Here is a 57,671-nt window from a genome sequence, read left to right as displayed (position 1 = left end):
GTGTTGTAGTCGGCGCGTGGCGGCGTCCCACCGAAGGGCACACCGGGCGGTGTCGTGTATCCGATTGGGCCGGTGGGCCCGCCACCGTAGGACACGGTGGGAGGTGGTCCGCCGAAGGGGTCGCCGCCCTGCGGAGCGAAGGGATCGTCACCGGGATACATCAGCTCAACCCTTGAAGTCGACGATGCACGCGAAGACCGTCTTGTCGTGGTTCCACAGCGTGGTGGGTGTCTTGCAGCTCTCGGTCGACAGCAACTGCGTGACCTGCAGCACGCCCTCGCGCACTTCGCAGGCGACGGGATAGATGGTGATGAAGTCCGCGTTCTCCGAGGGGTCGGGCTTGTTCTGCTGCACCTCAATGCAGTCGCCCACCCGCAGGTTGCTGACCGACACCGTCGGCCGCTGCGCCGGCGGCTGGGTGATCACCGTGGTCCGCGGCGGGGGCGGGGCGGCGTAGCTGGTGGCCGACGGCGTGCGCGAGGCGTTGCTCGGCCCGGAGTGGTCACCGGTCACCAGCCACACCACCAACCCGACGACGGCCAGCGCGATGATCAGGTAGGAGGCCGTCAGCCCGAAGATCGCGCGGTCGCGGCCCCTCTGTTGGCGTTGCCGAATCTGTGACAGCGCCACGTGGCCCAGCGCCGCGCCGGCCGGGGCGAACAGAAACGCGAAAACGGCCGACAGCGTGGCCAGCGTGTTGACCTCTTGTTTCGGCTGGGACGGGAAGCCGGTGGACGCCGTGGGCATGCTTCCCGACTGGCCGAAGGTGGGGCTTTGGGGGCCGCTCCCACCGAAGGGGTCGCCGCCGAAGGGGTCTTGGTAGCCGCCGCTATGCGTCATGCGAGTCCCTGACTGTAGGGCCGGACCGCTTCACCAATCCCCCTCATCAGTTGCCATCCACTTTCCGTCTGGGCGCCCGTGCCGCGATATTGACCGTGCCACTGGCCGCCCGATAAGTCGTGACTTCCCACCGCAACAAATCAAACTTAGTCGGTGCTGGCACGGCTCACGGTTTTTCTCCGAGAAGCGCTTATCGGTACTGCTACATATAGTGGGGGCCCGCACCGTCGCGCAATTTAGCCCGCGGCCACGATGCTCCCGGCGAGGCGTCGGTGCCCATTAGCCAATGGAGCCGCGGGGGTAGTATGCGGGCTGCTCAAAGGCGCACTCAGTCCCCGTTTGCCGTTAGCTGCCGACAGCCGGGGCCCGACGTTGCGGCCCTCGTTATCCGGCCCTGCCGTTGAGAAAGGCGACGATCCCCTGCGTCACCGCCGCGGCGTAGCGCGCGCGCCCGTCCGGGCTTTCCATCAGCGCCGCCTCGCCCGCGTTTTTCATGTTGCCGAGTTCGACCAGGACCGCCGGATACTGGGCGAGATTCAGTCCCGCGAGGTCGTCGCGGCCGTAAAGGCCGTCCGAGCCGATATAGGTTGCCGGGGCGAACCCGGCCTGCGCCAGCGCGTCCCGCATCGCGTGCGCGAGCGCAACGGAGGGGCCGGCCTGGACGTCGTTGAGCGGCGGCGCGGAGTAGTTGACGTGGAAGCCGCTGCCCGACGGCGGTCCGCCGTCGGCGTGCACGCTGACGATCGCGTCGGGGCGCATGGCGTTGGCCGCCGCGGCGCGCTGGTCGATGCAGGGTCCGACGCCGCCGTCGCTGTCGCGCGACAGCTGGGTTCGCACGCCCATCTGGGTGAGCGCGTCGTTGATGAGCGCCACTACGGCCCAGGTGAACGCGTGCTCGGGGTAGCCGTCGGCGGCGGCGGTGCCCGAGGTGTTGCACGGCTTGGTGCCGCCGCGGCCGTTGGTGACCTGCTGGTTGATGGAGGCGTCGTTGACCGCGTTGTGGCCCGGGTCGAGGAACACCGCCGATCCGGCCACCCCGGCCGCCGCCCGCGGGGTGGGCAGCAGCGCGCCGGCGCCCAAGATCACCGGCGCGGACCCGGCGAGTCTCAACAGGTCGCGCCGCGCGAACGATCGCGGCCGGCTCACGGCGCGATGGTAGCAATCGTCAGGGTTGTTCGACCGCGGCCAGCAGGGTCTCCGCGACGCTCTTGAGGAAGGTCGAGGGCACGCTGTAGCCGCACGTCGCCATCCGCAGTTGACCTTCGTAGGTGGTCACGCCGGTGACGTACTCGCCGACGGTCTGGCTCTGCACCACCGGCGCCCACACCGCCGTGGGCCGCAGCGGGCCGATGCCGTCGAAGTGCTGGACGCCCAGGTTGGTGATGAGCAATTCCCACGGGCACAGCCGGCCGAACAGTTCCTCGGCCCGGTCGGTGTCCGCGTCGACCGTCATCAGCTGCTCGCCGGCCATCGCCAGCGTGCGGATGCCGCGGGGCGCCCGGGCCAGATCCAGCTGGGCGGTCGTCTCGCGCGCCTGCTCCCAGAACGGTGTTCCGCTCAGCGGCGCGATTCCGGTCGTCACCGACTGAATGAACATGCCGCAATCGTCCCCGACGCCCATCAGCGCTCGGCAATTGATCGGGTTGAGCGTGCGCACAAAGTCTTCCCCGCACTCGACGGCCCGCACCCGGGACATCGCGGCCACCAGCGCCGCGTGCACGGTGGTCCGTTCCGTGCGGCAGCGCCCCACCAACCGCGCGGTGTCCCAGGCCGACAGCGCCATGGTGCGCACATTGGTCGGTGCGCCGTCGAAGTGCCGAAACACGTTGGCCCTCAGCATCCTTGGATCCTGCGGCTGCGCGGCGGGATCGTAGGCCTCGACGTCCCCGAGCGCGTCATCGATGAGGCGCTCCTGCGGAAGCCGCAGCGCCAGTTCGGACAGCGTCTGGCCGTTGAGCGCGCGCAGCACGTCGCGCAGGACGAACATGGTCGAAATCCCGTCCGCGAGCGTGTGATCGAAGGTCAGTAGCAGCGTGCTGCGCGGTTGTGCCTGCAGCAACAACGCCCGCATCAACGGCGCCTGCGATCGGTCGAACGGGCGGGTCAGCTCGTCGGCCGCGGCGGCTTCCCACGACGGGTCCGCGCTGCGGCGGGTGGTCAACGGAATGGGTGCGACGGTCGGTTCGCGATAGAAGCCCAGCCGGGTGTCCGGGCGGTCCTCGACGTGCACGGACAGCAACGGGTGCCGTCGTTGGACGGCGCCCAGCGCTGACCTCAACCCGTCGACGGGCAGCGGCTCGGCGAACTCCGCGACCGCGACGTGATGCGCCGGATTGCGTTCTGAGAAGCGGTAAAATACCCGCTCAGACGCGCCGAGGGGGCGAACGAGGACTGCGGGTGGATCGTGTGGGGTGCGTTGCGCCGTCACCGATTCTCCTATCGCCGGACTCTTGGTGTCCACTCATGCAGACGTATCCCGGCGGGGTTTCGTTCAGACGGCGACTGACCCGACAAGGCTTTAGCCGGCGGGCGCGGGCGTGCACCTACTTCGGATCGAGCAGTATCAGGTCCAGGAAGCGTTCACGCTGGGCCGCCGTCTGCGCCTCCTCGGCCGAGGTGGTGAGGTGCAGCAACCCGATGCCCGCGTCGAAGGTGAGTTCTGCGCGCAGCTTGGCGTCGTCGGTGCCGAATCCGTAGTCGCTGTGGGCCTTTGCGACGGTGCGCAGAAGCGCCGGTCGGCGGACCGGACATTGGCGGCGGCGGCGGTGAAGCGCGCCCACTCGCGCATCGCGCGTTCGAGTATTCAGTGTTGGGGGCTGACCAACGTGATCATCATGGCGGACAGGCGTTCTCGCGGCGGGAGGCCTCGCACCTCGGCCAGCGACCGGCGGTAACGCTCCAGGAACTCCTTCCAGGAGTCGACGAGCGCGCAGCGGTAATGCTTGATGTCTTGGAAGTGCCAGTAGAAGCTGCCACAAGTGACGCCTGCCTCGGGGCAGAGGCGTTCCACTTTGAGTGCACGCACGCCCTCCTCGGCGAGCACCGTGTCCCCCGCTTGCAGCGAATCGTCGACTGACAGGCGGGCGGAGGTATTTCCGCAAGACCACGGTCAGAAGGCTACGGGAGGTTGCGCGGCGCGGCCGGGTTGTTCGGCGGAACGCGTCAGCCCGTCGGCGGCATCGGCAGCCGCGCGGTGTCGTCGAGGTCGACCTCGAGCGCGTTGAGCATCAGCGCCAGGCCCGCGTACCGGTTGACCACCATCAGCGCCTCGACTGCGGCTTCCGAACCCAGCGCGGTGTGCACCTGCTCGAATAGCGGGGCCTGCACGCCTCGGGTGGTAACCAACTCAGTCACCAGGTGCAGTACTGCGAGCTCCGTCGAATCGAAACCGTATGTTTGCCAGTCCGATTCGGAGACCACCGCCTCGATGGCTGCGGTGTCGAGGCCGGCGGTCAAAGCGACGTCCCGGTGCTGACCGAGCTCGTAGGCGCAGTCCATGAGGGAGGCGGTGCGCAGGACGATGAGTTCTCGAAGCCGTCGCGGTAGCACCGGGCTGTTCAGGGCGGCGTCGCCGGCGAGCATCCAGCCGGTGAAGACCTTGTCGGCGTTGGCCAGCGCCCGGTAGACGTTGAGATTGCCGCGGCGCGCGGTCAATTCGCGGGCTTGTTCGGTCATGTCCTCGGGACGGCGGTACGGGATGCGGGTCATTCAGGCAGGGCTTCCTCGGGACTGGAGAAAGTCGGGGTGTCGATGTCGAGGTCGGCGGCGTTGAGCACCAAAGCCAGGCCGTAGTAGCAGCTGACGATCATCAGCAGTTCGGTGAGCGCCTCGTCGCCGAGCAGGGCGTGGGCGATGGAAAAGGTGTCGTCGCTCAGGCGGCGGGTGGTACACAACTCGGTGACGGTGTCGATGACGGTGCGTTCGTCACCGCTGAATCCGGCCGCTTCGAGGTCCCCCTTGTCGAGCAGTGCGTCGATCTGTTGGTCGGCGAGTCCCGCGGTGCGGCCGAAGATCGCGTGTTGGGCGAGTTCGTACGGCGAGTCCTGCAGGTGCCCCACCCGCAGAATGATCACTTCACGCATCCGCGGGGTGAAGGTCGGGCTTCTGAACAGTTCGCCCACCATTTGTGCCCATCCGTCAAAGATGTTGGGGGCGCTGGCGAGTAGTCGAACCACGTTGATAGTGTCGGGGCGGGCGATGGGCTGTTTGATGCGCTCGGGCTGCCGATCGGTGCCGACCAGGGGCATCCGCGTCATCGACGACTCCATTCTCTGCCGGTCGGTGTTGACGGGGAGGGTAAAGGTCCACTCCACGGTCACAAAGGCTCCTTGACCATAGTTCCGTCCGGCGCGTAACCCGCGTCGCGGTCGACGAAATCGGCCGACAACGGCGTGATGGCCTTCGCGGTGGGTTCGTCGGGGACATCGGGTACGCCCGTTTCAGCTAGAAGCCAGCGGGCATCCGCCAGCGATGAGCGCAATACGATTCACCCGTCTACTGGGGACCGCCGTGGCAACGGCCTGGGCGTGCATGGTCAGCGCACCCGTGCCCATCGTGTCCGCCGCCCCGTGTCCCGACGTGGAGGTGGTGTTCGCCCGCGGCACCGGCGAGCCACCCGGAGTTGGCGGGATCGGGCAGGCTTTCGTCGATGCGCTGGGCTCGCGCGTCGGCGGCAGGTCGGTCGGGGTGTATCCGGTCAACTACGCGGCCAGCGCCGATTTCAATGGCGGCATCGCTTTCGCGGCCACGGTCGTCGAAGGGATCAGGGACGCCGGCGCTCATCTGGAGTCCACGGCGGCCAACTGCCCCAACACCAGAATTGTGCTCGGCGGCTACTCCCAGGGCGCCGTCGTGTCCGGCTTCGTCACGTCGGCCTCCGTACCCAAGGAGGTCCCCGCGGAGTTCGCCTCCTCCGTGCCGCAGCCGCTGCCGCCGGAGGTGGCCCGACACGTCGCCGCGGTGGTGCTGTTCGGAACGCCGTCCAACGAGTTCCTGCGCGATGCGGGCGCGCCGCCCATCACGATCGGTCCTCTGTACGCGCCCAAGACCCTTCAGTTGTGCGCCCCCGACGACAACATCTGCGATGGCGCCCCTCCGGGACCGCCCGGCGTCGCGCACACCCTCTATCCGGCGAACGGCATGGTGAACCAGGGCGCGGATTTCGCCGCGAGTCATTTGTAGATCGCGTTGTGAGGAGTCGCTCAAGGCCGGAAGTGACGTCGGGAAGGTGACCGTCCTCCAAGCGGTGCCTGGCAATCTTCGCTGAGGAGCGAGCGGCACTTAACCCGATACGTTCTCGACAGTGGGGTCGAGAGGGTTCATGCCCCACAGAGCAATAAAACCATCGGACACGTTGCGGCTGGCGAGAAGCCAATGCGCCTCTCGAAGCCGCCGTCTTGCTACAGCATCTCCAGGTAAGTAGCTAGTACGCAAGCGCGCTCTCAAATGCCTTCCGTGTTGCTTTGATGACGCCTCTTGCCATCAGGAAGTTCCCGCCGCCACCAATAGCGACTCCAATGCCGAAGGGTGCCGCTCGGCCAAGGACAATGATTCCCCGCTTCGTTCCGTACTTCGTGATGAAGTGCGCACCAAGTAACCTGTTGATACGACGAATCGTCTCCATTGGAACCGCCTGCACCCCACGAGCGCCCAAGTGAGATCCGGTTCTCCCCGCAGCTTTAGACATGCCGCCTGCCATCCCGCCGCCCGCTAAGACCATCAAGAGCAGAGCGCGTTGCCGCTCGTAATCCTCCACGCGTATGCCATGAACACTCGCTACGGCCAAAACGTGCGCGGCGCTCGCAGTAAGGAAAAAGCCACCGTCGCCGACTCCGCTGGCAAGCGCAGCGACAGTGCCCGCCCCAGGTACAGCCGCGACACCACCTGTTGCAGCCCCCGTGGTGGTTACGGTCGTGGAGAACAGAGCCTCGAGCTTTTTGATCAGCACTTCGTCGGATGCGTCGGGGTACTGGGCACGCAACTTGTCGACGGCGCCGCCAGCCAACTTCGATGCTTGCTGAATGGCCTTATCGAGCAAACCGTTGTACGCGTGGAGCTCTCGGCTGCCGCCGTCACTCTCGACGCCAGTCCAGTGGCTGTCATAGCGTCGGTGACACGTTGACGTGTCTTGCCCACTAGACGCTGCAGGCGATCGTCCTTGCTCAATCGCGCGGCCATCGCCTACCTCCATTGCTGCTGGTTCGGCATCTAAAACGATGCGCTGGCATCCTTGGGCTGTTCATATCAGGCGGGAGCGGGCGAGGACCGGGCTAACTCTCGTACCTGCACGACCAGATGACGCACCTCCGCCGCGGATGGCTGCAACTCATAAGCATGGTGATGCACCGCGCGGCTCAGAGCGTGCCATACGCGCCTGGCCCGCTCCCCTACCTCTGGCCCTCGCTTTCGGCTTAGCACAACGAGTTTCGAGTTGGCCGTCGGCGGATTGTCGCCGGCAGTTGACGACCATGAGGCACTGGCCTCGTTGAGCCAGTCCTCGAGCGCGAGGCGCGCCAACAGCGCCGCGGTCCGCGCGGCGCGCGGGCCCATGGCGATCGTGCCGTCGAGCACCTCGTCGGCGTAGGTGAGCAGCGCGGCACGTCCGATCATGCGGCTGCTCGAGCTAAGTCGCCGACCGCTAGCCGGGCGTCGTTGACCGCCGCTTTGTAGTCCGAAACGCCTTGATGGACACCCTTGTTGACGACGGAAAGCGTATTGCGGCGCGCGGAACCGCCCGCCTTCCACTTATCCACGGCAAGGTCATCGCCGGCGTCACCCGACAACGCCAGCGCCAGCCGCTTGGCCGTCTTGGTGGCATTTTCCCAAGCCGCCTCTACTTCATCACGAGGTCGCCCGTCAGCTAGAGCTTTCGACGAATACACGTCCCACGCGGTCGCCTCCAAAGCCTCTCGGCACAGCGCTGGGATCGCCGATCGCTTGATGTCTTCGGGTACCGCCTCGTCGGCAGCGATCGCGAACGCGTCGTCAAGGATCCGCGTCGCCGGCCGCGTGGACTCCACGATGCTGATCGCTGAGTTCGCCGCACGGGTCACTTCGACGATGCGTGCGGGCACGCGAGAGCCGCGGATGGCGGCGGGCAGCCTGTTGTCATGGGTCAACACGATCACCTGACGCTCAGTGGCCAACGCGGTGAGCACCTCCAGGAACCCGTCGATCTTCGAGGGATCCATGGCCTGGATCGGGTCGTCGAACACCAGGAACCGGAACGGGCTCTCCGGTGAGGTCGCACGCGGAATGAAGATCGCCAGGGCCAGCGCCTGCAGCTCACCCTGGCTCATCACGCCGAAGGCCTCGGTCTGCGATCCGTCGACCGCCGCCTGCAGCACGACGCGTCGGGTGGTCTTCTGCCCCTCCAGGCGGATGCCGCCCAGGTCGACGTTGCTCTCCTGGCGCAGCGCCGCCCAGATCTCGCGAGACTTCTCGGCCAGCGGTGCGATCCGTTCGTTGCGGAGCTGACTAGCGTTGGCCTGCAACCACTTCGAGGCTTCGGCCGCAACGGCGAGCTGTCCGGCTACCGCGGCGGCGGCGTCCGCCTTGTGCAGCCACGCGGCCAGCTCCGAAGCCACGGGGCTCCACGCGTCCTCGCGCGCTTGCAGTAGGGCCGAGGCTTCCTGAGCCAGTGCGGCGTAGGCGGCTCGCAGCGGCGGCAACGTCGCCTCGACGTGATCGGCCAGGGCAAGATCGTCGCCGATCGGCAGCTCGGCGAAGCGGTCGTGTGCAGCCCGCGCCGCCGCCAGCGCGCCGAGGTCGGCGTCGGCCAGCGGTGGACGCGCCACGGCTCGCACCATGGCCACGACGGCGGATCGGGCCTGTTCGGCCTCGGCGCGAGCGGCGGTGAGGTCACGCAGGGCGCTTTGGTCGCGCTCGAGGGCCGCCCGCGCGGCCAGCGCCCACCCGTGGTCGAGGGTGCCCTGGCCGCAGACCGGGCAGCGCTGATCGCCGTGCCGGTCTTGAAACACCAGGCCGGATTCCAGCAGCTGTGCGCGGTCGACCGCCAACGCATCGACGCGCCGGACCTCTTGCTGTGCGGCCTGCGCCGCCGATCGCAGGGCGGTGCACTTGAATTCGGCGTCCTCGGCGTTGGGCGCCGTCAGCTGGCGAGCGTGTTGCCACGCTGGAGGGACATCCGGAGCGGCGCCGGTGATCAACGGGCGGACCACGTCCAGGTCGGGCTTGGTCTTCTTGACCTGCGCCAGCGCGGTCGCGGCGCGCTGATCGTCATAGGACGCCAGCACGGGCTTGAGCGCGTCGGCGGCCTTCTTGAGGTCGGCGGCGGGTTGGCGAAGCCTCTTGACCTCGGCGTCGAGGACGTTGATGGCGTTTGAGAGCTGCTGGAGCCCCAGCAGCCGGTAGAGCTGGTCGTAAAACTCGCTGGGCTTGCCTTCGAGGATGCCGCTGAGTTCGTCGTAGCTGAGCAGCGGCCGATACATCGTCAGCGCCGCGTCCCACCCCAACACGCCGACGGGTTCACGCTTATGGCCTTTCCGCTGCACCCAGCGCTGGGTGTCTTCTACGGGCACGTCGTTACCCGCCGGCCAGTCCACGCCGATTGTCGTTGTACCCGAGCCTTCTTCAGTGAGGCCAATGCGGATCTGGGCCGGTTCACCGGCGTGTAGGTTGCGCCAGGCCTGCGACCACACGACTGGCTTGTCTTTCCATCGAGAGTTGACACCGGTAAGTGCAAGTTCCAGCGCCTCGGCCAGAGTCGACTTGCCCGACCCGTTGCGTCCGGCGATCACCGTCAGGCCCGGCCCCGGCTGGAGCGGGACGGTGACCTTGGGACCGATGCCGCGGAAGCCGGCCACGGTGATGGATCCGAGGTAGGCGCCGACGGGGTGCTCGGGCTCGTCGGCGGCGGTGAGCGAATCCGTGACGTGCGCGGACGCCGTACCTCCCAGCGCTTCGGAGAGCGCCTCGGGGTCCTCGAGTGCGGCCAGCGTTGCCAATCGTGCGGACTCACTCAACGATTCGTCGGCGTCAGCGAGTGCCAGCACGTAGTTCTTCAGCGTGTCGCTTCCTAGGCTTTGTGCTTCCACGGAGAAGAGGGTAAAAGCGCGAGGCGACACGCCACAGCGGTTTGGTCCAAGAGGCAGGCGCTGCTCACGAACGCCTGCGGAAAGTTAGCTTGTCGTGGTTTTATGACCAACGCGAGCTGTCGGTGGGTCCACTTAGGCTCGCGGCACGTCCGCGCAAGGCCGCAGTATTCGCTGGAAATCAGCTTGGAGACCGCTCGTGAGCGAGAAAAATTACCACTCCGTCGTGGGTGAGGCGCTGTCGATATTGATCGATGGCATCGGCCCGTTCGTCGAAGAGGTGTGCGCCAAGGCGCTACCGTCCAGCGTGTCGTGGACCGAGGTGCTGCGCCGCAAGGACGCCATCGCAGGACGGCAAATAGGCATGTACAAGTCCCGGGACTTGTCGCTGATGCTGCGGGTCATGACCGAACGGCTAGGTGAATACGGCTTCCCGTTTAACCGGCAACTGTCCCGACTCGGGCAAAGCTATGCCAGCGAATTGCGCGACGTCCGCAACCGGTGGGCACACAACGAGATATTCACCGCAGCCGAGGCTTTCAGAGCTATCGATTCCATTGAACTGCTCTTGCGGGCAACCAATGCCCCGGAAGCCGCGGTCGAAGCCGCCCGGCTGAAATCGAGCGTCAGGCTATTACCTGGCGCTACGCCTCCACAGCGGCCTGACGATCAGACAGTTCCGACCGCGCGTTTTGTCCCCGCACCGGCGCAGCAAACGATGACGCTGCCAGCTGCCAACACAGGCACGGTCCGGCTTGATATCAAGGCCATCTCCGACCTGAGTTATCCGATGGCGCATTGCCGGATTCCCGTGGTCGACCAGGTGACGATCGACGGAGTCACCGAGGACCTGCGCGGGGCGGTCCTTCGGGTGGACGTGGTCAGCGCCGCGGGTTCGCATGGCGGCCCGCGCGAACTGCACGTCGACCTCGCGGCCGGAAAGCCAACGATCCTGCGCGACGTTGACTTGGCGCTCGACCCTGCGTCCATGCTGACGGTGGACGATCAGCGGCCCGGTCGCATCGAGGCCGTCCTGCAAGATGCCGCAGGGGACGTGATCGCGAAGGGATTCAACGAGGTCAACATCCTCGCCGCCAACCAGTGGAAGGCCACCCCGCTGCAGCTGGGCTTGGAGATGTTGGCCGCCCACGTCCAGCCGAACGCGTCAGCGATCAGCAGGCTCCTGCCGGACGTGTCCGATCGTCTCAATGAGACCACCGGCCGTTCCGCGATCGACGGCTATCAGAGCGAGAATCCAGAACGAGTCGATGCCATAGCTCAAGCGGTCTACGACGCCATGCGCGCGAGGGACATTCGGTACGCGGAACCTCCGGCAAGTTGGGGACTCGACGGTCAGAAGATCCGCACTCCGCAAGAAGTCCTCGACGGCAGGCTGGGAACGTGCCTGGACACCGCCGTCACGATGGCCGCCGCGCTGGAACAGGCAGGCGTCAACACCACTATGTGGGTGCTCAAAGGCCATGCCGTGCTTGGTTATTGGCGAGTTGACTCAGCGCTGCCGACCATCTCCACCACCGAAGTAATCGATGTCGTCAACCTCGTTGACCTCGGCCACCTACGGCTTGTCGAGACGACCCTGGTGGCAGGGGGCAACGACTCGTCACCATTTCCGGAGGCGGTCGACGCCGGCAGAAAACACCTTGGTGATGACTTATCGAACATCCTTGGCGTGACCGACATCCGCCAAGCCCGGCTTTCCCAAATCTACCCGCTGCCCAGCCGCACGCTGAGTCCCGACGGCAGCGTCGTTGTCACCGAATACACCCCGGCGGCGGGCCTGGTGATCGCCCCATATCAACGCTCCGACTCGAGCACCGCCGTCTCGCATCCGACGGACTCAGTCCCGCCACGCGTCGCCAAGTGGAAGAACGCCCTGCTCGATTTGAGCCTGCGCAACAAATTGATCAACTACACCGATCGCGCCGGATACCGTGTGGAAGTACCGGGACCCGCCCTCGGCCGCTTCGAAGACGCCGTTAACGACAATGCACGCATCACGCTGTTGGCGTCTGATGCGGTCAAAGAAATCGATGTTGCTCGCGGAATCCGCTATGGGCGGGATCTTCCCGAACGCGAGCGCGAGCTGCTGCTCGCCGACAAGAACAGCGCCTATATCGACATCACGGCCGCCGCCTACAAGACGAAGCTGCGGTATTTGGCCGCCAAAGCGAAGACCATCATCGAAGAAACCGGGGCCAACAACCTATACCTGACGTTCGGGATGCTGAGTTGGGGCTTCGACGATCGCGAACTCCGATCGCCCTTGGTTCTCGTGCCGGTCACACTCAGTACGGCCAACCGCGGCGAGCGCTACACCCTCACCCTCGATGAGACGGGAGTCTCCACGCCGAACTACTGCTTGGTCGAGAAGCTGCGCGTCGCCTTCGGCCTGGAGATTCCCGAACTCAAGAAACCCGCGCAGGACGCGTCGGGAATCGACCTGGCTGCCACCTTCAACGCCGTTCGCCGCGCGATAACGCGGACGGGACTGCACTTCCGGGTCGAAGAGAGTGCGCACCTGGCAATCCTGCAATTCGCGAAGTTCCCGCTGTGGAAGGATCTCGACGACTCTTGGAAAGCGTTGTCGGGCAACAGCTTGGTCAAGCACCTGATCGATTCGCCCGACAAACCGTTCACTGATCCGGTGGCCAGCAGCACAGCCGTGGACCTCGACAAACTCGGTGACGAGATGCCTGTGTCCGCCGACTCGTCCCAGCTGGAGGCCATCGCCCAGGCGGCCGCGGGACGGACCTTCGTGCTGGAAGGCCCGCCGGGCACCGGCAAGTCCCAAACGATCACCAATCTCCTCGCCCACGCCATGTCAGCCGGGAGGCGGGTACTGTTCGTCGCCGAGAAACGTGCCGCCCTCGACGTCGTCAAGAAACGGCTGGAAGCGGCCGGCTTGGGCGAGCTCTCGCTGGATCTGCACGACAAGTCTTCGCGGCCCGCCGCGGTTCGCGAGCAAATACGGGCCGCCTTGGACCTGAGTGTCGGCGCCGACACCGACTCGCTGCGCACGCAAACCGACGCGGCCGAATCCAGTCGAAATGCCCTTGCCCGCTACGCGCGGCGGCTGCATGAGGAAAACGCCGCCGGTATGTCGCTATATTCAGCACGCACAGCCGAGCTCGCCGCCGACCAGGACGTCGCTCCCATCGAAGTGCCGAAAGAGCTTGTCGCCAGCGGCCCTTCGGAGACGCTCGCTGCCATCCAGCAGCTCATGCGTAAGCTGCCCGAAGTTGCCGACCTGGCGCAACCAAGCGCCGATCACCCGTGGGCCTTCATCGTGTCCCCTCCTCCGGAATCGAACATCGCCGAAATTCACCGATGTGCCGTCGAATTCGACTCGGCATTGGCCGCCGCCGTCGACTGTGGCCTCACGATCGACAGCTTGGGGCGATGCGGTCTGCCCTCGGGTTTCGACAGCTGGGTGAAGCTCTGCGGTGCTCCACGCCACACGTTGGCCGCCCTCGACACCTTGCACGAACGCGCCTGGGCCCAGGAGCTGATCTCCCTCGACGCCGATCTGCACAGCCTGAACCAGCGCACACCCGAGTGGCGGTCGGTCGCCTCGGTCGACGCCGTCAACCTCGACATCCCAGCGATTCACGCTGCGGCCGTGGCGGCGGACGAATCAAAGTTCTTCGGGCGCAAGAAACGTCGGCGCGCCGTGCTGGAGCAACTTTCCGAAGTGCTGGTTGTCGACCCGAAAACCATTGACCTCAAAACGCTTACGCCTCTCGTCGCCGACATCGCGGAGTCGCACGCCGCGGTGGCAAACCTGCGCGGGAGGGTGGCGCGGATCCCGACCACCGTCATCGAGGAACCATGGAATCCCCTTGTCCCCGAGCACACCGCAAAGGTTAGGCAGGAGCTGGCGTGGCTGCGGTGGACGGCAACGCTGCTATCGGCGCAACCTAACGATCCACACGTCGACGATTTGCGGTCGTATTACGCGAATCAGCCCGTCGGCGCCTTCGCCAGCCAACTCGCGAACATCCCAACGACGTGGAGCGCGCTGACCACAGCCACCGCAACCGACCCCCAGCGGCAAAACGAATGGGCGCAGCCGGAAGCCTTCATCGCCCGCTGGTGGGCGACGCGCGTCGCGCGCCGCCTCGACGACACGGCCTCAATCGAGCACTGGGCCGCGCTGTTGCATCTCGTCGAACCACTCAAACCCGCAGCGATGTCCGCCGTGCGCGCCGCAATCCTCAGCGGCGAGATCGATCCTGACGATGCGAGCTTGGCCTTCGCGCGCGGGGTCGCCGTAGCCTCCGTTGCTGAGCGCCGCGACGCCACCGCTCTGGGAAGCTTCAACGCCGCGGCTCACGACAAGACGATCGAGCGATACACGAAGAGTTTGCGTACGATCCGCAGCGAGCTGCCGCGAGCGATCCCGGCGGCGCTGCTGCAGAAGAGGCGGTTCGACGCCAACGCCGCGAGTGGCCAGATCGGCGGGTTGCGCCGCCAGTTGGACCGACGGCGCGGCGGCATGAGCGTGCGCGGATTGATCGAGCACTACGGCGACCTGATCACCCAAATCATGCCCTGCACGATGATGAGCCCCGATTCGGTGGCACGGTTCTTCCCGGCGCGTGCGGACCTGTTCGACATCGTTGTCTTCGACGAGGCATCACAGATCCGGGTCGCCGACGCCATCGGGGCGATGGGTCGTAGCCGCTCCGTGGTCGTCGTGGGCGACACCAAGCAGATGCCGCCGACGAGTTTCGCCGAAGCGAACGCCAACGTCGATGACGAGGGCGACGATGGCCAGGAATTCTTTCTCGACGAGGAGTCGATTCTCACCGAGTGTGTACACGCCCAGGTCCCGCAACAGTGGCTGTCCTGGCACTACCGCAGCCAGGACGAGGCGTTGATCGCCTTCAGCAACCAGCACTACTACAACCGACGACTGGCTTCCTTCCCTGCGCCACGATCTAGCGGCGCGTCGGATGCCGCCGGACAAGGTATATCGCTGATCCGGGTGAACGGGACTTTTGAGCGGGCCGGCAAGGGCAAGACGCTGCGGACCAACCGCGTCGAGGCCGACGCCATCGTCGGTGACGTCGCACGGCGGTTCGAGCAATCGCCCGATACGGTTCCATCCCTGGGCATCATCACTTTCAACGCCCAACAACGCGATCTGATCGACAACCTATTGCGCGACAGTGCAGACGAGCGGGTGGTACGCGCACTCGACGAGCCGGACGGCCTGTTCGTCAAGAACCTGGAAAACGTTCAGGGAGACGAGCGCGACACCATCCTGTTCTCGGTGGCATTCAGCGCCAACGAAAAAGGGGTGGTGCCGCTCAACTTTGGGCCGCTGTCCAAGCCTGGCGGGGAACGTCGGCTCAACGTGGCGATCACCCGCGCTCGCCGAGAGGTGGTGCTGTACGCGAGCTTCGAGCCGGATGAACTGCGCGCCGAGGAAACCAGCCAGATCGGCACCAAACATCTCAAGGCATACCTGGAGATGGCGGCGCGGGGCGTCGACGGCGCGGCCGACAGCGGTCGCCGCACTCCCGTGATCGATCGCCACCGCGACGACATCGCCGCCGCTCTGCGGGACGAAGGACTGGTCGTGACAACCGATCTCGGCTTGTCTGATTTTAGAGTGGACATTGCGCTCGCGGATCCCTCCGAACCCGACCGACAACTAGTCGCGGTTCTCCTCGACGGCCAGGGCTGGCGTGCCCGGCACACCGTTGCCGATCGCGACGCGTTGCCCGTGGACGTTCTGCGCGACCTCATGCACTGGCCTGCAGTTGAACGAGTGTGGTTGCCCGAGTGGCTCCGACGGCGTGAGCACGTCGTGGCCCAACTCAAGGCATCGGTGGACGCCGCGCGCCAGCGTGTGCTGTCCGGGGATTTCAAGGCGGAGACCATGCCGCCCCCCGTGTCGTCAGCCCCTCCCCTGCGTCAAGCCGCATCGCTACTGCGGACGAGTCCGCCGCCGAAACCCCCAAGGCCCCAGAGTCATTCGATGGTGCAGGCCTATCGCGAGTGGAAGCCGGGACGGCTCGGGGACGTAACGGTTCTCGACGACCTGCCGATCGCCTATGCGAAGTCGCGGGTATACGACGCGATCGTTAGCGCAATGACTGTGGAGGCCCCGATCCATCCACGTCGGCTTACCAAGTTGGTGGCCGCGGCATTCAATCTGACCAGGCTCAACGAGAATCGCCATCGCTCCATTGAACGAATCGTCCCAATCGACTACCGCCGACCAACGGGCGAGGGCTTTTTTTGGCCCCTCGGCGTCGAGCCGGAAGAGTGGCGCCTCGTGCGCCGCCCCCCGGAAGGTGTCAGCCGTCAGTTAGATCATGTCCCGCTCATCGAGATCGCCAACGCGATGATCGTCGTGGCGGAGCAGACGGGTGGGATCGAAAGCTACGACCTCAAACGTGAAGCGCTCAACTTGCTGGGTGGCCGCCGCGTAACCCAGGCGATAGAAGCCCGGCTGAACGATGCGCTAAACAAGGCCTTACAGCGGAACGTATTGGGCCGTAGCGCTTCTGGGTTAATCGTTTGCGACTCGAGCTAGGCCTGCCGCCGTGGCTCCACGCCGCAGCAGCAGTTCAAGATATCCGGACCAATCCTGAGGAGGTCAACGGTGGAGACGCATGGCGGGGACATTCCCGCAATCCCTGACGTTCGCCCAAACGGAAATTGCTACTGCGGCTGCGGCGCGACGACAAGGCATGGCAAGTACTTCCTGATCACTCACGATCGGAAGGCCGAAACCCGTGTAATACGAGAGCGGTTTGGCAACATCGCGACGTTCGTGGTCTGGGCAGAGAAACATCTGCCAAAGATTGAAGACACCTAGCGGTTCGCGGACTTTCAGCTACCGACTCCTAAAGGAATTTATGTCGAACGCCTTTGCATTTGACCTTGGAGATTGGTTTTCCGACAAGGCGACCGAAATCCAAAAGAATCTGAAACGCTCTTTTGGCGGTGAGCGCGGTAGCAGGTTCACGGGATGTTGGTTCGAGCCCTTCGCCAGTGCGAGTAGCGCGGATCAGTTTGAATCAACGGATATCCTGGCCGTTAAAGCACTTTCGGTAGCGGTACCGATCGAGTCGGCAGCACAACTCATCGTCACCGAAGCCGATCGGTTCAACATGATGCTAACGAAAATCCCCAAGGACGTTGACCTTTGGCAGGTAGCCCGATCGGAAGTCGAGCCTCAAAGTTCGGCTGCAGAACTGCATGCCGCGTTGAAGTCACTTGACGGTGTTGGTTACGTGACGGCAGGAAAGCTGCTCGCAGCGAAGCGCCCGCGGCTAATACCAATCCTCGACTCGAAGGTCGAACAACTTCTGAAACCTCCCCCTAACCGATTCTGGGTGACCATGCACGACCAGCTCAGCAATGGGGCCCGCCGACGACGATCGCCGAAGTGTGTGCCGGTGCGCCCCGCAACGTCAGCCTGTTGCGGCGGATCGATGTGGCGCTCTGGATGCACGCAACCGACCGGGCACGGGCTGGGCAATGATGACCCTCGAGTCGCCGCTCTTCGAGGTACTCAGGTGGAATGGATAGCGGCCACGGATTCACATTAGCGATGTGGGATGCCCGCCGTCGATGGCGGCTCGAAGGCCAGTCCTATCGACCGCACGCGGCCAACTGGAACGAAGGAATAGCGTCCGCCGATCGAATTGGCCGGTCAGTGGTTTACCGGTTCCTCTTGCTGCCGAAGCCTCGCCAAGCTTTATCGAGTGGGCGACGAATCACGCGTTCGAAGAAACTATCTGCCAGATCGTCACGCACCCTGACCTCGAGAAAGATCATGCCGTCTTCAGCACCGAAAAAGCAGCAGTCTCTTTCGTAGAAGCGTCCGCCGCGGCGGTCTCGTTTCCAATCATTCACAAGTTCTGCAGCCTCGTCCAGCACGCTAGACAATCCCGTGACGTCGTTTCGGCGACCGCTAAACGCGCTCCAACCGTCAGTATCTGCTGTAAATACTGAGCCATCAGGCGAGCAACCGAACTGAGCCGCACCCCACGTACGCGCGATAGCACGAACGATCAACATCTCGATGGGAGCGACGTCGCGTCGAAGGACCGGAATGGCGCGGCCGCTTGGCCACTTATCGATTCTCGAGCGTGTACGCGGGGGCAGTGTTAGGCCGGTTCGTCTGAGGCGGCGTTCCACCTCCTTCGCCGCTGCACGCTGTAAGACCGGGTCGGCGGAGAAATGAGCCATCCGCCTATTGATCTCTTCTCGCATCATTAAGTCTCGATGGCCTAACAAAAGATGTGTCCGATTACCCGACCACCTGAATCCGCTCCGGTTCGTGGATGATCGCTGAGGTATCCGGGCGCGCAAAGCGTATGGTTAGACACGGCCATGGCACGACTATCTCCGCTTGACCACCCGGTGGCCCCGCAGGGCCACGCCACAGCGTTCAAGTTCGGCGTTCCAGCCATTTTCGAGCCCGATCAAGGTTGGGTTCTGGTACAGCCCTGCGCGTACTTCCGCAGCCGTCAAGCGACGGTACTTCGCGACCACGGGGTCATCGGGATCAAGAAACTCCTCTTTTCGATGCAGCAACGGCCTATTGGCCCGGTTGCCGAAATTTTGGAAGCTCGACTCGAGCGAGCTCATGTCGACGCCGTAGGTCCAATCCAACGTGGGGTGGGGCTCTGCGTCGAACTCGGGATAGGAAGACCACGAAACGCGTCGCCCGCGATGGTCTAACTTCAAAATGTTCCATCCGTCTGGACGACCAGCTGCGATGAACCCGCAGTGCTCATAAAGACGTAGGACGACAGCGATTTTCGAGGCAGCTCTTCGATGGACGTAGAAGGCAGTCGCCGTCATCTTGCCCGGCGAATTCTGCATCGCCCCGCGCACGTAAGTGTCATCCCGGATCTTCGCCAGTAGGCGGTCGGCACGGGCACATGCTTCCCGATAACTCTTGAAGCAATGCTTTATATCGGCCTGAATGCCTAGCGGCAGCTCGGTTAACGACGCGCGACCATTAAAGATCGATGTTCCCAGGTACAGCAGTGTGTCGAGCGTGGACCGTCGCAAGCCGTCGGAGACTCGATCGGCTGAAGCGCCCTTATTAATCAACTCAAGCAGCGAACGGCGAGAAAGCCTGCCTAGCTGAGGCAGCAGATGATTAGGTATCTCCTCGAAAAGCGGTGGGCGGCCGCGTCTTTCGGCGAACAAAATGACTTCGGCAACGGCGGACGCATAGTCCTCGCTGGCCGCCCAGCGGAACTCGCTGATAGCGCCTCGAGCAAGGTACGCGAAGCGATCCTCATCACGACGAAAGGCATATACAACCCCCGGCACTGGCGAGACGCAACGTCGCCCGGTTGTCGCTTCGACGACTTTCCGGATCTCGCTTGGGGTGAAGAAGCGCTGGAAAGTGTTACGGCTAGTAACGATCCCGTCGCCGAATTCATCTCCGCTAACTGAACTAAGTTCCCAAGTCAGGCGGCACGACACCACCATCACTTTGGTTGCAAGTTGCCATGCCTTCCTAATGGCCTCCTGCCGTTCCTCAGAGTCTTCAATAACGTTCAATACGTATGTCAGCAACACGACATCCCGCTCACTCAGCGGGGTATCAGGGGCGAAGTGTGGATCCCACCCGTCTGCGGACACCCCCATCTTGCGAAGTCGTGCGGTATCTTGTCCGCGGCCGCATCCATAGTCGAGCACCGATAAGCCAGGCCTGACTACCTCGTCGATAAGGGCTTGCCTCACTGGCATCGATAGGTCCCCGCGACCAATTGCTGTGCGTTCCCTAGCGCTGGCCCACTCATTCATTGCAATACCTCGGCCTCCGGCGGCCATAGCCACGCGTCGGAGGGCTGGATATGACGCACATCAAAAATCCTTGGACACTACACTTCGAAGGCTCTCTTGCCGCCGAGCTTCTGCTGAAGCAGATCGTCGTGGTAGTCGGCGCGACGGGCGAGGGCGGCGAGGGCAGTCATCAGCTCATTCTCCTGGAGATGGTCGCCGAGCAGCACATACTCAACCGAGATCGTCTTCGAATCTTCGTAGTAGACCCAACGACAAAATTTCGACGTCATGTTCAGAGCATTCACTTCTTCTAATATGCGTTCGCTGTTCGAGTCGACACCGACCAGGACATCCGAGCTGATTTCAATTAGGGTTTGGGAGCCCCAAGGACCAACCTGAATCGTGACGCCCGCACTCGCGAACCTGAGATAAACTGCACCACTTGGTGTTTCGTTCCAAGTCAGGGAATTCGCTTCCAAGATCGCGGCGATCTGACGGTACACTTTCTGATGCTTCATTGGCTCGACTCCGTAGCCGTCGTCCGGCTTATCATTTCGGTGTGCCGCTTCACATCGCGACTATACCGAGCCGGTAGGAACTCCAGAAGCCAACGCATGACGGTCTGCCAGGTGTCATCTGCCTGAGCACGGTCGTAACCAGTCAACTGGCTTAACTTTTCTCGTACTTCACCAAAGCGCCGTGGCCTGTTCAGATGCTCGTCAATGCTCCGAATAAGCGGCTGACAACGCAACCGATGCCCGACGAGCAGTTCAAATTGCCGCTTATCCAAGCCGACTGGCAGATCAAGTACAGCAAGATCCACTGCCGCCGCTGCCGCTGACCGCGAACTCAGCGAGCCGACGCCCTTGCTATAAGCCGAATACAAGTCGGATGGCATTCGCAGTTGAGGTACCCATACATCGATCAGGGCGGCGGCCTTCTCGACGTTGTCTTGAGGATCTAATGGAGCCGCGGGCAGCTGCTGAGCGATCTCATCGATCTCGCGAGCTAGTTCGTCGTTCGCCTCAGTGCTTTCCGCCGATAGGTAGCGCTCTACCTCTGCGATTTGTTCGATGGTTGAGTGAACCAACAATTCGATGTTCGGGCGTTGAGACCACCCTAGGGCGGTCGCCGTTAGATTGGCCGAACCGAGCAGTACTTGGCTTTCGTTCCTATAGAACTTCGCGTGAAGACAGTCATGGAGGTACACAACGCCGCCGCGAGACCGAACAGTCGGCAATACTTGGATGTCCGACACGCCGGCCGCCACATCTTCGGGTCGCCAACGTGTGTACAGGGCGACCCGCGCGCCCTCCGGGACCAGAGACAAGACGCGCTGAACAACTGCCTGTTTCGCGAATGGCGCGCACATGACAAATTCGTGTCGCGAAGACGCCGCGAGCTTCAATAGCGCCTCACCGACCTCAGTCATGATCCACTTCTCGGAGCATCTCAATCACTCGACGACCCCAAAGCAGACGAGCATCTTCTGTGGCCCTCTTGATTGATCCGCCCGGCAGACTATCTTCGTAAAGCGCCCATGAGCTCAGAAAAACTTCGCAGAGGCGTTTATACGGCGAACTATCCGCGTTGTCTTCGAAAGGCGTTGGCATGTCGATGAACAGCTCGTGGGTCGAATTGAGCGTGAGCGTTATCTTGTTGCCGGCCGAGCGGACGGTAAAAAATGCATCGGAGTCCAGGGGGCGGCGGTCAACCGCGATAACCACGCCACTTGACAACGTTAAGGCGCGAAGCTGCCGAGGAGCAGCAGCCGTGGCGTTATCAGACCGAGCGTTTGGCGCATCTGCGGGCAGCGCCCGACGAGAATGCGACTTGACGCTTGCCAGCATCCATTTGTGCCCAGGCTGCCACACAAACTGCTGCGGGTCCTGCCAGAGGATTGCGTCGCATTCGCGGACTTCACCGCCTAACGCTGTCGCTATCTCAGCAGCTGACAGGGGCATCGCGGCTTGACGCAGCACTCTGACGATTTCTTCATGCGTCATCACTATCCGCTTCCCCTACAAGCGACTGCTCAAGAACGACTCAGCCATACGGCCCCAGTCATGTCTGATGTTCTGGGTCACCCGTCGTTGCTCGTTCGGCTGCTCGTCTTCATACCGCGCCCAAGCGAATAGCATCATCTCCAGGCCAGCTTGCGCCGCGAGTAGCTTCTCCTTCAGCTTGTCAGAATCTTCCGGTAGATCTTTGGGATCACGGGCGCCAAGCAGTAGGTCGTAAGCGGGATGGTCGGTGTTCAAAGTGACAAGCAAGATTCCGCCTCTAGGCTGAACGGAGAAAAACGCCCCGCCCTCGAGGGAGGCGACTTCGATCCGATACTTAAGGCCCTTATTGATCGTCTCTGCAGCCAGTACCGCGGCGGATTCACGCGAATGACCGAGATGCTCAAGCTGATCGGCAAAGTCGGCCTTTCGTTCATCAGCCGGTTTGCCTTCGTCCTCGTCGCTTCGACCGCGGTGCCCCTCTTCCTGGCGCTTCCGAACCGCATCCGTCGCTTGCGCTTCGACACTTTCCTCCGCATGCCGAGTCCGCCGTCTGCGGCCTTCGGCTTGGGTCTGGATCATGCTTCGCATCTGCTTGATGTTTGTCTGAACGCGGTGCACGATTTCAAGCAATGGCTCGAGCGGGTCCTCTTCGTCCCTGAGTGCCGCGCGCGCCGCCGACACGGAGCCGTCATGCTCTTTAATTATCGCGCTTGCATCGACTTTGGCGGCTTCTGCGAAGTTACGCGCAGATTGCTTGTTGTTAGATACCCCGAATAGCTCATCGAGTCCGGGCTCGAACGAAACCTCTACTCCCCACCACCGCTCACGGGGATCGTAAGTGGTCGTCCAGGCAGGGTCTAACTCGAGCTCCCTTCCGGCCCGAACAACCGAAACACCCACGTTCCGTCCAGCGTGCTGTCCGAACGGAAGGCTTCCTGTCGATTTTCCGCCCGCACTGTCTCGGGCCTTTTCTGAGGCGATCGAGAACTTGATGGTTACGTCGTGGTCCTCGCCGCGGAAACGAACGGTCTGCTTTACTATGTGTCCGTCCTCCGAAGGATAAGGTACGAACATCGGTTTGGTGTCGAACGGTGCAGGGCAGCTTGTGTTAGACATCAAGTAGAGCGGGTCATTTGGCTTAGCTTGTCGCTCAAGCAGAATCCGGGTCGGATCGTCATTCAAAAAGCTCTTCAGCACGATCGATACGCGGCTGTCACAAATCCAGTACCTATACATGCGGCCGATTAACTCCTCAGAGTTGTCGATCAAGGCTTTGGACGTCCTCCATAGCACCCGGTCAACGTTGCTCCATACGACGAGGGTGCCTGACGTACCGAACGCAGCCTTGCCGGCCGCGGTTCGCCAAAGTCCGGGTATCGCTCTGCGCTCGGGAGCCGGTAACACGCGCATGCGACGCGCGTTGATTTCAGGCAGGTCGATGTAGCTGTGTAACGCGTTCTCAACACCGTCCGTCCAACTCCATACGTCGACACGTTGACACTGAGAGATCGAGGCACTAGGCAGACCCATGCCGAAGCGCCCCATGCCCTTCTGCTGGTCTTGGTTTAGGTGAGTTCCATTGCCGAACTGCAGCGCAATCTGCAAGGTGTCCGCGTCCATACCGCAGCCGTCGTCGAGCACAGCGACCTCGTGCAATCGCTTCCGAGCACGTTGATCAAGCTGGGATTCACGGTCGGCGCACAGGAGCTGGACCGTCGTCGCGCCGGCTTGGATTGAGTTATCCATCAGCTCAGCGATCGCGTACGCTGCATTCTTATATCCATTGTCCCGCATCGCCTTTACAGCGAGCGCGGTCGGAACAATATCGAACTCCGCGACTGTGTCGTTCACCAGACATCCTCCCAGTTCTCAAATGCGTCAGCCATGTTGCAAAATCCTGGTAGCCGCGTATCAACGACTGTCGCCACTTCCGCTTGTTTGTTGCCGCCCGCCTTCTCACCTCGCGTTGCCCGCCCGACCATTTGACTAAAGAGGACTAGACTTTTCGTCGGCCTAGCTATAACCGCGGCACTGGTCTGAGGGGCGTCAAAGCCCGTTGTCAGGACACCATAGTTGACAATCACTCGCGGCTCATCGCTCGCTGTTCTAAACGCCGCGATTATCCGTGCGCGATCAGCAGACGGTGTCTCCCCCGTCACTGCATACGACCAGTAGCCGCGCGCACGTAGCACCGTCGCAAGCACGATCGCATGATCCTTAGTGGCAGCAAATACGATAATACGGTTGTGCCGACGGCACATTGATTCGGTTTGGCTGAGGATTAAGAGGTTTCGTTGCTCGTCGGCCGCAAGAGATTCGATAATGCTCTGCGGGATGTCGAGGGCGTCGCGTAGCTCCTCTAGTTCATGCGGCGGGAGTTCCGATCCTGCTGTGTATTGCAACTGAATGAACGCGGTGTCGGCTAAGTAGCCCTCATCGATCAAGAAGCGCACCGGGTTCTCGTAGCCCTCAACCTCCAAGGATACTTTGCGCCGGTAAAAGAAGTTCGCGAGACGTTCGTCCTCGTCGATATCGTTCCACGTACGACCGGGCGTTGCAGTAAGGCCCAACAGCGGTGCGGGGCGCCCAGATTCGGTGAGGACGTCGAGAATCATTTGGTAGGTAGGGGCTACAGCCTGGTGCGCCTCATCCATGACGACGAGCGCCACATGCCCCGCAATTGTGCCGATCTCCGCGATCGAAGTCCGCGCCGACGAATAGGCCTTTTGAAGTCCAGCGACAATTATCCCATCGCGGGTAATGGGGTGGCGGAGAGAATGGGGGCCCCACCATCGTTGGACATCAACCGGACGGCTGCCAAGACTCGTCCACGCCTTCTTGAACTCTTCGACAGCTTGCTCGCAGAGTTCCTCCGAATGCGCGAGCCACACAACGAGTTTCGGCTCTTTCTGGTTCAATATGTCGGCGATTGTGGACATCGCGGTCCGCGTCTTTCCAGATCCAGTAGGCATGTGCAACATGACGCGGTGCGGCTCGCCCTCAAGATGGGCGAGTACTCTGCGTGCCGCCAACCGCTGATGCGGAAACAAGACATGCTTGGGGCAGATCGATTCATGGGGGGGCGGTAGAGTAAGTTGCTCTGACTCATCACTCACCGAAAAAAAGTCGAGTAACTCGGTCGCACGTTTGGACCCCCGTCGCACACTCATCGCGCTAAGTGCTTCATACGGCAGTCCTGAGAGCCCAAGACGTTGTGCCAGCAGCTCGGCACGAGATTGTGGTAGCAGAAGCAGCAACTCAGTGCGCAGCCGCGCGTCCAGAAGCATGCTCGCGGGCGAGCGAAGACCAATCGCAATCTCGCTGAGTCGTTCTGGCCGAGCCAATCCTGGGTCGAGGCCCGCGAGTAAGCGCACTATGTCTTTACCGACCAGCTCTTGCAAAAGCTGATCAGAGGCTCGTCCGAGTAACTCCTCGAAGGTAATCACGACGGAACCGAACGGAATATTAACCACCGCATTGCTGCTCGCTCGATATTTGACGCGGTAAATCTGCTATGCACTAAAATCACAGACGTCTAGCGGCTTCCGCTCGCGCAACGAATTACTCCTACAGAGCGCATACCGAACACTGCATCGAGTCATCGTCATCGTCAAGCGCGTCGCTAAAAACCTCCCAAAGAGGTCGGTTCTTTTTCCGCTTCCTTGCTTGCTGCTGCGCCTCATCGTGCCGAGCCACGATCTCATCGCGGCGAGCCAACAAATCCGGTAGGGACTCGCCACCCGACCACGTGTACTGTCGCCCTCTCATCGCGAACTCACCGAACGAGGCATCTCCGTCAGCTCCAGCATCCTGACGGACCTTTGCCTCTATTGCGGTCGCGCGCTTGAATAGTTCGGGATGCTTGTCGGCCAGCCCAACCCATTCAGCCTTGCGCTGGTAGAAGCAAAAGTAGCAGCCCGACCGTGTGCGCCACTCGTAGTACTTAGGCAGGCCGATGCCCGCTTCATCGAGAATTCGAAGAACGCCATCGTGGTCGATATTGTCCTCAACGAACGGCAGTACGGTCCGAATGTTTGCCTTAGTGCTTACGTAGCCCTTGCGACCGGATTCGTCGGCGCGGATAGCAACGTATGAGACAGCGGCGTCGTCGCCGATCCACTCCTCTAAAGGTTCGATCTTCATCTTTTTTGTGCACCAACGCATCTGCGGTGACGGCAGCGTTCCTCGATAGACATCAAACCAGTGGTCGAAACCCTTTCGAGAGTTCAGCCGAGCGATGGGCTTTCCCAGTGCTGTCTCAAGGCGATCCAAGTATTCGTATGTCTCGGGCAGCTCGGCGCCAGTGTCACAAAAGAAGTACTCCATCTCAGGAACACGGTCGCGCAAGTACACCGCCAAGGCGCTGGAATCTTTACCACCGCTAATCCCGCAGATGTGTCGGACTCTCTCAGCCATACCGCTGGTCCTCTCCGCCGATGGGCCGGCCTACTTCTGCAGGATCGGTCGCATTGTGTTCCTCGGCCAACCTTGCCATGAGCATCCGACAAGCTACTGACCGTGAGACCCCACGCTTCATCAACGTAGCGACGAAGTCATCAAAAAGAGGTGAAATCAGCTCTTTTTCTTGCTCGGTTAGCGAGAGAAGCTGCACGGACTCGGCACCGTCAGGCCGAGTCAGCGTCAACCTGCTCACCGCGTAACCATGCTCGACGTTGGACGCAAGACGTTCGTGAAGCAGCGCCATGGTCCTGCGTAGCGCACCGCCAAGTTCTGCCACTCTCAGCGGGAACCGCCCGACCATGTCATCCGTCCAGGTGCGGGGGGCTTGGCCATCGCAAACGACCATTGCGACGTTCTCTAGCCATTCCTGGTCCTCAAGCGGGCGTGCCAAGGCCCCAACGAATGCTTTCAGCCTCGGCTCAAGTACCTGGCCATCGATACGGCGTGCGTCTGACGTCAATGCTTCTCGCAGTTCCGCAAGTGAACCGCCGGTAGAAGTTGCCTGTCCAAGTTGTTGCTGTACCGACTCAAGCAAACGTGGATATGTATCGCGCAATTCGCGAATCGAAGCGACCAGCTGGTCAGTGAACCGCTCGACGGCGTCTTTCCTGCTTCGGCCACGCCCACCGAAGGGCGGAAGACTAAAGATGACGGGCAATGTCTCGAAAACCAACACATCGGGTTCCGCCGCCTGGTGGAATGCTTCGCGCACAGCGATAGCCTGAGCAGACAACTGCATCCGCGTCTTCTGTGAGTACGGAGGCAATAACCGGAACTCTCGGTAAAGCGCGGTAACGAGGTTTAGGAATGTTGGACGCCCAAGCCTACTTGTGATACCGAGCCGGTCGACCAGCCGGTCGATGACGGCTAGTCGTTCGCCGGCTGCAGTCTGCGTATTTCTTAAGGAGAAGTTTCCGAGATTTTTTGCCAGCCGCTCAGCAACGGCATCATCGATCGAAAGAATGAGACTGCCATGTTCGTAGAGAGCGATCTCGTCACTTCGAGCGACTAGCCCCGCGATTAAGAGCAGCGGAACGAGACCATCCTTGATCCCGAACGGTGGCAACTTGAGGCGCCACCCTATGTCATCGAGGCTAACGCGTGATTCGACTGCATTGTCGAATGCTGAGTTCATCGCGGTCCAGATCGGTTTCCAGCGCCGGTCACTAGGCGCTTGAATCCTCCATACGCCGGCCTCAGTGGGACGGTGTATTCCCGTACCCCTGAAAATCGCCTCATACATTGCACGGTCTGGCCCATAACCTTCGATTGCAAAGGCTTCGCAGTCCTCCCGCGCGAGCAGCGCATCGATGAGGAACCTCCGAGCCTTCGCACCTTGGCTTGTCAACTCGCGGCGGGCGATCATTTCATTCGCAATAAGTGGAGTGCTGCAGTAGGAAGCATCAGCGACGTCGGATAGCAGCGCTGAAAGCCCTCGATGGGGCTCGAGGGAACGATTTGATCCGGCCAAGATCCAGTCAGCGTGAGCGTTCCAAGTCTGTCCGATCTCCGCATGTAGCGCTTGTTGCGCCGCTGCGGCGCGCTCCACCAGCTCCCGTTTGGCCACCCAGTCAGCGCCCTCAACTTCTGCGCTTCTCAGAGCCGAATTCAGTGCCGCCGCATCGATTGCGGTGTTGCGCAACTTAGATACGTCATCGGGAACGACGTAAACGGCGGGTCTTCCGTCGGATGGCGTCGGCGCATTACTCGGGTCTGCGGCGGGATCGGTCGCGTAATAGACAACCCCATCCCACTTGCTGTCAAGGACTTCGTCCGGGCGCTCCTGCAAACTGCTGAATTGACGCTCGAATACCCTCAGTACGCCCGTCCGCTGACTGTGGCGGCCTGCGACCAACGGTTCAAGCTGTACGGCAGCACGCAGGAGGTCCACCAGGTCGACATCGTCGCAGGCTCGCCTGGCAGTCTCGATGACCCTCAGTAAGTTGTAATCTGATCCGTGCCAAATCCGGTACTCGTCGGAAAACGTACGGTACGTGATGATGCCTGCCTGGGTCAGAAACTCAAGCACCGCTTTGGTTTCGGAGGTCTTTTCTGATTTTGTGGTCGAGTGGGTAGGCGCCAATGCTAGCTCTAGCAGTGGTCGAGAAGCTCGAATACGACCGCCGCTAGAAACCAGGTTGAGTACGCCAATTGTCTTTACTGCTTTCATTTGGGCTGGCGTGAGTCCCGCACTATCGCGAATCCTCGTCTCGATTTCGATCCAGCGGCTGGCCTCGTCTGCGACGCTGATCATGCTGCTAGACGCTTCGAGGAAGTAGTCGTAAAGCTGGTCCAACCCGATGAGAGGCATCGGATCATTCGGATGCCACGGGGTGCGCCTTAAGAAGCGCGGAACCGCACCCGGCTCCGTTCCTGCAAGGAAGGAGAACAACGTTCTTTCGTTCTGGCCATACCTGCTACAGAGTTCGGGCAACACAGCTAACGCGATGGGGTGTAAAGGTATAGCTGCAACCACATCATCGACGAGATCACGCAGTCCCAACGTCTCGAGCTGTGCTCGGTGGCCCGCTAACCACTGGTCGGCAGCAGCACGCGCTTCAGGTAGGTGCGTGATAGCCGATGCGATAAGCCGTCGCGACTGTGCCGCACTTTCGACGTACGGTATGTCTTGGAAGCGCCCCTGAACTTTCGACCATTCCCTCCGACGAGCAGTCGAGCTGTCCTGTACATATTCGTCGAACGAAAGATGTTGCATGGTAATGATGACCAGAGGCGCGGCTCCTTCGCCTTGAGTCATCTCCGCCAATTCCTGGAGAAGGAATGGGTCACCATCGTTGCTCGACGATGCAAAATGCTCAAGATTTTTGCCAAACTCATCGATCACTAACAAAACCGGACGTTCGGACGCGATACGGCCGATGCCCGAACGGATTTCGTTACCCGTAGGTGCATGCTTTTTAGAAGCGAAGCTCGGCGGGACAAGCGACTGGCTAGAGCCGAATGACCGGATAGTGCCCTGGTGCAGCGCGCGAGCGATCGTGGCTGACACCGGTTCCTTGTTTGCGGTCGCGAAAGCCCTAACGAACCCATCCCGTCCGCCCTTGACTGAACGGATACCTTTGCGCAGTAACGAATCAACGGAGGGCTCCGCAGAGGCCAAAATTGCATGAGCGCTTTTGAAATCGTCGCTTGACGAGCTTGCGAGAAGAGCGTCGAGAAAAACGGCAAGCGAAGATTTCCCGCCGCCGTGGGGTCCCGTTAATGAGAACGTTCGGCCGGCGGCGGGGTCAACCAGGCCCTGCGCGATGCGAGATATGACGTCAAGGGCTCGCCCAGTTGGAGCGTAACCTTCGATTGCATTGCGCCCGTGATCACGCTCTACGTTGGCCGATCGACTAAATCGAGTGTTAACTTTGATGAAGTCTGCCAGCGAGGAACTCATGCCACGTGGCCCCCCCGCTTCGAACGCGCCCGGGTTCGCGCACGCACGACGCGATCGATTTCAACATCACACAGGTAGGGCATCGCCGTTTTGGTTCCTAGTAGCGGAAGGTCAGCCACGGACGCGAGTTCGGAAGGTTCCTTTTCGTAACGGGCCGCCAGCACCTCGAGTGCCACATCTCCGGGGTGGGCGCTGACCGTCATTTGCCGAGAACCGGCCGGCCTCGCCAGGCGAAGGTGACTGACGACCGCCGACGATTCGTCTATAGCATCCGCAATATCTTGTTCTGTCAGTTTCATGATGCGGCCCGGTGATCCGTGATCGGCTGCGAGGCGAGTGAGCGAAATAGTCTGGCTGTTTCCCGCTCCACGGTAAAGGTAGTCGAGGCACGCGTAAGTTATTGCCGCTGAAGGCAATGCCGGCTTGGCTCCTCTAACCATGCGATACGCGGTCTTCTTCGATGCAGGCGAGGGGGCGATCAAACCTAGCTCTCGGAACGGAGAATCGAGCAGGTCATCGAGCGTCTGACGGCCCTGGGTTTCGCGGCGCGAGTACATGCGCAACAAGCAGTCAACGTCCTTCTGGATGCTGCTCTTCATCGGCTGCGACCAAGTTGTCGCGGCTAGCTCGTCAACGCAGTACTGAAGCAGTTCGGCGTCCGTGAACTCGACAGCGCTGAAGTCGTTGAACGCCAAACGCCAGATCGGCAATATCGAACGCGCCGAGATTGCGTGCCAATGCAATATCCACAAAGTTGCCGGATCCTCCACGTACGGATCGAATCCGATCCGGTCGTCGAGCATGGCTCGTCCTATGTTTGTCGGCGTATAGACCGACTGGCGTGGCCGGTCGGTGTGTGGTCGCCGCGCAACAACTTTGGTTGCCAGTGACCAAAACCTGATTGCTTCGACCATGTTCTTGCCGACCCCCAGCTCGACAGGAGCCGAGGGTTCGTTGAAGATGTTGGGATCGGCCGCGGACGCGTCGAAACCTTTCTTGATCCATCCGAATCGTGGATGGAAAGTCTGGTGGTTTGCGAACATTGGAGTCGCGGCTTGCTCGAGCGTCACAACCTTTTCCTCTCTATGCTGCCGTCATGTCGCGGACCCGAGACACCGCTTCGATGATCGCGGATGCAGCGATATCAATTTCCTGCGAAGTCGTCGGACGGCCAAGCGAGATCCGAAGCGATTCTGCAGCTTCCGTTCCAGTCATTCCCATTGCCAGCAGTACGTGAGAGGGACTCGGTGACGCAGACTGGCAGGCGCTTCCTGATGAGACAAAAATGTTGGGCATCGACGCCATTACTGCCTCGGCGTCCGCTCCTACAAAACGTAGATTGAGCGTGTTTGGAATGCATTGCGCACCAGCGCCATTGACATACACCTCGCCAAGGTGGTGGCGAAGCGTTGTCAGAAGCCGATCTGCTAGCTGGGCGGTCCGGGATACGTCACCGAGTTGGTCTTTTTCGACCAACTCGGCGGCCAGACCAAACCCAGCGATCGCTACTGTGTTTTGCGTGCCACCCCTAATGCCTCGCTCTTGTCCTCCGCCAGCAAAGATCGGGACCAAATTACTTTGCACCCTGCGGTTCGCAATTAGCGCCCCTGCACCTTTCGGCCCGTAGATCTTATGGCTGCTGCAGACTGCGATATCGGCGCACCTCATCACATCCTCGAGCGGGCCCTTGCCAACCAGTTGCGTAGCGTCGACGAACGTCAGGGCACCGAATCGATGAGCGATGTCGGCGACTTCGGTCACCGGCCCTATAACCCCGGTCTCGTTGTTCGCCGCCATAACCGCTATCGCCGAAACCGAGTCGTCGACAAGGTCGTCTAATTGGGATAATTCGACTACCCCGCGCCTGTCGACTGCAGCCAGACGAACTTCGCCACCACTCAAGCGGGCACCGAGCTCGGCGGCGGCAACGACCGCCTTGTGCTCGGTGCTAGACACCACAACGTTGGGCCGATCAACGCGACCCAGCATCGCACCAACTAAGCCGATGACCGCGGCTTCTGTCGCTCCGCTCGTGAAGATCACGTCTCTTGCGGGCCGCGCCAACAGCGAAGCGACCCGGCTTCTTGCCTCCTCAATCAATTCGGCCGCCATCTGACCGGCCCGATGATGAGTGCTCGCTGGGTTAGCGAAGACTTCGCAGGCTTCGGCTAACAGGGGCATCACGCGCTGGTCAAGTGGAGTCGATGCGTTGTAGTCGAGGTAGACCATTAGGTCACGATCCTATTCGTCCGTCTGCTAAACCTAGGGCGCCACGCTGACGTCAACACCCTCTCACGTAGGTACGACACATCCGGTAGCCTCGGCTTCTCGCCTGAGGCTCGAGTGCTGCCGCTATTCCATGCGGGATCCGCGTGTGGTCTCCAGACTCGGCAAGGGAAACGCGCTGCTACGCCGATCTAGTCAAACAAAAGTTCGCGGCTCCGCCGACACCCCCAAATCGTTTGTGGGATCCGTTTCACCTTCGTCGCCGATAATGGCGCCGGGGCACGGTTACTTCATAGGTGCAGCGCGCCTCAAAGCTGCCCCCGGCCTCGACGCGGGCTTTCGGTTCCGAAGCCGCCACGACCGCGCCCGCCGCGCCCTGCGCGGCATCGGCGGGTAGGCCCGCCAAAGCCGAGAAAGCCATTGACGGGCGAGCACGGTTAAGAGCGACCGGTTCATCGCGCTCACCGACGCCACCAAAGCCATCAACCGCGACTCGCAGGCCTAAGCCCAACGGCTGGCCCGACTGAAGGGCTACCTCACCGACCTCGCCTCCGTCGGCGTAGCGTTCGTCTCGACGCCTACCGCCAGCTACGGCGGATTGAGAAGAAGGATGCCCAAGCACGACCTCAGGCCAGGCCCGTCTACCCACCGCAAAAGCAACCAGCGGCGCTCACCTAGGCCGTCGTGTTCCGCACCGGCCGTAAGCCACTAGATCGAGATGCAAAACGGCTGGAGTAGGAAGAAAATCGTGCGCACCGTGCCCCGCTCCCGCATCGTGCAGATCAGAGCAGCCTGCCACTGCTCGAGTACTGTCAGTCCGCTATCCGACGACCTCCGCGCCGCCATACTCACGCCGCCATACTCAACATCAACGCCGGCCATACACTCCAAAATTGTCCACAGTCGGCCCGACATCAGTGCCGCTCATTGCTCTCGCCACGCCAATTCCGATCCGCACAAGCGTGCGGTGCGGTGGAGGTGGAGCACACCGGAAAGATAGCCAAGCTCGCCACTACGATGGAGCGAGCACCTAGGGGTCCGCTAACGTTCCCCTGAAAGCGTTCTCGACGGCGTGTTCGTTGAGAACCGTGGCGACGAGCCTGTCCGGTGTGCCACATCTGAGTTACGGCTACTGATCCGTGAGCACGACAGAGAGGCGAACTATTGCCTACCCAAGCCAAAGAGATTTTCGAGGCGCAGAGCAAGAGTCTTCGTGAATTGTTGTCTGACAACGGACTCGGCCTCTACCTGCCGCCTTACCAGCGTCCGTACGGCTGGGGAAAGGAAAAGGTCGAGAAGCTCCTCGACGACACCCTCCACGGTCTAAAGAACCTCGGCGAGGCGCCAGACAGCTTCACGTTCCTTGGCACGGTCATTACGATCCACGACGTTAACCACGTCACCGTCCTGCCAATCGTAAAGCCGGAGGTTCCCGCCAAGGTCTTGACGGTGATCGACGGGCAGCAGCGCCTCTCAAGCCTTCTCCTGCTTCTGGTAAGTCTGCACAACCTGATCCGACAGCACTCCTGGAAGGTTTTCAAGGGCAAGCAGCCGGATCCGACAGATGCTTCTCGGATCGCGCTCTACTCGGAAACCATCAGCATCCTGCAAACTCTCGGCATCGCCTTCTACGAGAAGAAAAACTTTGGTGATGCCCCGATCTACCCTCGCCTGATCCGAGCCTTCGATGACCAGTGGTCCAAGAACTCTAAGGATAAGCTCTATAGGTCACCCATTGCGAACTTGATCTACACCTACGCTGTGGAGGCTGAAGCCGAACTGCCTACGGCCAAGCCGAGCGACTTCAAGCCAAAGGCTCGGTCGGGGGCCGGTGAGGGCGAGGGTGACCTCATCAAGCGATTCAGTGAGATCCGGGCTGCGCTCACCAAACTCGCTACCCGCAAGCCGATCGAGGAGCTTGAGGATCTGCCGCCACTTTCGATTCTCGCTACGAAGATCGAGTTTCAGCGTGCACTGTTCAACCATGAGCTCGATCCTGAGCTGTGCACCTGGCTGAACGACCTGGACGACGAGCCCGAATCCGTGTTGATGCGCCTCATCATGTTCGCAGCGTACGGCCTTAACCGCATTGCGATTACGGTCGTGCAGGGTAAGGACGAAGACTACGCATTTACCATCTTCGAATCCTTGAACACCACCGGTGAGCCACTGACAGCATTCGAGACATTTGTACCTCGCGTTGTGATGGCAGAAAAGATCCAGGATTACCAGGATTCTAGTGCTCACGCGCACATGAAGGCGGTCCAGAACTACCTTGATCGCTTCGACGTCGGGGACAAGCTGCAGAACGCCACACGGGAGCTGCTGGTGACGTTCGCGCTGGCGGAGACAGGCAAGAAGCTGTCCAAACGTTTGCCGGACCAGCGCCTCTATATGAAGGACACCTTTGATCGTCACAAGAACGACGACGATGACCGCGATGCCTATCTGCGCCATCTGAGCGACACTGCAACGTTCGTCGGCGCGGCGTGGGATCCGCCGAAGGACGCGCCCCGGCACCTACCAGGTCTGCCGGCGACCGCCATGACGGACATGGTCAAGTTGTGCTTGTCGTTCCTGACCGCCCTCAACCACACCATCGCTATCGCGCCGTTGGTGCGGTTCTATTCCGCGGCAGTTCACGCAGACGAGGGCGCGGAGCGTGATAAGTGCGTTGCAGAATTCGAGACTGCTATCAAGGCGATCACGGCTTTCACCGTCTTCTGGCGTGCCACGCGTCGGGGAACTGGCAATATCGATAGCCAGTACCGCTCTGTTCTAGGTGGCGATACGCTAACGGGCATTGGCCCCCTCGCCCGTCAGTGGGGCGACCCGGCCAGGATCGACCCAACACCGACTGTCGATGCCGAAGCGCTCAAGAAAGAGCTCGCTGCTCGCCTGTCGAGCACTGACAAGAAGTACGGTGAAGTACCGAATCTGTCGTCGTTCCTCACAGCTGCTTCAGCCCTGCCGATCTACACAATCTCGAAGCCATTGACCCGGTTTCTACTTCTGGCGGCATACCACGACACGATTGAGGATCCCGATAAACCGGGCTTTATCACGGCCGGCAAGGAGGGGGTTGCTCCCTGCTTCACCGCTGATGGCTGGTCTGACGAGACGCACCTGACTATCGAGCACATTGCTCCCCAGCAGCAGACAAGCGGTTGGGACCAGGGCTTTTATACCGAAAAAGAAGTGGTGCACCGACTGGGCAACCTCGTCTTGGCTCCAGGCGCTGCCAACACCTCGTTGAGCTCACGTCCATGGAACGAGAAGAAGATTCTTTACGCCGCGCTGGGGGCCCGGAGTGCTGAGGAGGCGAAGGCGACCTTGAACGGCTCTGGTATGACGTTTGCACAGTCGACTGAAGAGCTCGCCGCGATGTCACGCTTTCTTCCTCACCTTGAAGCATTGGGGCAGCGCGAGGCGGAGTGGAACCCGAACTTCATGGCGGAGCGGGCCGAGGTGCTGCTTCGCCTTGTCTACGCGCGTCTCAAGGACTGGCTCGGCCTAGAGTGGTCCGAGCAGAGCAGTGATGAGCTCGTCAACCACATCGAAGAGGAGCCCGAGCCTGACGAGGATGGCGACTTTGCTGAAGACGAGCCACTCGCATAGGAGACCGAGGAAAACGAATCTGCCGGCCTCTGCCATGACAATTGGCGCGATGTCGCCGATCGGCCGATAACAAGCCGTCGCAGTAACAGACGTCGTGCGGAACGGAACGACGAAACGAGATACCGGTATACCGAGATACTTAGCTTCTGGTTAATTTTCGACGGGAACCGGCGCCCATTCCACAAACGCGTCCAGGGTGGCTATCAACCGCATCTCCTCCACCGACCGGGCGCGAGCGTTTAGCAACTCCTCCGTACACACCAAGTACGCCAGGCACCGCGCCCGGCTGATCGCCACGTTGAGCCGATTGCGCGAGAATAGGAAGTCTGCGCCGCGGACCATGTCTGCACCGCTCGACGTAGCCATGCTGAAGAAGACGACCGCCGCCTCCCCACCCTGGAACTTGTCGACGGTTCCGACTGGCACACTGGCGGTACGCGGATCACTGTCGAGGCGTTGCCTGATGACGCGAACCTGGTCGTTGTAGGGCGCGACCACCATGAAATCATGAACAGTCAAAGGCTTTTCATCACCGTCGAAGCCGGTCCACGGCGTACCGATGAGTCTTCCAATCTCATCGGCAATCATCTGCGCCTCTTCGGCCGAAGAAGTGCTGTTGCCTTCGTGATCGGCCCGCAACCATCGCAACCCAGTTCCCGAGACAGTTGTCTGCCGTGCGCAGTTCTTGTGATAGCCCAGTCGCCCCTCGTAGATCTCCGCGGAAACGAATCCGCATATGTCGGGATGCATGCGGCGGGTCTCGGCGAGGAAGACTCCGCGGTCGTTGGGCAGCGTCACTTCCTCGCCGAGAACATGTTCGAGCACGCTACGACCTCCTCCGCCCGGGTGCAGCGCCTGCATCACGTGCGGCAATTGCAGCGGGTCGCCGAGCAGGATCAGATTGCGCGCCGAGGTCGAAGCCGCCACTGCATCGGCTAGGGCGAGCTGGCCGGCCTCGTCGATCAACAGCACGTCGACCGGCGTATCCCGCATCTTCTCGCTCGAAAACAACCACGTTGTCCCGCCGACAAGGTTGTAGTCGCTCCGAGCGCAGACCGAAGTGTCACCATTCTTGATGCCGTCCAGCTTTTGCGTCGAACCGACGGGGGGTTTACGTACAGCGCAAAGATTTCCGAGGTCTCCCTTCTCCTCGAAGACTTCCACGACCTTGCGAAGCAGGTTCTCGATGGCTCGATGACTGAACGCTGTAACTCCAACCCGCTGGCCAGCCACCACCAACGCGTGAACCATGTGCGCGGCACGGTACGTCTTCCCGGTCCCCGGCGGCCCCTGCACTGCAACATAACTGCGGTCCAACAGCGTTGCCCACTTGACCATCTCATCGATGTCGTCGGCGAAGAGCCCTGCCCGCCGACCGCCGCCATCGCGAAACTGAGGTAATTCGCGCCCCAGCAGCGCTTCGGTCACCCGGTTAGCTGGCTTGCCCTCCAACAGCCCTGAAGCGAAGTTCGACAGGGCTTTTCGCTTGTCGTCGGTCCGCACCCAGCTGTGCACAACGACGGTGGACGGGAAATGACCTGCGTCTTGCTTCTGCTCGTTCCACTTCAGATCCAGCTCACACGCGTCACGATCCAGTTGATCGATGTCTGCAGTAGTCCACTTACCATCGGGCAGGAGGTACAGCACTTCCTCATCGCCGTGCGGGAAGCCGTCGAGCGATTGCGGCGGAAAAGTGAAGCGCATGGCCGGCACCTTTAGCTCCTTACCCGCCTTCCCGGATCGGGGACGCAACCCGACGGGTTGGAGCCCAGTGATGGCGTCCCGCTCGTCAAGCAGCTCAGAGCTGTCCTGTTGGCATTGAGCTAATTTCGGCGCTATGTAGGCTAACCATTCGCGGGTCCAGAAGCCGAGTAGGTCACCGAGAAGATATTCGAGGCTACCATTGTCGAACGCGTGGCAGGCGGCCACTTGCTCGTCGATGTCGAGGAGCACCTGGCTGGTCTCGAATTGGGCTTCCCGCCAGGGTAATTCCGGTGGACGGTGCTCGATCAGCCAATCACGAAATGCCTTGGTGGCGCGCACGTCATCTTCGTTGTAGGTGGCGATGGCGTTCAGTTTCGTGTCGTCGCCGTCAGCCATGAATTCCTCGTACTGCACGACGGCGCCGGCACCTTTGTCAATGACGTGACTGCGCTGGAAATCGGTCAGCCGCTCAACGCACTTCAAGCTGTAGGACTCGGTGCCCACTTGAATGGAGTTGCGCGTTACCGCCAACAGGTCGACGAACAACCCAGTCTGCACCAGGCGGCTCAATTCCGCCTCTGCGACACCGTGGGCTGCGGCCAATGCTTCCAGGGCAGAACGCTCTGTGTGGTTGTAGTGGTAGACGTGCATCGTGGGATACTGTTCGCGTCGCGCCGCGAGGTAGCCGATCAGACTAGTGACCGCCTGCGCTTCCTGTTCTGGGCTATGCGCCCACCACGACTGGTATCGCCATTCGTCGTCTCCATCGCGTTCGATAAGTCCGAACAGGAAGAACAATCCCCTATCGGCCCGCCAAAACGGGTGGCCCTCGAAGTCAAGGAAGATGTCGGCCGGGTCGGGTTCGGGTAACAGCTCGAACCCGTGTCCGCGCTGGGCATCTTCGCCCGGCAGAATCATCGAAAAGGGCGGAGGCGCATCACCGTTCAGTTGCGCCGCCACTTGCAGTGCCGCTTGAGTCACCAACCACTTCAGTCGTTCCGGTCCGATGCCCGCAAAGTCGCCGTGCAATTCTCCAAGCTGTGCGAGCGTGGTCACACCGCCATCGCCGAGCACTTCTCGCTCAGGACCACGAATGCCCGGAATGTAGATCAGCGAATCTTCGTCGCGCCACTGGTCATCGCAGACCGAAAAGAACTCGCAGAACTCACAGTGCGGGCACGGCTCAGGGACAGTCGAAGCACCCGGTCCGGCATCGATGGCCGCAGAAAGTTGCTTTCGCAAGCGTCGCCAGTACGGACGAAACTCGTTGATTCGTAATGTCTCCCGACGTCCTGATCCCAGTAAAATGTGGATCCGTTCGGGATCCACACCAGTGAGCGCCTCGAGTGCATCGGCATAGAAGCACAGCTGTAGAACATGCCCTGGTTTGGCGTCGACCCGGGTTAGCTTTGCGTCGACCGGCTCGTAAGAGACGTCGCCCGTTTCGGGATCCACCAATCGTTCGACAAAATCGGCAATACCGCGCACACCGTCGTGCACGAACGGCATTTGGTAGACGACGTCCCAGCCATTAGCGAGCGGGTTTCCCACCCGAGCAACCCAGTCGGCGAAGCTTTCCCTCTGGTGCCTGGGCGGAACTTCGAAGACCGACTTTCCCTGGCTCCTATACTCGTCAAGGCAAGCCTGCTCATGGGCTTCACCTTTGCGTAGCAGCAGCTGAGCGAAAGACCCGAACACCTGATCCGGCTCCATGAGCTCGCCGTCATCAACTTTGTTGCGCAACGTCAGATAGTGCGGGCAATCGAGCCACGCGGTGATCTTCGATGGCGTAATGAGCCGTTGCCGCGTCAAAATTCAGCTCCTTATCGCGACAGATGAAGTCCACGCGACGCTGACGGGCTGGGCCCGAAACGTCCAACGTGGCGGTTTGAATAACTGTGGTCCGGCAACGTTAGCGTCTTTGTCCTGTGCTTTGGCTGCATTTGGCGGTGATCAGCAGCCCACGCGGGTCCAGGAATGTCAGCTCTCATCGCCACGAAATTCCCCGTCGGACGTTTCGTGGCGGCGTGCCAAGTGAAGGGCTTGTCTCATTTCCTCTGGTCTCTTCATATAGTGCCCTCGCGCATCGAACCACCAGCAGCGCAGGCATGCCGCGTGCGCTATCCACAACACCTCGTCCAAGACGACACCAGGGTGCTGGGACGGCCAGCCCTCCGGGTCGATGCCGAAGACGCTTTCGTACGTGCGGCGTAGGTATTCACGCTGGTCCCAGAGCCTGCGTGCGATGTTAAAGCCAGTCGAGCTGCGCTTGAAGTCGACCCATGGCGTCAACAGCTTGGACGGGAACAGAGCATTCCAATATGCGCCCGGGCCGGTGGTCGCACTTAATTGCCTTGAAGGCCGCAACTTTCCACCTTCGCCTGGCCGCGTCATAGGCTGTTCCTCCCCGAACCCAAGCCAGTGGAAAGCGCCGCATGACAGCTACTCATGACACACCGCCGCGTCGGGGGTCGAGTCGCCGTAGCGTGGCACGGAATTCAGCATTTGGATTCGCGCCCGGCAATACCGCCACAACGTCGTCCAACGCCTGATCAGTGCCGACGCCCTGTTTGCGGGCTCCGTAGAGCGCGGCAATGGTGGGCGTGCGGCTGTATGCCTGGACGCAATGGACGAACACCGTCCGGCCCTCGGCACGCAGTCGCTCTATCGCCCGCACGGTGTCAAGCAGCACGAACTCGACATGGTCGTTCTCGCCCTCACAATCGATCAGGCGGACATCGAGCTGCTGGATGCCGGCAGGCAGGTGCTCATCCTTGACCCGGCAGAGCGAAACGATCGCGTCCACTCCCTGGGGCAAATTCTGCAGAGCGGCCACGCCTCCGATCCAAACCTTCTCGTCGTACGGGTGCTGGACAGGTTTGCGCGCTGCCGGGAAACCGCTATACGTGTAGTCGAACGTGTCGGCCCGACCCTTGTCGATAATCTTGTCGGCGAGGTGGACCAGCCCGCGAGCGGTCAAGCCGGGCCAACCCTGCAGCATCGACCGCCAGCGCGAGGGCACCGCGGATGCGCCGTAGGCGGCACCGAGCAGGGCGCCCGCGATGGCTGCGACGGTGTCGGTGTCGTGGCCCCCCCGCACCGCCGCCTCCAGCGCCAGCCGCAGGTGGTCGGCAGGAAACACCTCCGATTCCGCATCTTCTACCGGCACAGGCGTATTGACGATCGCCGACCACGCGGCCTGCAAAGCGGCGACCACCCACCCATTCTTGGCGGAAAAAGCCGACGGCTGAGATGCCTCGGCATCGTCCAACCGAGACGCCCACAACTGACGACGCTCAACGGGAATGTGGCCCATGCCGACCCGTGCGTCGAGCTCGCCGGTTAGGACGGCATGCCGGATGGCGGCGCACCACAGCACGCAGGCATCACCGGCGTCGGGGTCGTAGTGCGTCAACTCACTGACCGCACGCGCGGCTTCCGCGAGCGCGACCTCGTCGTCAAGGTACGCGAGTGCCACCGGCGCGGTTCGCATCAGCGAGCCGTTGCCGGCGGTGTGGCCGGTCCGCTGGTGCAGCGCCGCCGACTCTTCGCGCGCGGTTCGAGCGGAGATCCCCCGCCGACCGGCAGTCGACAGGACCGAACGAGTCTGGTTACCAACGTCTTTGGCGGTCCTCGCCCAAAATTCCCAGCGCTCCACAATGTAGTCTTGCGCGTTCTCGTCACGCAGGTCCGCCCCGGTGGCGGCGAACTCGGCGATCGCGATGGCCATCGACGTATCGTCGGTCCACTCGCCCGGCTTGAACGGTCCGAGTCCCCCGCCGATCATGTCGACGGGGACGTCGACCTCCAGGGGCAGTCCGAACTCGTAGCCGGCACCTAGTGCATCGCCGGCGGCGGAACCGAGCAGCGTACCGCAGGACCGATCACGTTGTGCAGCAGTCAAAGTCATGGCGTTCTCCTTCGTTGCGCATGCGCGCAGAGTCGAGTTGAAAAAAATTGAAGTACTTATGCACCACGCGTAGTGGCGGCGGCAGCCATCCACCGGCCACGCACGCTCAGCGCTATGGCGGCTCACGCAGCTTCGCCGATCAGACGAATCCGTGGTCGACCAAGACCGAGCCCTCGGGCGTGACCAGATGAGCTTGGCCGGACCCTTCCACGAAGCCGCACCAGCTCTTGACCTCCAGCGCGCCGCGTTGCAACTCGATGTGGAACATGTACTTGCCGGGCAGCGGCACACACACCCGCTGACCGGGCAGCTCGTGCAGGATCTCGACAGGCGGATAGCGCAGCGCAGCACGCAGGTCACCGTCGAAAACCCGCCCCTGGATGCGCCCGTCGATCAGCTCGGCGAGTCGTGCGTCCAGCGCCCGGATCTGCTCGGTCGTCAGCGGTGAGCGCGGCGGACGCACCAATTCCAGAAGGGCGGGCGACCGGTCGCGCTCGACCGCGACGTCGAACGGCGTACGTCCTTTCGAATCCCGCAGTGACCGTAGCGATCCCCGGTCGAGCAGCTCTGCGACGACCCGAGTTGGTGCGCCGTGCCAGGCGGCCTGATGCAGGGCGGTGAACCACGCCATGCCGCCCGGCCGCCACTGGTTGATGACCAGCCAGTTCCATTCGCGGTCCAGCACTTTCATCACCTGGGGCCAGTCGCCGGCTTTCGCGGCGTCGGCTAGCCGGTGACCGGTGCTGACTAGGTCGTCCGCCATAACTGAGGTGTCCAACACGCCCTGCCACGGGCGGGTGCCACCGATGATCTCGCTATAAGTCGTCATGAGACCTCCCTGCTTTCGGGCCTCCCTCGGGAGGCGCTCTTGCCGGCACCGATCGGTGTCGGCCGCTTCGTCACCCGAGCCACCCACGAGCGTGGGGTTGGCGCGCCATCCAGTCGGAGCTTGGCGACGGCGTCTCATGAAGCAACTCGATTTTAGAGCGACCCACCGACAAGTCGGAGACCGCCGGACCGGCAGCTCTTCGCTGCAGTATTGCAGCATGAGCTGTGAAATCACAGTATCATGCACCTGCCATGCCCTGCAACCGCACAGTGTATGCTGCAGCGATGCAGAGGCGTGGTCACCGATTATCAGGTAATGAACGAGGCATAGCTTTTGCCGAACGGGCGAAGGCATCCCGGTTACGGGCAGGGCTGACGCAACAGCAGCTGTCTGACCGCCTGCAACACGAAGCCAACGTTTCGCTTGATACGTCGGCAATCACCCGGATCGAGGCCGGACAACGAGAGCCCCGGCTGGGGGAGGCCCTCGCTATTGCGAAAGTGCTGGAATTCGGCCTGGACGACCTCGCCCCGCGGTCAGATCTCGACTCGTACCTGAGCGACGTCCACCTGTTGATGCACGAAAGCCGCGCAGCGCTGGTCAAGGCGCTCCGCTCAGTGGACCCAGTGGTCGACTTCGTCCGACAAAACCCCGATTGTCTCGGCGACGACAACCTCGAAGAACTGCTCACCCAGGTAATCGAACGGTTTCAGCAGCGCACCTCCCCCGAGAACTTCGAGTCCGCGGGCCTGCAGGCGGCGGACTTCGCCATCACGACAAATCGGAATGACGAGAGACTGAAACGCCAAGTCCTGCGGGCGGTCAGCGACGGAATCCTTGTTAGGGCCGACGAACTTCAACCCGCATATGACCGATGGTTCAACGAGGATCGACGCGCAAGCCGAAAGACTTCACCGACGACTAAGGCGGGTCGCGGACGGCAAAGCGCCCATTCCCGCAGCAATGCCGAGCAGTGAAGCCGCAGCCGTGGAAGTTGCAGTGCCGGCTTATGGACGTCGGATTGTCCATACCCCCGTCGGGGGTCCGACCACCTCACCCCCGTCGGGGGTGCGAACATTCACCCCCGTCGGGGGTACGAACCCGTTACCCCCGACGGGGGTAGCAACTACGGCCGCGCTGGGGGCGGCCCTGCGGCCATGCCCCAACGAGCTGGCTCAGCCCAATGAGGAACGTATCCATGCCTGTCGGTGGACCGAGGTAAATTTGGGATTGCTTCACGAGATGCCGTCGGCAAGCTCCGACTCGGCGGCACGCCAACCCCACGCTCGTGGGTGGCTCGGATGACGAAGCGGTCTGGACCAACCGGTGCAGACAAGAGCGCCTCCGCGGGGGAGGCTCGGCATCTAGGAGTCTCCATGTCCGAAATCTGGTGGAGCCTGAAGGGCACCGACCAGCATTGCCATTTGTATGGACCCGGCCATTGGGCCCACTGGATCCAACACAAACTATCGGTCCGAGAACCCGGGTCCGTCATTCCAGTCACCGCATCACTGGACGACGACGGGGTGGTCACGTTAGAGGGCAGTGGCCTCTCAATGCTGCGCTGGAATCATCGTCCCGCGCTGATGCAAGCTGCGCTGTTCGAATCGGGCGGCTTGGCGCAGTGGCAGCCGCGCTGGCACCTCCTTCTAGTGCCGACGGGAGACCGTGTCGCAGGGACGTGCAATGCCTTCAGCCTGGCGGCACTCGATGAACGACGCAGATGCTCCGTTACCCGCACCACCAACCCTGATCACCTTGTCCCACGCGCGCCGGCTCCGACGAATGTGCCGCCCCTGCGGGTCACCACGCTCTATGCGGCGGGGATGCCAGAGTCTCGGCGGGCCAACAAATTTAGAAAATGAGGCCGCCAACGTGTCGCACGCCCTGCGCTACTTCTCGGTCAACCAACTTCAGCCGCACAGTCACTCACGACGTCGTCCTCGCCGGGCAACGCCTCCGCAAGAACGATAAGGTCGTCATCAGCTGGCTGTCGGCCAACCACGACAAAACGAGTTCGACCGGCCGGACGCGATCATCCTCGATCGCGCCCCCAACCGCCACGTCGCCTTCGGACTGGGCCCGCACCGCTGCATCGGCTCGCACCTGGCCCGGCTGTTTTCCGGCGTGATGGTCAAGGCCGTCCTCGACCGCCTTCCCGACTACGAAGTCGATGTGGAAATGTCGATCAATGCCTTGGCAGCCCGAGCATGACGGCCTCGGCAGGTTGCCGGTAACCTTCACGCCGGAAGCGAGCGGCATCCGCTCCGACCGAAAGACCACTCAAAACAATTGCGCCACAACGCCGTCGACCAACTCCTCCGGCGCCCGCTCAACCCCCACCTCCCGCAACTGCCCGCCGATGGCCAGCGACGCGATGCCGTGCACCAGTGACCACAGCGGCGCGGCGAGTTCGAGCGGGTCGGAACCCGCGGCGATGCCCGCCTGTTGGCACGCCGTGATCGCCCCAAGCAGCTCGCCGAACGCCCGCTCGCCCGCCGCCGCGACGGTCGGCTCTTCGGACTTGAGCGACTCGACGCCGAACATGACCTGGTAGTGGTCGGGATGGGCGACGGCCCAGCGCACGTAGACCCGGCCGAGCTCGGCCACCCGCTCCGTGGGATCGGTCACGCGCGCGGCGGCCTCGGCCAGGTCGGCGTGCAACTCGACGAACCCCTGCTCAGCGACGGCTGCCAACAGCGACGCCTTGTCGGCGAAGTGCCGGTACGGCGCCGCGGCGCTGACCCCGGCGCGGCGCGCGGCCTCGGTCAGCGTGAACCCCTTGGGCCCCTTCTCGGCAACCAGCGACAGGGCGGCGCTGGTCAGCGCGTTCTTCAGGTCACCGTGGTGGTACGTCGTGCGGGCTTTCTGCACTGCCATGTTGACGACATTAACATTACGGACTATGTTAAAGCCATTCACATCGAACACCCGAGGGAGGGCACCATGACCACCCAGCTGGACACCACCGCCACGCTCGCCGGCAACCGCGACCGCGAGAGGACCGCCGATCTGCTGGGCCAAGCCCTCGCGCAGGGCTACCTGCAACTCGACGACTACGACCAACGGCTGCAGGCGATCTATCAGACCCACACCGCCCACGAGCTGCGCCAGCTCCTGGGCGACCTGCCGCTGGACCGCATTCGGCGTCACGATCCTCGTCGCCGCGCCGCCCGCATCGCCGCCGCCCGCCGCGGCGTGCGCGCCCACCTCGCCGCGTACCTCGCCATGGTCGTCATCGTGCTCACCGTGTGGGCCGCCGTCGCCCTCACCACCGATGCCACCTACTTCTGGCCCATCTGGCCCATCCTCGGCGCCGGAATCGGCCTGGTCAGCCACGCCGTCTCCATCCCACGCTGCCATAAAGCCCGTTGACAGCCGTTGACCAAAAGCATTCGAGGAGAAGCTATGAACGCCAACTGGGCAGTCGTCACCGGAGCCAGCTCGGGCCTGGGCGCGATCTTCGCCGAACAACTGGCCCGGCGCGGCCACTCGCTCATCCTGGCCGGGCGTGACGAGGCGCGGTTGCAGCAGGTCAGGCAACGCATCACAGCCAACACCGAGATCGAGCTCGTCGTCGGTGACCTCGGCACCGACGCGGGCGTCGAGGGCCTGATCGCGCGCCTCGACGGCCGCGCGGTCGACGTGCTGGTCAACAACGCGGGATTCGGCACCTACGGCCCATTCGCCGACGTCGACGCCCGGCGCGAGCACGAACTCGTCGCGGTCAACGTCGACGCTCTGGTCCGCCTCACCCACGCGGTGCTGCCCCGCATGCTTGCCCGCGGTCGCGGTCGCATCGTTAATGTGGCCTCCACCATCGCCTTTCAACCCGGCACGTACCAAGCCACTTACGGCGCCTCGAAGGCGTTCGTGCTGTCCCTCAGCCAGGCGCTGTGGGCCGAGACCCGCGGCACCGGCGTCACCGTCACCGCCCTGTGCCCGGGGCCGACGCGCACCGGATTCGTCGACGCGCTCGACGCCGACGTCTCCCACACCGCCATCTACCGGCACCTCGCCGCGCCCGAACCGGTCGTCGCCGCCGGGTTGCGCGGCCTGGACCGCGGCCGCGCGGTCGTCGTCCCCGGGTTGCGTTTCCGGCTGCTGGCCACCGGCGGAAAACTCATGCCCGGCTGGCTTGCGGCGCTGGTGAGCGGGCGACTGCTGCGGCCGGCCGACACGGCCAAGGCCGCGGCCGGAACGGCCACTTGACCACCGGTCAAATGGGGTCCATGGTCTCGTGTATGAGCATCGACGAGCCCGTCACCACCCTCGACGACCTCAAGACCGACCTGGCGGGCCGGCACAAGTGGACCACGACCGGCGGCGCGTCGGTCGACCCCGCGATCGTCGACGCCGACATGGCCGCCCTCGACCGCGACGGCTACGTCGTGTGGGAGAACCTGCTCAGCCCGGACGAGTGCGCGCAGATCCGCGACGTCGTCGGGCCGTGGCTGGGCCACACCGGGCGCAACGCCTTCGAAGGCCGTCGCACCCAACGCATTTACAGCGTGCTCAGCCGGACCCGGGTCTGCGACCGGCTGGCTGACCACCCCCGAGTGCTCGCGGTGCTCGACCGGCTGCTGATGCCCAACTATCTGTTATCGGCGTTGCAAGCCATCAACATTCAGCCGGGTGAGTCCGCGCAGCTGCCCCACCATGACGACGGCTTCTACCCGATCCCGCGGCCGCGAGACCCGTTGGCCGCCGCCACCATTTGGTCCATCGACGACTTCACCGCGAACAACGGTTCCACCGTGCTGTACCCGGGGAGCCACCGGTGGGGCCGGCGCCCACCCGGGCCCGACGACCCGTCGCTGCCGGTCGTGATGCCCGCCGGCTCGTGCGTGTTCTTCGTCGGCACCCTGTGGCACGGCGGTGGCGCCAACACGACCGATCGCGCGCGCCTGGCCATCACCGCCCAGTACTGCCAGCCGTGGCTGCGGCCGATGGAGGCCTACACGCTGTCGATTTCGCGCGAGATCGCCCGCGCGGTCTCCGAAGACATTCGCCGCATGATCGGCTACAGCATTCACCCGCCGTTCGTCGGCGCGGTCGACGGCCTGCATCCGCTGCGGCTGTTGCAGGATTCGTGAGGGGCCTGCGCCATTCCATGGGGGTCTGGGCCCTGCCCTGACGGGTAGCGAAGTGCCCGCCTCGCAGCGACAAATCTCCACAGCGCCCCGTTGTCGCTCTGAGGCGGGCACTTCGGATGCACCCCAAGACAGGGGCGCACGTGACGCCTGTGACTCCGACGCCCACAACTCACAACACGAGGTTGTGTCCTCACAACAGGTGACCTCTACTGGCATCCCGGTCCGCACGGCAGCATGGGAGGCGTGACCCGTGGGTCCAGCGACGTACACACGGGTACGCGCACCATCGACGGGTGGCGCCCAGCCCCACGACAGCCCGGCGCCAGGAGTACATCACCATGACCACAGCACGCCCCGCCAAGACCCGCGTCGAGGGCCAGTGGGCGCTGGGCGATCGCGAACCCCTCAACGACGCCGAGAAATTCAAGAACGACGACGCCCCACTGAACGTGCGCGACCGCATCGTCAACGTCTACGCCAACGAGGGCTTCGACAGCATCGCGCCCACCGACCTGCGCGGCCGGTTCCGCTGGATGGGCCTCTACACCCAGCGCGAGCAGGGCTACGACGGCAGCTGGACCGGCGACGAGAACATCGAGAAAATCGAGGCCAAGCACTTCATGATGCGGGTGCGCACCGACGGCAAAGCCCTGTCGGCGCAAGCCATCCGCACGCTCGGCCAGGTCTCCACCGAATTTGCCCGCGACACCGCCGACATCAGCGACCGCGAAAACCTGCAGTATCACTGGATTCGCATCGAGGACGTGCCCGAGATCTGGCGCCGCCTCGAATCGGTCGGCCTGCAGACCACCGAGGCCTGCGGCGACTGCCCGCGCGGCATTCACGGCTCGCCGCTGGCCGGTGACTCGCTGGAGGAGGTGCTCGACCCCTCACCCGCGATCGACGAGATCCTGCACCGCGCGCTAAACAACCCCGAATACGCCAACCTGCCGCGCAAATTCAAGACGTCGATCTCGGGCCTGCAGGACGTCTCGCACGAGACCCACGACGTCGCCTTCGTCGGCGTGCACCACCCCGAACACGGCCCCGGCATGGACCTGTGGGTCGGCGGCGGTCTGTCCACCAACCCGATGCTGGCGCAGCGCCTGGGCGCGTGGGTCCCGCTCGACGAGGTGCCCGACGTGTGGGAGGCGGTCACCGCGCTGTTCCGCGACTACGGATATCGGCGGATGCGCGCCAAGGCCCGGATCAAGTTCCTGGTCAAGGACTGGGGCGTCGAGAAATTCCGCGACGTCCTGGAGACCGAATACCTCAACCGCCGGCTGATCGACGGCCCGGCCCCCGAGCCCCTCAAGCAGCCCATCGACCACGTCGGGGTGCAACGAATCAAGAACGGCCGCAACGCCGTTGGGGTGGCCGCGGTCGCCGGACGGGTGACCGGCACCATCCTGTCCGCGGTGGCCGACCTGATGGAGCAGGCCGGCTCGGACCGGGCCCGCTTTACCCCGTACCAGAAGCTGGTCATCCTCGACGTCCCGGACGACAAGGTCGACGAACTCGTCGCCGGCCTCGACGCGCTGGGCCTGCCGTCGCGGCCGTCGTCGTGGCGCAGGAACCTGATGGCCTGCACCGGCATCGAATTCTGCAAGCTGTCCTTCGCCGAAACCCGGGTTCGCGCACAGTCGTTGGTGCCCGAGTTGGAACAGCGCCTGTCCGACGTCAACGCCAAGCTCGACGTGCCGATCGCCGTGCACCTCAACGGGTGCCCGAACTCGTGCGCCCGAATCCAGGTGGCCGACATCGGCTTCAAGGGCCAGTGGATCGACGACGGCGAGGGCAATTCGGTCGAGGGGTTCCAGGTGCACCTCGGCGGCGGCCTGGGCGAGGCGAGCGGCTTCGGCCGAAAACTGCGACAGCACAAGGTGACCAGCGACGAGCTCGGCGACTACATCGACCGCGTCACCCGCAAATTCCTCGACCAGCGCGACGACGGTGAGCGGTTCGCCGCTTGGGCCCTGCGCGCCGCCGAGGACGACTTGCGCTAGGGGATGACTTGATGAGCCGGGGGCTCACCCACTTCACCGAGGAACAGCTGCGCGAGATCGCGTCGCGCGGCGCCGCCGAGATGGAGGGTCGCAGCGCCGTCGACATCCTGCGCTGGACCGACGAGCACTTCGGCGGCATCGGCGGGCCCCGCGGCTGGGCCACTTGCAAGTGGGTGGTGACCAGCACCATGCAGGACGCGGTGACGGTGTCGCTGGCGTCCAGCGTCCGGCCCGGCGTGCCGGTGGTGTTCCTCGACACCGGCTACCACTTCGCCGAGACCCTCGGCACCCGCGACGCGGTCGACTCCGTCTACGACATCCACCTGCTCAACATCGCCCCCGAGCGCAGCGTCGCGGAGCAGGACAATCTGCTCGGCAAGGACCTGTTCGCCCGCGACCCCAACGAATGCTGCCGCCTGCGTAAGGTCCTCCCGCTGCGCCGCGCGCTGCGCGGCTACGCCGCCTGGATCACCGGCCTGCGCCGGGTCGAGGCGCCCACGCGCGCCAACGCGGCGCAGATCAGCTACGACGAATCCTTCGGCATCATCAAGGTCAACCCGATCGCGGCCTGGACCGACGAGGACGTCGACGCGTACATCCAGGCCAACGGCGTGCTGGTCAACCCGCTGGTCGACGAGGGCTACCCGTCGATCGGCTGCGCGCCGTGCACCGCCAAGCCGGCCGAAGGCGCGGATCCCCGCAGTGGACGTTGGCAGGGACGCGCCAAGACCGAATGTGGGCTGCACGCCTCATGAGCACCCTGATCCTCACCGCCCACGGCAGCCGCGACCCCCGCTCGGCCGCCAACGCCGCCGCCGTGGCGGACCGACTCACCAGCATGCGTCCCGGCCTCGACGTGCGGCTGGCGTTCCTGGAACTCAGCGCGCCGAGCTTCGCCGACGCCCTCGCCGGCCTGCACGACCCCCGCCAGGCGGTCGTCGCCCCGCTCCTGCTGGCCAGCGCGTACCACGCCCGTCGCGACATTCCCGAGCAGATCGCCCGCGCCGGCGCGCACGGCATCCGCCAGGCCGGGGTGCTCGCCGAGGACGCCCGGCTGGTGTCGGTGCTGCGGGAACGCCTCGCGGAGATCGGGGCGTCGCCCGACGACGAGGACCTGGGCGTGCTGGTCGTCGCCATCGGGTCGTCGAACGCCGCGGCCAACGCCCGCACCGCCCAGGTGGCGTGCCGGCTGGCCGCGGGCACCCGCTGGGCGGGCGCCGGCACGGCGTTCGCCACCCGGCCCGAGGCGTCGGTGACGCGGATCGCCCACCAGCTGCGCGGCCGCGGCGCGCGCCGCCTCGTCATCGCGCCGTGGTTCCTGGCGCCGGGACGCATCACCGACGGGGTGTCGGCCTATGCGCGCGAGCACGACATCCCGATGGCGGCGCCCCTGGGCGCGCATCGTCTGGTGGCCGAGACGGTGCTGGACCGCTACGACGAGGCCCGCGCCGCCGACGCCGCGGCCTGAGCTATCGCGGTGCGCCGCTGAGGATGTGGGCGAGGAAGTCGCGGATCGCCCCGGCGGGCGGGGTGCGCCCGCCGACCCAGATGGCGCGAAAGTTGCGCCGCAGGTCCAACCCGGGAATGGTGATGGCGCGCAGCCGGCCGACCGCCAAGTCGTCGGCCACCGCCAGCTGGCTCATGGCCGCGGGCCCCGCGCCGGCGAGCACCGCGGCCCGCATCGCGGCGGCCGACGTCAGCTCCAAGACGGGCGAAGCCTGTTGCATGTCGTCGTCCAACGCCACCCGCAGCGCCGCCGTCAGCGAATCGCGGATGCCTGAATGGGGTTCACGGGCCACCAACGGCGTCTGCGCAAGCTCGCGCGCCGTCACGGGCCGGGATCGCCGCGCCCACTTGTGGCCCGGCGGCACCACGATCACCAACTCGTCCTCGGCGACCACGCAACACCCTAAACCCTGTGGCGTACCCGGACTTTCGATGAATCCCAGATCGGCGCTGCCGTCGCGCACCGCGGCGATCACGTGCTCGCTGTTGGTCGCGGTCAGGATGACCCGCGGGACGCTGACGCTGCGCCGCGTCGCCTCGGCCTGCAACGACAGCAACCAGTGCGGCATGAGCTGCTCGGAGGTCGTTTGGCTGGCGGCGACCCGCAGCCGCTCGCGGCCCTCCTTCCGCAACGAATCCATGCCCGCGTCAATCTCTTTCGCGACCTCGAGGAGCCGTGCCGCCCAATCCGCGACGATCAGGCCGGCGGGCGTGAGCTGAGAGCCGCGCGTCGTGCGGACCGCCAGCGTCACCCCGACCTGGGCCTCCATCGCGGCGAGTCGCCGCGACACCGCTTGCTGCGTCAGGCCAAGCTCTCGGGCGGCGCGGCCTAGGCTGCCGGTCTCGGCGATCGCCAAGAACGCCTCGAGGGAGGCGATATCGGGCATCCGGGCGCTGAGCGGCATGGGCAACGGCTCACAATCGACTCGTGTGACACAACATTAGCTTGTGAGGGCACGACACCGAAATCTTTAGCCCGACCCCGAAGGTGGTTGACCGAGAACGGCCCCCTTAACTGCGGAAACTTGAGAGCTCGGGCCAGGCCGTCACAAGCCGCCCTACCAGTCGAAGCCGGACAGCCCGAGACCGTCGCTGAGTCGACGGCCCGACAACTGCTGCACCACCCATTGGTTCATCGACACGCCCTGCTCGGCGGATTCGATTGCCAGGCGGCGGTGCAGCTCGACCGAGGTCCGGATGACGATGGTGCCGCTGTAGCTGCGGTCGGCCATCGGCGTCGGCGGTGTCTCGCCGCCTTCCCGCATCACCTCGACGTGCTCGTCGACGGCCGCCTCGATCGCCAACGTCGCCTCCTGCGCGGTCGGCGCCGCGCAGCTGAGAAACGGCATCTCGAGGCAGGTGCTGGCGTACTTGTCGTCCGCCGGTGACCAGCCGACTCGATACGTGTAGTGGTTCACGGCGGATTGGTAGCACGGGCGCTAGCGGATTCGAAAGTCACACATCCCCAGGACAGAGCGCCCGCCGAGGACCCCTAGGCGCGCACGGAATCAGCTAGTGCAGGCGCTAGCGGATCGGCGATCACCTCCTCGTAAGGTGAGCGGATGCGGACAGCTCGGCTCGGCCACCACCTCCGGCAACTCGCCTCCCTCGCCGTCACCGCGGTGACGGCGGCGACCACCGTCAACGCCTACCGGCCCCTGGCGCGCGGCGGGTTTCCCTCGTTGTACTCGTGGATGTTCGGCCTGGCCGTCACCGAACTGCCGCTGCAGACGCTGGCGGTCCAGCTCGCCGGGCTGGCCGCGACGGGCCGGCGCCTGACCCGCCCGGTCCGCATGCTGGCGTGGCTGGTGACGGGCGCCTCGGCGCTCGGGCTGCTCAACCTCAACCGTGCCGGTCACCAGGCCGACGTCCCGCTGCGCGAGGCGCTGAACAACGGGCTGGGCACCAATCGGCGCACCGACTCCGCGGACCTGTGGCGCCGCCCGGCCGGTGGCGGCACCGCCAAGGCGCCGGGCCTGGTGCGCATGCTGCGGATCTACCGCGACTACGCCCACGACTCCGACATCAGCTACGGCGAATACGGGAGGGCAAACCACCTGGACATCTGGCGGCGCCCGGACCTCGACCGGGGTGAGAAGGCGCCCGTCCTCTTCCAGATCCCGGGCGGCGCGTGGACGACGGGCAACAAACGGGGGCAAGCACATCCGCTGATGAGCCACCTCGCGGAGCTGGGCTGGGTGTGCGTGGCGATCAACTACCGGCACAGCCCCCGCAACACCTGGCCCGACCACATCGTCGACGTCAAGCGTGCCCTCGCGTGGGTCAAGGCGCACATCGCCGAATACGGCGGCGACCCGGATTTCATTGCCATCACCGGCGGCTCGGCCGGCGGGCACCTGTCGTCGCTGGCCGCGCTGACGCCCAACGATCCGCAATTCCAGCCCGGCTTCGAAGACGCCGACACCCGGGTGCAGGCGGCCGTGCCGTTCTACGGGATCTACGACTTCACCAAGTTCGACAAGACGCTGCACCCCATGATGCCCGGCCTGCTGATCAAGTCGATCATGAAGCAACGGCCCAGCACGCACCAGAAGACCTTCGAGGCCGCGTCGCCGGTCTACCGCGTCACCCCAGACGCTCCCCCGTTCTTCGTACTGCACGGCACCAACGACTCCCTGGCCTACGTCGAGCAGGCACGGACCTTCGTCGACCGCCTGCGCCAGGTCAGCCGCCAACCCGTCGCCTACGCCGAATTGCCGTTGACCCAGCACGCTTTCGACATCTTCGGTTCCGCCCGGGCGGCGCACGCGGCCGTGGCCGTCGAGCAGTTCCTCGCCGAGATCTACGCCCGGCGTCGCCAAGCCGCGGTCGCCTAGCCGCGACGGTCTACTGCACCGTCACGTTCGCCGTGTACGTGCATGCCGGCTTGGCGTCCTTGCCCACGAAGCTGGTGTAGGACGTGGTAATGGTCGTCGAGCCGGGCTTGAGCGCTGCGAACTCCCACACCTCGGTGCCCGGCGCGCCGAGGGCCTCGGAGCTGGGCTGCACGAATTCGTGGCTGATCTGCTTCAGGACGCTCGGGTCGGCGATCTTCATGTCCGGCGCCCACCGGTACGGGGTGGTGTAGTTCGAGCCCAGCTTCACGTACAGCGTGTTCCCGACGGCCAGGGCGATGCTCTGGGTGATGGCGTCCTGCATCAGGACGTCACTCATGGAAGCCTGCAGGGTCTTGGTGGACGGCGGGTTTCTGGAGCCGAAGTGGCAGGCCGGTAGGAACAGCGAGACAAGCACGGCGACTGTTGCCAGCAGCCTGATCTTCACTGCGGATCTCCCCTCTCTTCGGCCCGCCGCCTGGCGGCTTACCCGCTGCGCACCAAGCCACTCGATCCTAGATGCCGCGCCCCGAGCGACGGCACCCCCACCGCGCCCACAACGAGTTCAAAGAACCGTGTGAACGCCCCAAGCGGTGGGTATAGGACGACTCAGGCCGGAACCGCGCCGTCGGGTGTAACGGGATACACCCAGCGTTCGATTTTGGTAGTCCACTACCCCGGCACTTTCATCAACTTCGTTCCTGGCACGGGACTTTGGGGGTCGGCTCATGCTTTCTTTGTCGTGCGCGAAAACGGTTCGGCTCTCATGATATTCGGGGAACCCGCCGCACCGACGGGCCAAAGCGCAAGCGTCGCAATCGAACAGCGGTGAACACCGCGACACACGAGATCTCGGCGGCCAGGCGGTGGTCGATGCTGACGGTCTCGCAGCTGGCGACGCTGTGCGCCAATGTCTTCATCAACGGCGTCGCATTCCTGATACCCGCGCTGTCCAAGCACGGGGCGAGCCTCGTCGAAGCGGCGCTACTGGCCTCGATGCCCAGCGTTGGCATGATGTTCACCCTGATTCCGTGGGGCTTCCTGCTGGACCGCGCCGGCGAACGGGTGGTGCTCTCCCTGGGCCTGGGGCTTACCGCCGCGGCCGGGGTGGCCGCGGCGGCGATGGACTCTCCGCTGGCCATGGGCACGTTCCTGGTGCTCGGCGGCATGGCCGCGGCCAGCTGCGTCCCGGCCAGCGGCCGGCTGGTCACCGGCTGGTTCGCCGTGCGCCAGCGCGCGCTGGTGATGGGGGTGCGCCAGACCGCGCAACCGCTGGGCATCGCTGTGGGGGCGCTGGTGCTTCCCGAACTCGCCAAGCGGAATTTGTCGGTGGCCCTGCTGTTCCCGGCGGTCCTGTGCGCCGTGGCGGCCGTGGCCGCCGCGGTGGGCGTGAGCGACCCGCCGCGGCCCGACCGGACGGGCGTCCACATGGGCGAGCTCGCCGAGCTGTACCGCGGCACACCGTTGTGGCGCATCCACTTCGCGTCGACGCTGCTGATGGTGCCGCAACCGGTCGTCCTGACCTTCATGCTGGTCTGGTTCACCGGCAAGCACGGCCTGTCGATGGCGTGCGCCGGCCTGCTCGTCGGGGTCTCCCAGGGCCTCGGCGCGTTGACCCGCGTCGCCGCGGGCCGGTGGGCGGACCGGATCGGATCGCGGATGCGGCCGCTGCGCAAGATCGCGGTCGTCACCGCCGGGGTCATGCTGGTGCTGGCCCTCACCGACCACCTGGGATGGCCCGTCGCGGTGCCGGCCATGGTGCTCGCTGCGGCCGTCACGGGAGACAATGGCCTGCCCTTCACCACCATCCCCGAGATCGCCGGGCCGTTCTGGTCGGGGTGGGCCCTGGGCACGCAGAACGCGTTCGAGCGCCTCGTCGTGGCCGTCGCGCCGCCGGCGTTCGCGGAGGTCATCGTGGCCGCCGGTTATCCGCTGGCGTTCGGGCTGTGCGGGCTGTTTCCGCTGGCCGCCATGCCGCTGATCCCGTTGCGCGGCGCCCGGGATCCCGCCGCGCCGGAGCCGTCGACGGTGGGCTGACGCCGGCGGGGTGCGCTCCCCCGCGGCGCGCTGAGCGGGCGAGTCCGGCAGGATGGGCTGGTGTTCGGCCTCGTCCTCATCGTTGCGCTGGTGTCCACCGTCATCCTGGGGACGGTCATCGGTCGGCGCTACCGCGTCGGCCCCCCGGTTCTGCTCATCACGCTCGGCGCGCTGCTAGGGCTGATCCCGCAATTCGCCCACGTCCACATCAACGGTGAGATCGTGCTGCTGCTGTTCTTACCGGCGATCTTGTACTGGGAGGGCCTGAACACCAGTTTCCGGGAGATCCGCGCGAACGCCCGCATCATCGTGTTCCTCAGCGTCGCCCTGGTGATCGCCACCGCCGTGGCCGTGTCGTGGACGGCGCGGGCGTTGGGCGTCGAACCGCACGCGGCGGCGGTGCTGGGGGCCGTCCTGTCACCCACCGACGCCGCCGCCGTCGCGGGCCTGGCCAAGAAATTGCCGCGCCGGTCACTGACCGTCCTCAAGGCCGAGAGTCTGATCAACGACGGCACGGCCCTGGTGTTGTTCGGCGTCACCGTGCACGTCGCCATCGGCGGGGCCGCCATCACCCCGATCGACCTGGTCGGGCGGTTCATCGGTTCCTATCTGGGGGGCGTCGCCGCCGGCCTGCTGGTCGGCGGGGCGGTCACGCTGCTGCGCAAACGGCTCGACGCGCCTCAGGAAGAAGGCGCGCTGAGCCTGCTGACGCCGTTCGCCGCCTTCCTGCTGGCGCAATCGTTGGACTGCAGCGGCGTGGTCGCGGTCATGGTGGCGGCCTTGGTGCTCGCCTACGCGGGGCCGGTCGTCATCCGGGCGCGGTCCCGGCTGCAGTCCTCGGCGTTCTGGGACAGCGCGACGTTCCTGCTCAACGGCTCGCTGTGGGTGTTCGTCGGCGTCCAGATCCCGAACGCGCTGCGCGGGATCGACCACGTCGACGGGGGTATCCGCCACGCCCTGTTCGTCGCGCTGGCCGTCACCGGCGTGGTGATCGTGTCGCGGATCTTCTGGGGTGAGATCACGACGGTGCTCCTGCGGGTGATCGACCGGCGCGAGGTGCAGCGCGCCCGCCGCATCGACTGGCGCCAGCGCTTCGTCACCGTCTGGGCGGGCTTCCGCGGCGCGGTGTCCCTGGCCGCCGCGCTGGCCATTCCGACGACCACCCTGAGCGGCGCGCCGTTCCCGGACCGCAGCCTGGTCATTTTCATCGTCACCGTGGTGATCCTGGTGACCGTCCTGGTGCAGGGCAGCACGCTGCCCGCCATCGTGCGTTGGGCGCAGATGCCGCAAGACGTCGCCCACGCCGAGGAGCTGCACCTGGCCCGCGCCCGCGGCGTCCAGGCCGCGTTGCGCGCCTTCCCCGAGGTCGCCGACGAGGTCGGCATCAGCGAGGAGCTGCGCCGCCGGCTGCAAAAAGAATACGAGGAAAAAGCCGCGCTGGTGCTGGCCACCGAGGCCGGCTCCCCCAACCAGCGGCTCGTCGTCGGCCGGGAGAAGGTGCGCCAGGTCCGCCTCGGCGTGCTCGAACACAAGCGCCGCGAGATCACCTCGCTGCGCAATCAGAACCTGATCGACGACATCGTGCTGCGCGAGTTGCAGAACGAAATGGACCTGGAGGAAGTGCAGCTGCTCGACGCCGGCATCGACGACGCCGACGCCGACGTGGACGCCTAGTCGGTCGCCGACCGTACAGTCGGCTCCATGCTGCAGACGGTCGCGATCCGCGGGTACCGCTCGCTGCGCGACGTGGTGCTGCCGCTGAGCCAACTCTCGGTGGTCACCGGGGCCAACGGTGCCGGCAAGTCCTCGCTGTACCGGGCGCTGCGGCTGCTCGCCGACTGCGGCCGCGGCGAGGTCATCGCCTCGCTGGCCCGCGAGGGCGGCCTGCAATCCGTGCTGTGGGCCGGCCCCGAGCAGCTGAGCGGCGCGCACCGCACCGGCAAGGTCGAGGGCACCGCCCGCACCCGCCCTGTTTCGCTCGAAATGGGCTTCGCCGCCGACGATTTCGGTTATTTGGTGGATCTGGGCCTGCCGCAGTCGGCCGGTCCGCCGGGGGCGACGGAGCCGTCGGTGTTCAACCGCGACCCCGCGATCAAACGCGAGGTGGTGTTCGTCGGGCCGGTGCCGCGGGCCAGCGCCACCCTGGTGCGCCGCACCCGCAACTTCGCCGAGACCAGCGCGGACTCGGGCCGCGGCTTCGACGAGCTGTCGCGGTCCCTGCCGTCGTATCGCAGCGTGCTGGCCGAATACGCCAACCCGCGAGCCCTGCCGGAGCTGGCGGCCGTGCGCGAACGGCTGCGCGGCTGGCGGTTCTACGACGGCTTCCGGGTGGACGCGCTCGCCCCGGCGCGGC

The 57,671-nt window shown here is 63.8% G+C and carries 43 protein-coding genes, 2 pseudogenes and 2 riboswitches (1 of these 47 running past the window's edge); of the genes and pseudogenes, 17 read left to right on the top strand and 28 right to left on the bottom strand.

From position 1 onward, the window contains the following. From A5700_RS03435 to A5700_RS03405, 7 genes and pseudogenes are all read right to left on the bottom strand, one after another. Window positions 1–161, bottom strand: partial view of a DUF4190 domain-containing protein gene (locus A5700_RS03435; RefSeq protein ID WP_068066832.1) — the start only. Its footprint begins 511 nt before the window's first position; only the first 161 of its 672 coding nucleotides appear in the window; the start codon lies at window positions 159–161; its stop codon lies beyond the left edge, outside the window. A gap of 4 nt (window positions 162–165) precedes the next feature. Continuing rightward, the gene (locus tag A5700_RS03430; RefSeq protein ID WP_082960367.1) at window positions 166–840 is read right to left on the bottom strand and encodes a DUF4190 domain-containing protein; all 675 of its coding nucleotides are present in this window, start codon (window positions 838–840) and stop codon (window positions 166–168) included. Window positions 841–1,224: 384 nt separating this feature from the next. Next, window positions 1,225–1,986 (bottom strand): Rv3717 family N-acetylmuramoyl-L-alanine amidase, encoded by a 762-nt coding sequence (locus A5700_RS03425; RefSeq protein WP_068066827.1) that lies wholly within the window; start codon window positions 1,984–1,986, stop codon window positions 1,225–1,227. Window positions 1,987–2,005: 19 nt separating this feature from the next. Continuing rightward, window positions 2,006–3,268 carry a condensation domain-containing protein gene (locus A5700_RS03420; protein WP_068066824.1) on the bottom strand — a complete coding sequence of 421 codons (1,263 nt, stop codon included), beginning with the start codon at window positions 3,266–3,268 and terminating at the stop codon, window positions 2,006–2,008. 115 nt (window positions 3,269–3,383) lie between these two features. Further along, window positions 3,384–3,919: pseudogene (locus A5700_RS03415) on the bottom strand (TetR/AcrR family transcriptional regulator). Window positions 3,920–4,002: 83 nt separating this feature from the next. After that, window positions 4,003–4,548, bottom strand: a complete 546-nt coding sequence (locus A5700_RS03410) for a carboxymuconolactone decarboxylase family protein (RefSeq protein ID WP_068066821.1) — start codon at window positions 4,546–4,548, stop codon at window positions 4,003–4,005. Continuing rightward, window positions 4,545–5,096 (bottom strand): carboxymuconolactone decarboxylase family protein, encoded by a 552-nt coding sequence (locus A5700_RS03405; RefSeq protein WP_068066843.1) that lies wholly within the window; start codon window positions 5,094–5,096, stop codon window positions 4,545–4,547. Before A5700_RS03405 ends, A5700_RS03410 begins: the two co-directional genes overlap by 4 nt. A gap of 214 nt (window positions 5,097–5,310) precedes the next feature. Here A5700_RS03405 and A5700_RS03400 point away from each other — a divergent pair, with 214 nt between their 5' ends. Then, window positions 5,311–6,021 (top strand): cutinase family protein, encoded by a 711-nt coding sequence (locus A5700_RS03400; protein WP_068066816.1) that lies wholly within the window; start codon window positions 5,311–5,313, stop codon window positions 6,019–6,021. 241 nt (window positions 6,022–6,262) lie between these two features. Here A5700_RS03400 and A5700_RS25000 read toward each other — a convergent pair whose 3' ends face one another. The 3 genes from A5700_RS25000 to A5700_RS03390 form a co-directional block, all read right to left on the bottom strand. Beyond that, the gene (locus tag A5700_RS25000; protein ID WP_082960366.1) at window positions 6,263–6,877 is read right to left on the bottom strand and encodes a hypothetical protein; all 615 of its coding nucleotides are present in this window, start codon (window positions 6,875–6,877) and stop codon (window positions 6,263–6,265) included. A 206-nt stretch (window positions 6,878–7,083) separates the two neighbouring features. Beyond that, a complete protein-coding gene (locus A5700_RS03395; protein WP_068066814.1) occupies window positions 7,084–7,449 on the bottom strand; it encodes a hypothetical protein in 366 nt (121 codons plus the stop codon). Beyond that, window positions 7,446–9,896 carry an ATP-binding protein gene (locus A5700_RS03390; protein WP_068066810.1) on the bottom strand — a complete coding sequence of 817 codons (2,451 nt, stop codon included), beginning with the start codon at window positions 9,894–9,896 and terminating at the stop codon, window positions 7,446–7,448. Before A5700_RS03390 ends, A5700_RS03395 begins: the two co-directional genes overlap by 4 nt. 196 nt (window positions 9,897–10,092) lie before the next feature. Here A5700_RS03390 and A5700_RS03385 point away from each other — a divergent pair, with 196 nt between their 5' ends. Both A5700_RS03385 and A5700_RS25910 read left to right on the top strand, forming a co-directional pair. Beyond that, a complete protein-coding gene (locus A5700_RS03385; RefSeq protein ID WP_068066808.1) occupies window positions 10,093–16,461 on the top strand; it encodes a DUF4011 domain-containing protein in 6,369 nt (2,122 codons plus the stop codon). Between the two features lie 325 nt (window positions 16,462–16,786). Beyond that, on the top strand, window positions 16,787–17,482 hold the full coding sequence (locus tag A5700_RS25910; RefSeq protein ID WP_156671062.1) for a DUF6308 family protein: 696 nt from the start codon (window positions 16,787–16,789) through the stop codon (window positions 17,480–17,482). A 112-nt stretch (window positions 17,483–17,594) separates the two neighbouring features. Here A5700_RS25910 and A5700_RS25905 read toward each other — a convergent pair whose 3' ends face one another. The 11 genes from A5700_RS25905 to A5700_RS03355 form a co-directional block, all read right to left on the bottom strand. Further along, entirely contained in the window at window positions 17,595–17,813 is a 219-nt protein-coding gene (locus tag A5700_RS25905; protein WP_156671061.1) for a hypothetical protein, read from the bottom strand. A 465-nt stretch (window positions 17,814–18,278) separates the two neighbouring features. Further along, complete coding sequence (locus A5700_RS24995; RefSeq protein WP_197502747.1) at window positions 18,279–19,703, bottom strand: DNA phosphorothioation-associated putative methyltransferase; 1,425 nt, start codon at window positions 19,701–19,703, stop codon at window positions 18,279–18,281. A gap of 77 nt (window positions 19,704–19,780) precedes the next feature. Beyond that, window positions 19,781–20,200, bottom strand: coding sequence for a hypothetical protein (locus A5700_RS25900; RefSeq protein WP_156671060.1), 420 nt, complete (start codon window positions 20,198–20,200; stop codon window positions 19,781–19,783). Next, window positions 20,197–21,114, bottom strand: coding sequence for a hypothetical protein (locus A5700_RS25895; RefSeq protein WP_156671059.1), 918 nt, complete (start codon window positions 21,112–21,114; stop codon window positions 20,197–20,199). Before A5700_RS25895 ends, A5700_RS25900 begins: the two co-directional genes overlap by 4 nt. Further along, complete coding sequence (locus A5700_RS25890) at window positions 21,107–21,688, bottom strand: hypothetical protein (protein ID WP_156671058.1); 582 nt, start codon at window positions 21,686–21,688, stop codon at window positions 21,107–21,109. The genes A5700_RS25895 and A5700_RS25890 overlap by 8 nt, the downstream gene beginning before the upstream one ends. A 15-nt stretch (window positions 21,689–21,703) precedes the next feature. Then, window positions 21,704–23,539, bottom strand: a complete 1,836-nt coding sequence (locus tag A5700_RS24990; protein ID WP_231973711.1) for an ATP-binding protein — start codon at window positions 23,537–23,539, stop codon at window positions 21,704–21,706. Continuing rightward, entirely contained in the window at window positions 23,536–25,161 is a 1,626-nt protein-coding gene (locus tag A5700_RS24985) for a DEAD/DEAH box helicase (protein WP_231991374.1), read from the bottom strand. The genes A5700_RS24990 and A5700_RS24985 overlap by 4 nt, the downstream gene beginning before the upstream one ends. 94 nt (window positions 25,162–25,255) lie before the next feature. Next, on the bottom strand, window positions 25,256–26,104 hold the full coding sequence (locus A5700_RS03370) for a phosphoadenosine phosphosulfate reductase family protein (protein ID WP_068066800.1): 849 nt from the start codon (window positions 26,102–26,104) through the stop codon (window positions 25,256–25,258). Next, entirely contained in the window at window positions 26,097–29,552 is a 3,456-nt protein-coding gene (locus A5700_RS03365) for a hypothetical protein (RefSeq protein ID WP_068066797.1), read from the bottom strand. The genes A5700_RS03370 and A5700_RS03365 overlap by 8 nt, the downstream gene beginning before the upstream one ends. Beyond that, a complete protein-coding gene (locus tag A5700_RS03360) occupies window positions 29,549–30,622 on the bottom strand; it encodes a DUF4007 family protein (protein WP_068066792.1) in 1,074 nt (357 codons plus the stop codon). Before A5700_RS03360 ends, A5700_RS03365 begins: the two co-directional genes overlap by 4 nt. Before the next feature lie 13 nt (window positions 30,623–30,635). Beyond that, window positions 30,636–31,781, bottom strand: a complete 1,146-nt coding sequence (locus tag A5700_RS03355; protein WP_068066789.1) for a cysteine desulfurase family protein — start codon at window positions 31,779–31,781, stop codon at window positions 30,636–30,638. Window positions 31,782–32,942: 1,161 nt separating this feature from the next. Between A5700_RS03355 and A5700_RS03345 the strand changes: the two genes are divergently transcribed. Further along, window positions 32,943–35,396: a DUF262 domain-containing HNH endonuclease family protein gene (locus tag A5700_RS03345; protein ID WP_068066786.1), complete on the top strand. Its 2,454-nt coding sequence runs from the start codon at window positions 32,943–32,945 to the stop codon at window positions 35,394–35,396. Window positions 35,397–35,546: 150 nt separating this feature from the next. Here A5700_RS03345 and A5700_RS03340 read toward each other — a convergent pair whose 3' ends face one another. The 3 genes from A5700_RS03340 to A5700_RS03330 form a co-directional block, all read right to left on the bottom strand. Then, on the bottom strand, window positions 35,547–38,912 hold the full coding sequence (locus A5700_RS03340; protein WP_231973709.1) for a TM0106 family RecB-like putative nuclease: 3,366 nt from the start codon (window positions 38,910–38,912) through the stop codon (window positions 35,547–35,549). Window positions 38,913–39,546: 634 nt separating this feature from the next. Beyond that, window positions 39,547–41,010, bottom strand: a complete 1,464-nt coding sequence (locus A5700_RS03335) for an ADP-ribosylglycohydrolase family protein (RefSeq protein ID WP_068066780.1) — start codon at window positions 41,008–41,010, stop codon at window positions 39,547–39,549. Between the two features lie 139 nt (window positions 41,011–41,149). After that, complete coding sequence (locus A5700_RS03330; RefSeq protein ID WP_068066777.1) at window positions 41,150–41,839, bottom strand: ankyrin repeat domain-containing protein; 690 nt, start codon at window positions 41,837–41,839, stop codon at window positions 41,150–41,152. A 30-nt stretch (window positions 41,840–41,869) separates the two neighbouring features. Then, a riboswitch (SAM riboswitch) is annotated at window positions 41,870–41,981 on the bottom strand. Between the two features lie 142 nt (window positions 41,982–42,123). Here A5700_RS03330 and A5700_RS03325 point away from each other — a divergent pair. The 3 genes and pseudogenes from A5700_RS03325 to A5700_RS24975 form a co-directional block, all read left to right on the top strand. Next, window positions 42,124–42,816: a helix-turn-helix transcriptional regulator gene (locus A5700_RS03325; RefSeq protein ID WP_197502746.1), complete on the top strand. Its 693-nt coding sequence runs from the start codon at window positions 42,124–42,126 to the stop codon at window positions 42,814–42,816. A 256-nt stretch (window positions 42,817–43,072) separates the two neighbouring features. Then, window positions 43,073–43,184, top strand: a riboswitch (SAM riboswitch). Between the two features lie 31 nt (window positions 43,185–43,215). Continuing rightward, complete coding sequence (locus A5700_RS25885) at window positions 43,216–43,704, top strand: hypothetical protein (protein ID WP_156671057.1); 489 nt, start codon at window positions 43,216–43,218, stop codon at window positions 43,702–43,704. A 22-nt stretch (window positions 43,705–43,726) separates the two neighbouring features. Beyond that, a pseudogene (locus A5700_RS24975) lies at window positions 43,727–44,096 on the top strand (cytochrome P450); the annotation flags it as partial. A 26-nt stretch (window positions 44,097–44,122) separates the two neighbouring features. Here A5700_RS24975 and A5700_RS03315 read toward each other — a convergent pair. Continuing rightward, window positions 44,123–44,719, bottom strand: coding sequence for a TetR/AcrR family transcriptional regulator (locus tag A5700_RS03315; RefSeq protein WP_068066764.1), 597 nt, complete (start codon window positions 44,717–44,719; stop codon window positions 44,123–44,125). A 66-nt stretch (window positions 44,720–44,785) separates the two neighbouring features. On the opposite strand from A5700_RS03315, the gene A5700_RS03310 reads away from it, so the two are divergent. The 6 genes from A5700_RS03310 to A5700_RS03285 all read left to right on the top strand — a co-directional run bounded on the left by A5700_RS03310 (window position 44,786) and on the right by A5700_RS03285 (window position 50,409). Beyond that, on the top strand, window positions 44,786–45,214 hold the full coding sequence (locus A5700_RS03310) for a DUF1707 domain-containing protein (protein ID WP_068066761.1): 429 nt from the start codon (window positions 44,786–44,788) through the stop codon (window positions 45,212–45,214). Between the two features lie 33 nt (window positions 45,215–45,247). After that, complete coding sequence (locus A5700_RS03305) at window positions 45,248–46,051, top strand: SDR family oxidoreductase (RefSeq protein WP_068066758.1); 804 nt, start codon at window positions 45,248–45,250, stop codon at window positions 46,049–46,051. Window positions 46,052–46,083: 32 nt separating this feature from the next. Then, window positions 46,084–46,935 (top strand): phytanoyl-CoA dioxygenase family protein, encoded by an 852-nt coding sequence (locus A5700_RS03300; RefSeq protein ID WP_068066755.1) that lies wholly within the window; start codon window positions 46,084–46,086, stop codon window positions 46,933–46,935. Window positions 46,936–47,273: 338 nt separating this feature from the next. After that, a complete protein-coding gene (locus tag A5700_RS03295) occupies window positions 47,274–48,941 on the top strand; it encodes a nitrite/sulfite reductase (RefSeq protein ID WP_068066840.1) in 1,668 nt (555 codons plus the stop codon). Between the two features lie 11 nt (window positions 48,942–48,952). Then, window positions 48,953–49,696 (top strand): phosphoadenylyl-sulfate reductase, encoded by a 744-nt coding sequence (locus A5700_RS03290; RefSeq protein WP_068066752.1) that lies wholly within the window; start codon window positions 48,953–48,955, stop codon window positions 49,694–49,696. After that, entirely contained in the window at window positions 49,693–50,409 is a 717-nt protein-coding gene (locus tag A5700_RS03285) for a sirohydrochlorin chelatase (protein WP_068066749.1), read from the top strand. Before A5700_RS03290 ends, A5700_RS03285 begins: the two co-directional genes overlap by 4 nt. 1 nt (window position 50,410) lies before the next feature. On the opposite strand, the gene A5700_RS03280 is transcribed toward A5700_RS03285, so the two are convergent. Next, window positions 50,411–51,352: a LysR family transcriptional regulator gene (locus A5700_RS03280; RefSeq protein ID WP_068066746.1), complete on the bottom strand. Its 942-nt coding sequence runs from the start codon at window positions 51,350–51,352 to the stop codon at window positions 50,411–50,413. Between the two features lie 153 nt (window positions 51,353–51,505). Next, the gene (locus A5700_RS03275) at window positions 51,506–51,865 is read right to left on the bottom strand and encodes a type II toxin-antitoxin system HicB family antitoxin (protein ID WP_068066744.1); all 360 of its coding nucleotides are present in this window, start codon (window positions 51,863–51,865) and stop codon (window positions 51,506–51,508) included. Window positions 51,866–52,009: 144 nt separating this feature from the next. Here A5700_RS03275 and A5700_RS03270 point away from each other — a divergent pair, with 144 nt between their 5' ends. Then, complete coding sequence (locus tag A5700_RS03270; protein WP_068066742.1) at window positions 52,010–53,284, top strand: alpha/beta hydrolase; 1,275 nt, start codon at window positions 52,010–52,012, stop codon at window positions 53,282–53,284. Between the two features lie 10 nt (window positions 53,285–53,294). On the opposite strand, the gene A5700_RS03265 is transcribed toward A5700_RS03270, so the two are convergent. Continuing rightward, complete coding sequence (locus A5700_RS03265; protein ID WP_068066739.1) at window positions 53,295–53,729, bottom strand: protease inhibitor I42 family protein; 435 nt, start codon at window positions 53,727–53,729, stop codon at window positions 53,295–53,297. A 380-nt stretch (window positions 53,730–54,109) separates the two neighbouring features. Here A5700_RS03265 and A5700_RS03260 point away from each other — a divergent pair, with 380 nt between their 5' ends. From A5700_RS03260 to A5700_RS03250, 3 genes are all read left to right on the top strand, one after another. Further along, window positions 54,110–55,318 carry an MFS transporter gene (locus tag A5700_RS03260; protein ID WP_369828211.1) on the top strand — a complete coding sequence of 403 codons (1,209 nt, stop codon included), beginning with the start codon at window positions 54,110–54,112 and terminating at the stop codon, window positions 55,316–55,318. A 60-nt stretch (window positions 55,319–55,378) separates the two neighbouring features. Beyond that, complete coding sequence (locus tag A5700_RS03255) at window positions 55,379–56,992, top strand: Na+/H+ antiporter (RefSeq protein ID WP_068066735.1); 1,614 nt, start codon at window positions 55,379–55,381, stop codon at window positions 56,990–56,992. A gap of 27 nt (window positions 56,993–57,019) precedes the next feature. Further along, on the top strand, window positions 57,020–57,671 hold a 652-nt coding region (locus A5700_RS03250; protein WP_156671056.1), incomplete at its 3' end, for an AAA family ATPase.

The organism is Mycobacterium sp. E1214, from assembly GCF_001666755.1.
Lineage (GTDB): Bacteria > Actinomycetota > Actinomycetes > Mycobacteriales > Mycobacteriaceae > Mycobacterium.
This window is presented reverse-complemented; position numbering and strand designations above follow the sequence as displayed.

Coding starts and splice junctions, on each gene's coding strand:
- A5700_RS03330 (WP_068066777.1), bottom strand. CDS start 41,839: ATGACGACTTATAGCGAGATCATCGGTGGCACCCGCCCGTGGCAGGGC.
- A5700_RS03355 (WP_068066789.1), bottom strand. CDS start 31,781: ATGGTCTACCTCGACTACAACGCATCGACTCCACTTGACCAGCGCGTG.
- A5700_RS25910 (WP_156671062.1), top strand. CDS start 16,787: ATGTCGAACGCCTTTGCATTTGACCTTGGAGATTGGTTTTCCGACAAG.
- A5700_RS03335 (WP_068066780.1), bottom strand. CDS start 41,010: ATGACTTTGACTGCTGCACAACGTGATCGGTCCTGCGGTACGCTGCTC.
- A5700_RS24995 (WP_197502747.1), bottom strand. CDS start 19,703: ATGAATGAGTGGGCCAGCGCTAGGGAACGCACAGCAATTGGTCGCGGG.
- A5700_RS25900 (WP_156671060.1), bottom strand. CDS start 20,200: ATGAAGCATCAGAAAGTGTACCGTCAGATCGCCGCGATCTTGGAAGCG.
- A5700_RS25885 (WP_156671057.1), top strand. CDS start 43,216: ATGTCCGAAATCTGGTGGAGCCTGAAGGGCACCGACCAGCATTGCCAT.
- A5700_RS03285 (WP_068066749.1), top strand. CDS start 49,693: ATGAGCACCCTGATCCTCACCGCCCACGGCAGCCGCGACCCCCGCTCG.
- A5700_RS03410 (WP_068066821.1), bottom strand. CDS start 4,548: ATGACCCGCATCCCGTACCGCCGTCCCGAGGACATGACCGAACAAGCC.
- A5700_RS03295 (WP_068066840.1), top strand. CDS start 47,274: ATGACCACAGCACGCCCCGCCAAGACCCGCGTCGAGGGCCAGTGGGCG.
- A5700_RS03305 (WP_068066758.1), top strand. CDS start 45,248: ATGAACGCCAACTGGGCAGTCGTCACCGGAGCCAGCTCGGGCCTGGGC.
- A5700_RS03315 (WP_068066764.1), bottom strand. CDS start 44,719: ATGGCAGTGCAGAAAGCCCGCACGACGTACCACCACGGTGACCTGAAG.
- A5700_RS03290 (WP_068066752.1), top strand. CDS start 48,953: ATGAGCCGGGGGCTCACCCACTTCACCGAGGAACAGCTGCGCGAGATC.
- A5700_RS03370 (WP_068066800.1), bottom strand. CDS start 26,104: ATGGCTGAGAGAGTCCGACACATCTGCGGGATTAGCGGTGGTAAAGAT.
- A5700_RS03300 (WP_068066755.1), top strand. CDS start 46,084: ATGAGCATCGACGAGCCCGTCACCACCCTCGACGACCTCAAGACCGAC.
- A5700_RS03280 (WP_068066746.1), bottom strand. CDS start 51,352: ATGCCGCTCAGCGCCCGGATGCCCGATATCGCCTCCCTCGAGGCGTTC.
- A5700_RS03400 (WP_068066816.1), top strand. CDS start 5,311: ATGAGCGCAATACGATTCACCCGTCTACTGGGGACCGCCGTGGCAACG.
- A5700_RS25895 (WP_156671059.1), bottom strand. CDS start 21,114: ATGACTGAGGTCGGTGAGGCGCTATTGAAGCTCGCGGCGTCTTCGCGA.
- A5700_RS03270 (WP_068066742.1), top strand. CDS start 52,010: ATGCGGACAGCTCGGCTCGGCCACCACCTCCGGCAACTCGCCTCCCTC.
- A5700_RS03325 (WP_197502746.1), top strand. CDS start 42,124: ATGCAGAGGCGTGGTCACCGATTATCAGGTAATGAACGAGGCATAGCT.
- A5700_RS03365 (WP_068066797.1), bottom strand. CDS start 29,552: ATGAGTTCCTCGCTGGCAGACTTCATCAAAGTTAACACTCGATTTAGT.
- A5700_RS25890 (WP_156671058.1), bottom strand. CDS start 21,688: ATGACGCATGAAGAAATCGTCAGAGTGCTGCGTCAAGCCGCGATGCCC.
- A5700_RS03405 (WP_068066843.1), bottom strand. CDS start 5,096: ATGACGCGGATGCCCCTGGTCGGCACCGATCGGCAGCCCGAGCGCATC.
- A5700_RS03395 (WP_068066814.1), bottom strand. CDS start 7,449: ATGATCGGACGTGCCGCGCTGCTCACCTACGCCGACGAGGTGCTCGAC.
- A5700_RS03430 (WP_082960367.1), bottom strand. CDS start 840: ATGACGCATAGCGGCGGCTACCAAGACCCCTTCGGCGGCGACCCCTTC.
- A5700_RS03310 (WP_068066761.1), top strand. CDS start 44,786: ATGACCACCCAGCTGGACACCACCGCCACGCTCGCCGGCAACCGCGAC.